This window comes from Brevundimonas sp. (assembly GCF_036659295.1).
Taxonomy (GTDB): domain Bacteria; phylum Pseudomonadota; class Alphaproteobacteria; order Caulobacterales; family Caulobacteraceae; genus Brevundimonas.
This window is the reverse complement of sequence record NZ_JAVXCU010000014.1, coordinates 3,258-48,213: the sequence shown is the minus strand read 5'-3', so window position 1 is coordinate 48,213 and position 44,956 is coordinate 3,258. Positions and strand designations below refer to the sequence as shown.

Here is a 44,956-nt window from a genome sequence, read left to right as displayed (position 1 = left end):
GTGTTGCTGACCGATATCGTTATGCCGGGGGCAGACGGTATCGAGGTGGCCCGTACGGCCAGCGCGCGCGATCCGGACATGAAAATCATGTTCATCAGCGGTTTTGCGGCTGTGGCGCTGACCGCAGCTCAAGCGTCGCCGCAAGCCAAGGTGCTGGCCAAACCGGTCCATTTGAAAGACCTCGTGGACGAGGTCGACCGTATGATTGCGGCGTGATTTGAAAAATAACGGAAAAGAGCGAAAAAACCACTTGCGGAAGTCGTAAAACGGGGGCTATACGACGGGCCTTCCCGCCCACCAAGGCAACTTGATGGGTCGCTGAAAAGGCGGATGCGTAGCTCAGCGGGAGAGCACCTCGTTGACATCGAGGGGGTCACAGGTTCAATCCCTGTCGCGTCCACCATTTCCTCTTTTCCAGACATTTCGACATCCCAGCTCTGAACAAGAGCCGTTTTCGCGTGTCCGGAACGGGCGCTCTGCGCGTCATAGGGGTTTGGGGTCTCTGTTCGGATAATCTTCGGTGAACTGTCGAAGATTGGGCCGATTTTATCTGACCTCTGCGTTATATCGCTGGTTTACATTCGGGCTGGATTGCCGCCACATTTCACTATGGTGCTGCCTTAGGCACCACGCGCTCGAGGGGAGTGCGGATGTGTATGAGGGGCTTCAACTTGAAAAAACTGGTTATTGCCGCCGTCTCGGCGCTGTTGCTGGCAGGGCCAGCTATGGCCCAAGCTCAGTCTTCGGGCCAAGGCGAAGCGCGCAGCGAGGGATCCGCCGCACGCGAGCGTCCCGGGCATAATATTCCGCCGCCGGTGGTTTCGACCACGCGCCATACGGGCGTGTTTGGCGGCCAGCGGATTGCCTATCGCGCCATCGCGGGCGAGACCTATCTGAAGGACAAGGACGGCAAGCCGCTCGCGGCCATCACCTCCTATAGCTACATCAAGGAAGGTCCGACAGATCCGAACCGTCCGGTGACCTTCCTGTGGAATGGTGGCCCGGGTTCCGGCTCGCTGTGGCTACAGATGGGGGCCTTTGGTCCCAAGCGCGTGGTTGTCCCGTCGGATGCCCGCGATGATGGTGCCGCGCCGTTCCCGATGATCGACAATACCGAGTCGCTGCTGGACGTCACCGACATCGTCTTTATTGACCCTGTCGGTACCGGTTTCAGCCGCGCACTGGGCGATACGGATCCGGCCAAATACTGGGGCGTGACGCAGGACGCCAAGTCGATGGCCGACTTCATCCGCCTGTGGCTGAATGAGCATGGCCGCTGGAATGCGCCGAAATTTATCGGTGGCGAAAGCTATGGCACCACCCGTTCGGCGGCGGTGATCAACGAGCTGGAAGGCACCTATACCGATGTATCGATCAACGGCATCCTGCTGATCTCGTCGATCCTCGACTTCAGTCAGGCCGCCAATGTTCAGGGTAACGAGCTGGGCTTCGTTACCAACCTGCCATCCTATGCGGCGACAGCCTGGTACCACAACAAGGTGCCGAACCGCCCCGCGACGGTAGAAGCTTTTGCTGCCGAGGCCCGCGCCTTTGCCATTGGTCCGTATGCTTCGGCGTTGCTGAAGGGCAATGACCTGACCACTCAGGAGCGTGCAGCCATCCTGCCGCAACTGGCACGTTATACCGGCATTTCGGAAACCTATCTCGAGCAGGTCAATCTGCGTCTGTCGCCCAGCCGTTTCTATAAAGAGCTGCTGCGTGACCGTGGTCTGTCGGTTGGTCGACTGGATACCCGTTATACTGGCGTCGATTACGACAATGGTGGCGAGCGTCCCGACAATGATCCGAGCTTCTACGGGATCGACGGTGCCTATACGGCGGCGATGAACAGCTGGGTCCGCGAGACACTGAAATACTCGCCGGACGTGGTCTATTCGTCGATTGGCGGCACCCGTAGCTGGGACTGGACGCTCCCTTCTGCCGGTCGCGGCGGTGCCGAGTATCTGAACGTAGCGCCCTATATCGGTAAGGCCCTGCGCGAAAACAGTGCCCTGCGGGTGTTTGTGGGGCAGGGCTATTACGACATGGCCACCCCGTTCTTTGGCGCGGAATATTCGCTGAACCGTCCGGGCTTCCCGACGGATGGTCGCATCGAGTGGCACTATTATGAATCCGGCCACATGATGTACGTGCGCGAGGATGATCTGCGGAAATTGTCGAACGACATCCGTACCTTCATCCGTAACCGATAAGTCGTCTGGACTTATGCCTTTGGCCCCGCAGCTTCGGTTGCGGGGCTATTTTTATGGACCCTAATAGGTCAGACGCACACCGGCGCGCAGCGTTCGCGGGGCGGTGTATCCGGCAATGCCGGTGCCGGTCAGCGAGGTTTCGATATCCTCGTCCAGTAGGTTGTCGGCGGCGAGCCACAGGGCGGCATGGGGCAGGACCTGCCACTGGGCGCGGGCATCGATGGTCCATGCGGCCTTGAGTGGGCGGCTGTTCAGATCATCGTCAAAGCGGGCCGATTCATAGCGGGCATTGGCTTGAGCCAGAAGGGTTGGTGTGACCTGCCAGTCGGCTCCGATATTGGCGCTCCATTCGGGAGCCTGTGCGGGACGAAGACCGGTCAGTTGCGGCGCAAGCTGGCCGCCATCCATTTCGGCATCTGTCCATGCCAGTGCGGCCTTGAGGCCAAGGGTGCTGGTGGCGTCATACCGGCCTGACACTTCGACACCTGTAGCCGTGACCGATCCAGCATTCTGGCGCTGACGCAGCACGCCACCAGCGGGCACAAAGCCTGCACGCGGGAAGCTACCGGGCCCCTCGGCAAGGGTGACATTGACCACCACATCGTCGATCATGTTTCGGAACACGGTGGCCGAGATGCTGTGGCGATCACTGGAATGGCCCCATTCCAGCTCGAAGCCCTCAAGCGTTTCGGGCACAAGTCCCGCATTGGCTTCGGTCAGGTCGTTGCCGACACGGAACGGGCGGTGAAGCTCGTTGAGCGTGGCGGGCCGAAATCCCGAATAGGCCGAGGCGCGCAGCCAACTGTCAGGGCCTAGAGCGCGACGGACGCCCAAACGGGCGCTGACCACCTGATCGCTGCGCTCCGGATCGGTTTCATTCAGGGTTATGGCACCCGATTGCAGATCGTTTTCAAACCGGAAGCCGTTCTCGTTCTGCCATTCGTCGAGGCGCAACCCACCGGCTACAATCCACGGGCCATTGTGCCACGAGGCATCGACATAGCCGCCGATGACCGAGGTTTCGCCACCCGCCATCCGGCCGCGCGTAAAGGCACCGCCCATGTAGCGGAACATTTCCTGCGTCTGACCCTCGTTGAAGCGGGCATCGAGGCCCGCTTCCCATTCCAGCATGCCGTGCAGGCTTAGGGTATTACGCAGGGCCAAATTGATACCGCGTCCACGCGCGGGGGTGCGGTACTGTTCGTTGGCGGGGGTGACGGTGGAGCGGTCGGCCGAGACGGCACCGGAGCTGTTGAACAGGTTGCTGTGGTTCTCCCACAACTGGATGCGCCACGCCGGACCTTGGGTTGCCTGCCGTGACAAGGTGGCAGTGACGCTGTTGCCCGAAGCATTGGCGCGGTTGCGGCCAAGGCCCGATCCGCGATCTTCTTGCCAGCTTGCGGCCCGCAAGGACAGGCTGGTTTCGGAGCCAACAGCATAGTCCAGACGGCCGGACAGGCTTTCAAGCTTCAGGTCCATCGGCACATCGGCGAGACCGGCAACACTGCCGCGTACCGGCACATAGCCGTCGCTGCTTTCGTGACTGCCTGCCAGTGTCAGGCCAAAGCGGCCCTGTTCCACGCGCGTGCTGGCGGCGGCGCGCAAACCGCCGCGGCTGGCGACGGACAGGTCGGCTATGCCCTGTGGCCGGTCGCTTTCGCGCAGGGCAATGGTGCCGGTCAGTGCGCCCGCGCCATAGGGGCCGGAGCCTGCGCCGCGCATGACGTCGATGGCTTCGAGGCTTTCAGGTGTGACCTGTCCCCAGATCACCCAGCCGCCAAAGGGGTCGTTGATCGGTACCCCGTCCAGTGTCACCAGCGCGCGGCCTGCCCCCGTCGGGGCGATGGCGCGAAGGGACAGTCCTTGTGTGGTCGGATTGGCGGCCAGACTGTCGGCGCGCCGGAACAGGGTGACGGCAGGAATCTGGCGCAGGGCCTGATCGACGCGCGCTGTGGCCGTCAAATCCTCGCTGTGCAGCGTGGTATGGTCAAAGGCGATCTGGGCCAGTTGCGGGCGCAGACGGGCGGCTGTGACGATAATATCTTGTACGCGGGTGATTTCGGAAGCTGGGGTCTGCGGTGGTTGGGGAAGATCAATCAGCACGCAAACACTCCATGGAAAACTGGCGGGCAAAAACCGGCAGGAACCAGAATAGACAGCCGTGGTCTTATTACAAAAACAACCCCGCCGACACTGTCGGCGGGGTTGTTGACTTGTCACTACAGCTTAGTGGCTTGGGGTGGTCGTAGCCGGAGCTGTTTTAGCGTTGTCGCGAATGGCGTCGGCTTGTTTCTCGGCGGCCTCACCTACGGCATCGGCCTGTGCATCCAGAGATTCCTGAGTGGCGTTGCTGGCAGCGGCATCAGCTTGATTTTCCAGCTGGGTCACGGCCACGTCAGCCTGTGCTTCTACGGCATCAGCCTTGGCATCGGCTTCTTTTTCGGCCGGGTTCTGGCAAGCGGCCAGACCGGTCATGGCAGCGACGGAAATAGCAGCAAGTACAATCTTACGCATTTTGAACTCCTCCCAAGGGATGTTGAGACTGATTAACGCGCAAGGTACGAACTAAGTTCACGCATCTGTGAACTTTAGTTGATCAATGTTATTCGCAGATAAGAAAAACGCCCCGAACCGTAAAGGTGCGGGGCGTTTGTTCGTATTCGAAAACAGAAGCTTAGTTCACTTCGGAAACCGACAGGGTGCCGTTGGCCATCTGACCGCCAACCGTGCCGACCCAGACATCATAGGTGCCGGTCTGGGCGCGACGATAGGTGACACGCGGGTCCAGATTGCCGTCGCTGTCGTCGTCGCAGGTCCATTCACCGTCCGGACCGTTAATCAGCAGCACGGCGTCGTCATCGCTGACGAAGGTGAAGACCAGCGGGGCGTTACGGTTGCCCGTATAGGTCACCGAATAGTCCGGTGCCGAGGACACCGAACCGGGGCAGCTGTCATCCACCGAGGAAATCGGCACGCTGCCACCGGCAACGATCTCGATATTGTGCGGGTCGGGGCGGAAGCCGCTGCGCAGTGTCACGCCGCCAAAATTGGAATCAAGGCTCAGATCGATCTGACCGCCCGAGGCTGTGGTGCTGGAATCCGACAGTTCCGAGATTTCCAGAGTGGTGCGCGCACGCTCGTCACCATAGGTGCCGACCCAGATATGATAGGTGCCCGATTGCGGGCGCGGGAAGGACAGTTCCGGATTCAGGCCGTTGGTATCGTCATCGCACTGCCATGAGCCCTGCGGATCGCGCACGACCAGAGTGGTGTCGGCGTCCGAGGTGGAGCGGATATACAGCGGCATATCAGTGGCCGAATAGCGCAGCACATAGTCTGGATTATTGCCAACCTTGCCCGAGCAGCGTCCGCCGCCCAGCTGTCCGGCATCATTTGTGCCACCAGCGGTGATCTGTACAGTGTAGGGATCCGGTGTGAAGCCGCCGCTCAGTCGGGTTTGACCGAAAACCGGCGTGCCACGCCAATCCTGTGCCTGAGCGGTCGCTACCGGTGCGAGGACCAGGCAAGCGGCCAGTACAGGACGGATAAATCGCGACATGGTGTATTTCTCCAAGGTCGAACGAGTCGTTCGCAGGGCGGTTGGCATATTAAGCGTCACATTAAAAAGCAAAGCACAGCCATGTTACTACTGCGGATGTGACAGTTCGTTACCCGAAAGGGTTACTTTTCCCGCGATTTCAGAACGTCGATGACATTGTTAAGTTTCATGCCGCGCGCCTGTAACAGCACCAGCAGGTGGTAGATCAAATCCGCTGACTCACTGGCAACTTCCTCGTCGGGGCCGGCGACGGCGGCAAGGGCCGTTTCAACGCCTTCTTCGCCGACCTTCTGGGCGATGCGCTTGACGCCTTTTTGCATCAGGCGGGCGGTCCAGCTTTCTTGAGGATCGGCGACGGCGCGGATGGCAATGGTGCGCTCCAGTTTCACCAACTGGCCGACACCGGGGGCGACCTCGTCGCCAAAACAGGAGACGCGGTTCAGGTGGCAGGCATTGCCCACGGGGCGAACCTTGACCACCACGGCGTCGCAATCGCAGTCGGGTGTGACCGAGACCACATTGAGGAAATCGCCCGAGGTTTCCCCCTTGCGCCAACGCCCGCCCCGCGAGCGCGAGAAGAAGGTGGCCTGTCCGCTATCCAGCGTTTCGGCAAGAGCGGCCTTGTCCATATAGGCGAGGGTCAGGACCTGAAGCGTGTCGGCGTCCTGCACCACGGCGGGGATCAGGCCGTTGCCCTTGGCAAAGTCGATGGTTTCAATGTCGAAATCGGCAATCACAGCGGTCATATCCGCACCTCTATGCCATGGGCGTCCAGATAGGTTTTCAGGTCGGGTATGGCGATGGCCCCCGAATGGAAGACGCTGGCGGCCAGTGCCCCCGAGACATCGGCGTCTTTGAAGGCCGACAGGAAATGCTCCATCGCGCCTGCTCCGCCGGATGCGACCAGCGGAATGGTCAGCCGCTCGCGTACGGCGGTCAGTTGGGCAATGTCATAACCTTTGCGCACGCCGTCCTGATCGATGCAGTTCAGCACGATCTCGCCGGCGCCAAGGCTCTGGGCTTCAAGAATCCAGTCCAGTGTCCGCTTGCCCGTGCCGCGTCGGGCATCGGGGTCGCCGGTATATTTGTGGACCTTCCACTCGCCGTCCTGAAAGGCGCTGTCGACGCCGACAACCACGCACTGACGACCCAGAACACGGGCCATTTCGGTGATCAGCTCGGGACGCTCCAGCGCCGGAGAATTGATCGACACCTTGTCGGCCCCGTGGTCCAGACAACGCGCGGCCTGTTCGACGGTGCGGATACCGCCCGCGACACAGAAGGGAATGTCCAGCAGGCGGGCAATGTCCTGCACCCACGAGTAATCAAGGGTGCGGCCTTCGGGGCTGGCGGTGATGTCATAAAAGACCAACTCGTCCGCGCCTTCGTCACGGTAACGGGCGGCCAGTTCTGACGCATCGCCCATATCGACATGGCCTTCAAAGCGCACGCCTTTGACGACGCGCCCGTCTTTCACGTCGAGGCAGGGGATGATCCTGCGCGCGGTCATGCGACGGCCTTTATCGCCTGTGCCACCGTGAAGCGGCCTTCATAGATGGCGCGGCCGGTAATGGCCCCGTCACAGCCGATGGCCTTGGCACCGGTCAGATCGTCCAGTGTCGCGACACCGCCCGAGGCCTGTATTTTTAGTTCGGGGCGGCGGCGCAGGGCCTCGGCCAGAAGATCCAGATTGGCACCGGTCAGGGCACCGTCGCGGCTGACATCGGTCATCAGGACATGGGTCAGCAGGCTGGACGGATAGCGGTCCAAGACGGTCCACAGATCGACACCGGCCGACTGGGTCCAGCCTTTCAGGGCGGGGACCGGCAGGCCGTCCTCGTATTTGACATCGAGGGCCAGTGTGATGGCCTCGGTGCCGAACTGGTCCAGCCATGCCATTACCTGATCGGTCTGGGTCACGGCCAGAGAGCCGACAACAACGCGGGTGACACCGGCCTCCAGCAGGCGGGCGATATCGTCCTCGGTGCGGACACCGCCGCCACACTGGATTTTGACATCCACCGCCTTGGCCATTTCGTCGATCAGACCGTATTGCTGGGGACTGCCGGCCTTTGCACCGTCCAGATCGACGATGTGGATCCATTCGGCCCCTTCGGCGGCAAAGGTGGCAAGGCGGTTGGCCGGATTGTCGTCGTAACGGGTGAACTGATCGAAATCACCGTGCAGCAGACGCACCGCAAAGCCGTCTTTCAGGTCGATGGCGGGATAGATGATCATGCCGGTAACTCGAGGAAGTTTCTGAGGATACGCGCGCCGGTCTTGGCCGAACGCTCGGGGTGGAACTGGCAACCCCAGCGGTTGCCGCTGTTGACGACGGCGGGGATGGTCTGGCCGTAATCTGCATAGGCGACGGTGGCGGCACCATCGGGACAGGCGAAGCTGTGCACGAAATAGACCCACTCGCCCGCCTCGACGCCCTGCATCAGCGGATCGTCGCGGCGGATGTGAAGACGGCTCCACCCCATATGCGGAGAGGGGCGCGAGGGACCGGGGACGACCGGGGTCACACGACCTTTGATCAGGCCCAGCATGTCGGCACCGCCGTCTTCGTCGGATTTTTCGAACAAAAGTTGCTGGCCAAGACAGACGCCCAGAAGCGGACGCTCAAAGGCCCGCAGCGCATCCGTCAGCCCGAGGGCGTTGAGCTGTTTCATGGCATAGCCCGCAGCCCCGACACCCGGCAGGATGACGCGCTCGGCCTCGGGCACATCTGCCGGATCGTCGGTAATGCGCACCCGCGCACCCAGCCGCTCCAGCGCAAAACGCACCGAGGCGATATTACCCGCGCCATAACCGATGAGGGTCACGTCCATTACAGCACGCCCTTGGTGGACGGTATGGCGTCGCCCTCGACACGGATGGCTTGGCGCAACGCACGGCCAAAGCCCTTGTAGCAGGCCTCGGTCTTGTGGTGGTCGTCGGTGCCGGTGACCTTGATGTGGACGGCAGCCCCGAGATGTTCGGCCAGCGAGCGGAAGACGTGGGCGGTCATATCGGTGCGGTAATCACCCAGATACGGTGTCTCGAATGAGCCTTCGAACACAGGGAAGGGACGGCCCGACAGGTCGATAGAGACCACCGCATTGGCTTCATCCATCGGCAGGACAAAGCCGTAGCGGGCAATGCCTTTGCGTTCGCCCAGAGCCTGTTTCAAAGCCTGGCCCAGAGCGATGGCGCTGTCCTCGATCGTGTGGTGCGGGTCGGTATAGAGATCGCCCTCGCATTTCAGGCGCAGCGAGAAACCGCCGTGGGCGGCGATCTGTTCGAGCATGTGATCAAAGAAGCCGACACCGGTCTCGATCTTTACCGGACCCGTCTCATCAAGGTTTACCGTGCAGACAATGCGGGTTTCCTTGGTGTCGCGTACGGACTGTCCGGTGCGTGGCGCGCGCACATTAGCGGGCTTCAGGCCAAAGGCGGCCAGCAGGCGGTCATTGACCTCGCTCTTGAGGGACACCGGCAGACGCAGGCGCTCTTCGGATACATCGGCGCTGATGCCATAGGTTTTCAAAGCGGCCAGTGCGCTGTCGATATCCTCGGGACGGGCGATGATGATCGGGCCGATGCCGTTATCGACAGGCATGAGGCGCGATAGTTCGCGCACCAGTCGCTCGCGCTCACGGCGGACCGTGGCGATACGCTCAAGGCTTTCCAGCATGCGCGACGGGTCCAGCACCTGCTGTGCCAGCTTCATCAGCGGGTCGGGCAGGGCATAGGGTTCCAGCACGCTCTCGAGACGGGCGAGGACTTGCGGTTGAGCGATGGCCGCACCGACACGCGCACCGGCCAGACCATAGGCCAGTGACAGGCTGCGAAGCACGACGAGGTTGGGCGTGTCTTTAATGACCGTGACGGCCGAGGTGGCATCAGAGAACTCGATCATGCCCTCGTCCACCACCAGCAGGGCGGGGGCGACGCGGGCAGCCATTTCGGTAATAGCCTCGAGCGATCCTACGGCGCGGGCGATGACAGCCATCGCATCACCCTTGGCCGGATAGATGGCTGACAGGCGCAGGTAAGGCTCGGCCTTGGGGGCCTCGACCGAGCCACCGTCACGGGCCGCCAGACGCCACACCAGTTCCAGCGCGTGGGTCAGACCGCGAACAGGCAGAACCTGAGCGGTATCGACGCCATAGGTCTCGGCCATACGCGCGGCCAGAGCCGCAGGGCTGGCCGGATAGGCGTCCAGACCCTCGGCACCCGAGACGAGCGGAGGAAAGGGGGCGGGCAGGCTCATTCTTCACACCTGTAATCTGCGGCGCGGGCGTGGGCTTCCAGACCTTCGAGGCGGGCAAGGCGCGCGGCCACGGGGGCAAGGGTGTGTGCGCCCTCCTCGTTGACATATTGCACCGACATCGAGGTCATGAAGCTGGCGGTGGTGATACCGCCAAGGGCGCGGGCACTGCCGTCGGTCGGCAGAACATGGCTGGGGCCAGCGGCGTAATCGCCGAGGCTTTCTGCGGCCCAGCCACCGACAAAGATGGCCCCTGCGGCTTCGATGCCCTCTACGAGATCACCGGCATCCTCGGTTTGCAGGGCAAGGTGTTCGGGAGCGTAAAGATTGATGACTTCCAGCACGGATGCGCGGTCACGCGCGAGGATAGCGCGGGCATTATCCAGAGCGGCGCGGGCGATGTCTGCGCGGGGCAGGGTGGTGATCTGGTCCTCGACCTCTTCCAGAATGGCGTTGAGGGCCGATTTGGAGGTGGCGACCAGAATGACCTGTGCGTCGGTATCGTGTTCGGCCTGACCCAGAAGATCGGCGGCGGCGATGACCGGATCGGCAGCCGTGTCGGCCACGACCATCAGTTCGGACGGGCCTGCGGGCATGTCGATGGCGGGACCGGAAGGCAGGGCCGCGGCCTGTTTCTTGGCCTCGGCCACATAGGCATTACCGGGACCGAACAGCTTGTCACAGCGCAGCAAGGTGCCGTCTTCCAGTTCAACGCCATAGGTCAGGGCGGCGATGGCCTGTGCGCCACCAATGGCCCAGATGGCCTCAAGGCCTGCCTCGGCGGCGGCGATAATCATGGCGGGGTGGACGCTGCCGTCCTTGGATGGCGGGGTCACAACGATGAGGTTGGCGACACCGGCGACCTGTGCCGGAATGGCTTGCATCAGCAGGGACGAGAACAGGGGGGCCGTACCGCCGGGCACATAGATGCCCGCAGTCCGGATCGCACGCCATGCCAGTTTGGAGCGGACGCCCTTGGTGGTTTCGATCAGTTCGCTGTCGGTCGGCTTGGTGGCCTGATGAAAGATGCGGATATTTTCCGCTGCCATGCGGATCGCACGGGTGTCGGCCGGAGCCAACAGGTCACGGGCGGCGTTCAATGTCTCGTTATTGATCGGGATGCGGCGCGGCGGTGCACCATCCAGTTTTAAGCACCATTCGGTGACGGCGGCCCCGCCACGCGCGGCGACGTCGTCCATGATCTGGCGCACCACACCGGTTACATCGGCGGCCGCGCGGCTTGCCGGACGCGCCAGCGCCTCGCGCTTTTGGGCGGCATCCAGTTGGGACCATTCAAACGTCTTCATTACATCATCTTCTCAATGGGCAGGACAAGGATGGCCGAAGCCCCAACGGCCTTCAGCTTCTCCAGCGTTTCCCAGAATACAGCTTCCTGACACACGGCGTGAACCGCGACGGCGTCATCCCGGCCCGCCAACGGCATTATTGTGGGGGATCCGGCCCCCGGCAGGATGGCGATGATGTCGCCCAGTGCGGCGCGCGGGGCGTTCATCATCACATATTTCGCACCCGAGGAGGCAATGACGCCGCTCATACGTTCCATGATGCTGTCCAGCAGGTCGGACAGTTCGGCCTCGGGGGGCGTCGGCGATTTGATCAGGACGGCCTGACTCTCAAACACGGTGTCGCGGGCGACGAGACCGTTGGCCTCTAGGGTAGCCCCCGTCGACACCAGATCGCAGATAGCGGCAGCCAGCTTCATACGCGGGGCCACTTCGACCGCACCGCGCATCAGAACGACGTCGGCCTTCACGCCCTCAAGGGCCAGATAGCGTTTGAGGATATTGGGATAGGAGGTCGCGATACGCTGGCCTTCCAGCGACTTGGCCCCCTGCCAGTCCGCGCTTGGCAAGGTGGCCAGTTTCAGTGTGCAGCGGCCAAAGCCCAGCGGCATGACCACCTGCGCATTGGGGCCGCCATTACGACCTTCTTCGAGGACGTTCTCGCCGACAATGCCCAGATCGCAGACGTCATCGGCGACGAAGGTGGGGATGTCGTCGTCGCGCACGCGGATCAGGTCGATGGGATAGTTTTCGACGCGGTACAGCAGTTCGTTGTGACCCTTGACCCATTTCAGGCCCGCATCGCGGATCAGGTCCAGCGAGCGGTCGGCCAGACGGCCGGATTTCTGAATGGCGATACGGAGCCGACCTTGTGCGGTGCTCATAGGTTACTTTCTCGGGTCTTGTTCAGTCTTGGGAAGGAATGCGGTCCAGGGCGATGCGATAGCCCTGATGCGGCATGTCCTTCAGATAGCGGGCGACACGGACGACGGTGGTGGGGCTGGCCTGCGCCTCGACGGCTATCTCGCGATAGGACTTGCCGCCGGCATCCAGCAAGCGGGCCACCTGCCAGCGCTCGGTAAAGGCGCGCAGTTCCGCAGGCGTGCACAGGTCGGCCAGAAATGCGGCCATTTCCTCATGCGAGCGCATGGACAGCAGCGCATCCAGTAGGGCTGCGCGCGCACGTTCCTTGGTCTCTTGTTGGGCGTCGGGGAGAGAAGGCTGGGTCGTCATGCGCGTTCCACTATGCTGTAACAGTGGAACGGTCAAGAGGGTGTTGAGACAAGGTGCGACAATTTTGCACATGGCAGCGACGCTAATGCGAATAGTTATCAATTCATCTTGCGACAGTCTGACGCACCTTATATGCAAGCGCTTCTCATTTTTACATCAAGGGCTGAACCCGATGTCCGATACCCGAGCCTTGGCACTGAAGGCGCTTTTCCTGGCTGGCGGAGCCGCCGGTGTGCTGGCCGCAGCACCCGTCATGGCCGAAGAGCTCGCGCCGCTGCCTGAAGCGCAGGACAGCACCAATCTCGGTACCATCGACGTTCATGGCCACAAGGCCCGCAGGGAGCCGTCGGGAAACAAGTTTGTCGCGCCGCTGGTCGATACCCCGCGCGCCGTGACGGTGATCCCGCAACAGGTGATCGAACAGACGGCGGCGATGTCGCTGCAAGACATTCTGGCCAACTCGCCGGGTATTACGCTGGGTGCCGGTGAAGGCGGCCAGCCGCTGGCCGACCGTCCGGTCATTCGTGGTCAGGCCTCGGGCAACAACATCTTCGTTGATGGTCTGCGCGATGCAGGCGGCCAGCAGCGCGAACTGTTCAACCTCGAACAGGTCGAAGTCGTTAAAGGGCCGGATGCGGTCTATGCGGGCCGTGGCTCGGGTGGCGGCAGTATCAATCTGGCGACCAAACAACCGCGTCTGACCGACTTTACCCACGGCTCGATCGGTGCAGGCACCGATGGCTATCTGCGTGGCACGGTGGACAGCAATTTCCGTGTCGGCGAAAATGCAGCCCTGCGTCTGAACATTATGGGCGCACAGGGCGATATACCGGGCCGTGATGCGGTCGATTATGACAAGTGGGGCGTATCGGCAGCCTTTGCGGCGGGTCTTGGCACCGACACCACCTTTACGGCCAGCTATTATCACCTGACATCGAACCAGATGCCGGACTATGGTCTGCCGCTATTCACCAAAACCAATGTGCGTGACGATGAAAGCGGCATTCTGAATGTCCCGCGCGACGCCTTCTATGGCTTGAAGGACCGCGATTATCTGAAGAATACGGTCGATACCTTCTCGGCCATCTTTACCCACGATGTCAGCGACACCCTGCGTATCCGCAATGTCAGCCGCTATTCGCAAACCCTGAACGACTATGTCGTCACCAATCCGGGTGACGGCGGCAATGTCACCAATGGCGGCGTGGCCAATATCGATGGCGTCTGGTGGATGAAACGCGGGACCAAGTCGCGCTGGAATCCGGCCGAGACCATTGCCAATGTCACCGATCTGACCGGCAGCTTTACGACCGGCTCGATCCGTCACAACTTCAATGCCGGTCTGGAACTGTCGCGCGAAAAGAACCGCAACGCCTCCTATACGGTGGTAACGACCTCGGGCTCGGCCTGTCCTGCGCCGCTGACAGGTATGGATTGCACGCCGCTTTATGCGCCGAATCCTTCGGACAGCTGGACCGGTACCATCACGCGCGGTCCTGTCGGCCGCAATACGACCGACACTGTGGCGCTGTATGCTTTCGACGCGATCAATCTGACGGACAAGCTGATCTTGAACCTCGGCATCCGTTATGACGACTATTCGGTGGAAGGTGTCGATGCTTCAGGTTCACTGAATGCGCCGGTCTATACGCCGCGTAAGGGTGACTGGAGCTTCACCAACTATCAGGCCGGTCTGGTTTACAAGCCGACCCAGAACTCCAGCCTGTACGCATCGTGGTCCACCTCTTCGACCCCGCCGACCATTTCGGCTGGTGACCAGAACACTGGCAGCGGCATTGGTACGGGCAATCTGTCCGACCGCCTGCTGGAGCCGGAAGAAACCGAGAGCTTCGAGATCGGAGCCAAGGCCAGCCTGTTCGACCAGAAGCTGTCGCTGGGCATTGCTGCCTTCCAGTTGACCCGCGAAAACGCGCAGATCCTGACGGCACCGAATGTGTACGCACAGGCGGGCGAGGTCGAGGTGAAGGGTGTCGAGCTGTCGGCAGCCGGTAACATCACCGAAAAGTGGCAGGTGTTCGGTGGCTATACCTGGATGGATTCCGAACTGACCAAGGGTGCCTACAACAGCACTGTGGTGGGCGAGCAATTGGCCAACACGCCGGAACATTCGGCCAGCCTGTTCACCACCTATCGCCTGTTGCCGAAACTGACGGTCGGCGGCGGCGTCTATTATGTGTCCAAGTCGTGGGGCGGTAATCAGGGCGGTGCCGGTGGCGGTGCCAACCGTGTCTATGCGCCGGAATATACCCGTGTGGACCTGATGGGCAACTATGACATCAGCGATACGGCGTCGGTGACGCTGAACGTCAAGAATGTCGGTGACGAGCGCTACATCATGCGCACCAATGGCGTGCACCACGCCGATGTGGCACCGGGCCGTCAGGCACTGCTGACGCTGAACCTGCGTTACTGATCGCGGGTTTAGAACCCTAAAACTAATGGCCCTGTCATCCCCGTGGTGGCAGGGTCATTTGCATCTATCCGAGGATTGATCCGACATGCTGCTGCACATCCCCGCTGTTTTTACCAAGGACGAGGTGGCACGCCTTCGTTCAACGCTGGATGCGGGGCCGTGGGCGGATGGAAATGTGACGTCCGGCCACCAGTCGGCGACGGCCAAGCAGAACCGGCAACTGCCCGAAGATAGCGCCGAGGCTGTAGAGGTGTCGGCACTGGTGACACAGGCGCTCTATGCCCATCCGATGTTCATGTCGGCGGCCCTGCCGCACACCCTGTTCCCGCCTTTGTTCAACCGCTACGAGGGCGGCGACACATTTGGACTGCATGTCGATAATGCCATCCGCCAGCGGGGTAATGTGCGTATTCGCAGCGACCTGTCGGCCACCTTGTTTCTGAGCGAGCCGGAAGATTATGACGGCGGAGAACTGGTGATCGAGGAGATGTATGGCGAGCAGAGCGTCAAACTGCCCGCCGGTGACATGGTGCTGTATCCGTCAAAGAGCCTGCACCGCGTCACGCCGGTGACACGCGGCGCGCGGGTTTCCAGCTTTATGTGGCTGCAAAGCCTGATCCGCGACGATGCCGACCGCGAGAGCCTGTTCCGCATGGATGTGGCCATCCAGCGCCTGAACATCGAACGGGGTCCGAAGGATCAGGCTGTGATCGAACTGACGGGCGTTTATCACAACCTGCTAAGGCGCTGGTCTGAAGTCTAAGGCCTTAATAGACGTCGCGGCGGTAGTGGCCGCTGTCGGTCAGGCCGTTCAGTACGTCTTCGCCCAGAGCCACTTCGAGGGCGGCATGGACGCCTTGCGACATGCCTTCCAGACTGCCGCAGACAAAGAGGGTTGCCCCTTCCTCGACCATGCGGACGATCTCGCGGGCATGCTCTGACACCAGATGCTGCACATAGCGGCCATCGCCTTCGTCACGCGACCATGCGCGATCCATACGGGTCAGGCGTTTATCGGCCAGCATGGCTTGCAGGTCGGCATCGAACAGGGCGTCGTGGGCTTGGGTACGCTCGCCGAACAACAGCCATGTCGAGGCTTGGCCGGTACGGGTTTTCAGATGGGCGCGAAGACCGGCAATACCGGTGCCATTGCCAATCAGGATAGCCGCAGATTGCGGGGCGACGGGACGGAAGGCTGGATTGCTGCGAACCCGCATTTCCACCTCTCCGCCCATTTTCAGGCTCTGGATCATCCAGCCGGAACCGACACCAAAACCGCCATCGGGCAGGGTGGCCAGACGCACACACAGTTCAAGGCTGCCATCTTGTTGCAGGCTGGCAATGGAGTATTCGCGCAGCAGAGACGGGGCGTCACCCAGAGCCGGAATGACTATCTCGGCGATGTCACCGGCCTGCCAGTTCGGGTTGTGGCCCTTGGGGACAAAGCGCAGATGCCAGACCTCACCGCCGGGGCTGCCGGCATTCATCAGGGTGCGCTCGGACAAGATCCACGGATCATAGGCAGGCGGTGCCCAGTCGTGATCGGTCGTCGAACCGGTCAGGGCCGACAGGTGGTGCTGCCAGTGGTGGATGTCTTCGATGCGGCCATTATCCACTTCGATCCGCTCGAAGATCGGGCTGGCCTTGCTGGCGGCCAGCCAGTGGTCCAGTGCGCGGCCAAAGGCGCAGTAATGCTCATAGCTGCTGTCACCCAGTGCCAGCACGGCATAGGACAGATGCGACAGGGTTATTGGCTGGCCCATATGGCGGCGCAGGAAGCCCGAGGCATTGTCTGGTGCATCGCCTTCGCCGGTTGTCGAGGCGATAAACAGGATGCGGCGGGCATTGGCGAGCGTATCGGCATCCAGTTCGCTGAGTGCAACGACGCGGGCCGCGACGCCGGAATCGTTCAGGGTGCCGGCGGTCTTCTCTGCCAGTTCGGAGGCCAGACCCGTTTGGCTGCCATAGGCGACCAGCACCGTGTGGGCGGCACCGTTTTTCAGTTCCGCAGCGCGGGCCTTGATGGCGCGGTTGGCCTTGCGGGACTTGGTAAAGGCCCAGCCTGCATGGGCCAGCCACAGGGCGGTCAGGCCACCGGCCCACATCCAGTTGCTTAGATCGGAAGTCACAGTCATGCGGTCACAAATACGGGCTTACGGATGGGGCGAAGCGGAGGCTTCGTCTTCCATCATGGCGGCATAGGCGGAGGTATAGGTTTCGCGGATGCCCGCTTCGGTACGGATCAGGAAATGGGCGCACAGGTTCATGGCGCGGGCCAGCTCAAGACCTTCATATGGGCCAAGAACCGTCAGGGCCGTCGCCAGTGCATCGGCGCGCATGGCCGTGGCCTCGAATACGGTGACCTGCGCTACGCCGTTCTGGACCGGATAACCGGTCGAACCGTCGATCGTGTGGCTATAGTTGCGGCCATTATGGCTGAAGGTTTTGCGCCAGTCGCCGGAGGTTGCGACGGCAAGATCGACGAGGGCGCAGACGGTGCGCGGGGCAGGGCTGCCCTCGATGGCTTCGATCTCGACCCACCACGGTTGGGCATCGGGTTTGACGCCGCGCCCTTTTAGCTCGCCACCGATCTCGACCAGATGCGAGGTGGCACCGAGACGGGTCAGGGCATCCGAGACGCGATCTACCGCATGGCCCTTGGCGATGCCCGAAAAGTCCAGCTTCATATGGCCCGCTTGCAGCGCCGCGCGTTCGTCGCGGTTCAGGCGCAGGCGGTTCCAGCCGCTAACCTTCAAGGCCTCGGCCACTTCGGTTTCGGCAGGGACGGGCAGAAGGGACGGGCGCGGGCCTGTCGGACCAAAACCCCACAGGTCAACAAGCGCGCCCAGGGTCGGATCGACCGCACCGTTCACATCATCGGCGATGTCGAGCGAGTCGGTTAGCAGCGACCAGAATTCATCGGACAGCGGCACAAAACCGGTATCGGCGCGATTAAAGCGCGAGATTTCGCTGTCAGAAATCCACGGACTGAACAGGGCAATCACCGTGTCCAGTTCGCCTTCGACGGCGGTGCGGAAGGTCTGAAGGTCCGAGGCTGGCGGTGGCACAAAGCGCACCTGCCAGCTCGTTCCCATGCTCAAGCCCTCCAGCGACCAGACCATGTCGCTGGGCGGGCGTTCAGGTCCGCCTTCAACCGGTGGGATCAACACACGGTTCTCGCCGAAATCATTGGCGACAGGATCGCCGATCGTGACAGGCGAGGGGGCGGAACTGGAGCGTTTCATACTTAGGGCAGGACTTCGATCGTGCCGTTGTAAGAAGCATTGGTACCTGGTTGGCCATTGGTACCTTCCGAGCGGACCGAGGCACCGATCCAGTGCAGACCGGCAGCCGACCATGCCACCGAGAAGGTGCCGTCAGCCGCGGTTTTGACGGTGACTTCTTCGGGGTTGCTACGATAGCGGATGCCTTCGCGGGCGATGGTGACATCGACATCGGCAGCCGGTTGGCCGTTCAGCAGCAGTTTGAAGGTCGAGGTTTCACCCTCGGCAGCATCGTTCGGGTGGGTGACCGGGATCAGTTCCAGACCTTGGTTGGTCGGGGCCAGTGCCGTGTCATTGGGATTGCCCAGCGTCACGAAGGTTTCGGTACGCGAGGCGGTACGGGTCGGCATGACATTGGTGGCATCTGCCGGAATGGCGGTGGCGAACTCGGCCTCGGTGCCACGGAAACGCTTACGCTCGCCGCCCTGCTCGTACATGGCCATGAAGCCCTGCGAGACGTTGGCGATGCGGTAGGTGCCTTCCTGCTTCAGCTCGACATCGAACATGGAGCGGTAGCGGCCCTGTGCGTTGTTCTGGGCCTGCAGCTTGGTGCCGTCCGGCGCGGTGATGTCCAGACCCGACAGGCGCATGGCCGCGTGGTCGGCATGGAAGACAATGTTGGACATGCCGGCATCAAAGCCGACCCATGCATCATTGCCCGACAGGACGGTGGCCGTCGGGGCCATCCATGCGCGGTGGGCTTGTGCGGCCATCGGAGCGGCCAGAGCGGCCGTCAGGGCCAGAAAAGCGAGGGTCTTTTTCATGAAACTGATCCTTAGCGGGTGACGTTGACGCGCACAGCGCCCAGTTCGGAAGAGCCGGAGCCGTTGGCCGTGTTCGGGCCGCCCCAGCGGAAGGGAACGCGGACGATCTCGCGACCACCCAGTTCACGCGCGGCCTCGACCGCAATCACATAGTTGCCGGGGGCCAGATTACGCAGGCGTGCGGCAGGTACAGTCACTGTATGGCGGCCGGGGGCCTTGGTCGGTCCGGAAACGCCATCTGCCGGAAGCTGCATGGCGCGACCGCCCTTGCGCCACCAGGTGCGCATGTCCTTCAGCCAGTCCTTGCCATCACCCTCGGCATTGCGGGTCTGCTGGTACCAGACAGCCAGGCTGCGGTTCAGGGACTGGTCGGGGTTCTCGATCCACACAGCCACATAGGGGCGGTGGTAGGAGGCCGTGTTCAGGCGCGGCACGTCCACAGTTACCGACAGGTCGGCGGCCAGTGCCGGTGCGGCAACGGCCGTCATAGCGGCGGTGGTCAGGACGAGAGGAAGCTTACGCATAGGAGGATGCTCGTCAGTGGATGAAGATAAGGGCGATAATGACAGGAATAAGCAGTCCCAGACCGACCAGCGGCCATGAGGACGGGCGGCTGCGGGCATGCAGCCAGACCAGAGCAAGGCCGGTCAGGGTGAAGACCACACAGGCGACGGCAAACACATCGATGAACCAGAACCACACGGTGCCGCTGTTACGGCCCTTGTGCAGATCGTTCAGATAGGAGATCGCGCCGCGTGTGGTCTTTTCATAGACGACCTGACCGGTGGTGCGGTCCATCGTCATCCATGCATCGCCACCCGGCATGGGCAGGGCGACATAGATTTCTTCCGCCGTGGTTTCGGTCGGCTTGTCCGCGATATTGACGTTCAGAATTTCGGAGGCCCAGCGCACCATGTAATCGGGCGCAGGATCGGTGGTTTCGTCCGGAAACTGCGCAAGGCGACGGACCAGTGGGGTCGGGATTTGCGCCAGTGTTTCCTTAACCACAGGGGTCGAGGGAATGCTGGCGGCGTGGTTCAGCGTAATGCCGGTAATGGCAAACAGCATCATGCCGACAAGGCTGAGCGCCGCTGAAATCCAGTGCCAGGTGTGCAACTGCTTCAGCCAGAACGAGCGACGCGCGTTCATAGCCGCAGCGGGGCGGGTCTCGGCAGGCTCGGACGGGGAGGCAACATTGTTCACGCAGTGGCTGTGCCACATACTGCGAACGATTTGCAATAGTAATTAGAATTTCGAAACGCGACTTATGCCGCTTCTTGTGACGCTTGCTGGAGGTGGAGGGAGCCAAGGGCCTTGCGAATGGCGTTTAAAAGCGCGTCGGGCTGGATAGGCTTTTGGGCAACTCCGTCCATTCCAGCTTCCAGATAAAGGCTTTCGTCGCGCGGATCGGCATTGGCGGTGAGCGCTAAAATTGGAATGTTCCGGTATGGAGAATCGCTGCTGCGGATAAAACGTGTGGCACCGACACCGTCCAGGATCGGCATTTTGATATCCATCAGGATCAAGTCGTAACGGCAGATCTGAAGCTGGTCGATTGCCTCGCGTCCATTAGCGGCGCTGTCATGACTGCAGCCGAAAAGTTCGAGGACTTTTCCAGCGATAAAGCGGTTGGCGGCATTATCATCGACCACCAGCACATGCAGGGTTTCATGGGGTGTTGGCGCGGGGACAGGAAGCGGATCACCGGTGTGGTCCTTGCAGGCCGGAAGCTGTAGCTCGAAAGCAAAACGGGCCCCGCCCTGAGACGAGCGGCTGACCCCCAGTTGTCCTTGCATCCGCTCGATGATCTGACGACATATTGCCAGTCCCAGACCGGCACCGGCACCGTTCCGTCCTGCCTCTCCGGTATTGAACGGTTCGAATATTTCTTTGGCTGCCTGTTCGCTGATGCCGGGGCCGCTGTCGTCGACACTGCCGGACAGAACGAGGATTTCATTATCTAGACGGCTTTGTAGGTGGACCAGCACAGAGCCGCTCGAAGTGAATTTGAGGGCATTGCCGATCAGGTTGTTCAGCAGTTGTTTGAGACGCACTTCATCGGCGGAGGCCCACTGACCTTGTTCAAGGTGGCTGGTGATAACAAGGTTCAGTGCTTTTTCTTCGGCTCGTGGCCGCCATAACGCATCGAGATCCGCGCCTAGACTGGCCAGATTCATGGGGGCGGTTTCGAGGGTGAGTATGCCGGCCTCGGCGCGCGACATATCCAGCGCGTCTGTCAGCAGTCTCAGCAGACTTTGGCCAGAATCGAGAATGGTACGGATATAGGGGCGCAAGGCTTCCTGGGTGACCTTGCGTTCCATCAAGGCGGCCACGCCCAGCACGCCATTCAGCGGGGTGCGGATTTCGTGGCTCATGACGGCCAAAAATTCGGATTTGGCGCGACTGGATGCGCGTGCTTCGGCTTCGGCACGAACAAGGTTTTGCGCCAGCTTGCTCATAGCCTCTGCACGCCGTTTATGAATGGCAACGCCAGCCTGAAGAATATGCAGGCCGGCGCCTACGCCGACATACCGGCCCTTTGAGACAACGATAAAGCCTTTGAGCAGAGCCCCTAGTCCCGAGCGGTCCATGGAGCCGAGCAGGTTTTCAACCGGTGTATTGGCTTCCACGATTGGCGGGCTCTTTTCCATGACCGCCGTAATGGGCCGGTTCACATAAAGAGCGCGCCCGAATTCACCCGCCAGTTTCAGGGTAAAACTGCTGCGCTCGACCACACCGATAGGGTGGCCGTTATGGCTGACTACCGGAAGGACCATGAGAGCCGGATCGGCCTCGAATCTGGCTAGAGCTTCGGCACCGGGCGCCTCGGCCTGTAACGGCGCAACAGCGTCAACGAAGTGGCCAATCTTGACTGCGCGCACCTTTGCCCCCGCTAGGTGTTGGGAGAGCAAGGGCTATCGGATAGAGTTTAACAGCAACTTTTTTCTAAATGAATGTTTTGTATAATGTTTTTAACAAAACATCCATATGCGGACTAAAGTTTTTCTAAAAGCACGGTGGCAAAAACAGACAGGGTGTCGTCGCGGGCACCCATGACCAGAATGCGGTCACCGCTTTGGGCCAGTTCGATAATGCGGTTGCCGCAGTCTTCGCGCGTTTCCAGTGCTTCGGCCTGTTTGCCGTGTTGTCGGACGCCCTCGGCAATGTGCTCGGATGTGACGCTGCGGTCGGTGGTGCCGCCATAATAGACGGGCTGTGGCATCAGAAGAATATCATCCGGCTTCATCAGCGAGGCGAAGGTGTCGGTGAACTCGGCCTTCATCAGCTTTAATGGACCAAAGCCGTGCGGCTGGAACATGATGACCAGACGGCCTTCATAGGCATGCAGCGTGTTCAGCGTGGCCGAGATCTTGTCGGGGTTGTGGGCAAAATCATCGATGACGGTGATGTTGTTCTTGGTGCCAACGGTTTCCAGACGGCGGCGGATACCCTCGAAGCTTTCCAGAGCCATGGCGGCCTCGGCGACATCAAGCCCCAGTGCTTTGACGGCGGCGATGGCGGCCAGCGTATTGGCGACATTATGGGCACCCGGAACTTTCAGGCGCACAGGGTGGGCTTGGCCTTGGGTGACGAGTTCGAAACGGATGCCGTCGGCCAGAGGCTGGATGTTGCGGGCGTAGAGGTCGGCAGCGTCGTTCGCGAGCGAGAAGGTCAGGACCGGCTTGTCGGCAAGGCGGGCAAGGGCTGCGGTTTCGTCATTGTCGAGATTGAGGACAGCGGCCTTGGCGCGGCCCACGAAGCCGCCGAACAGGTCGCGAAGCTCCTCCATCGACTTGTGGTCCAGAGAGATGTTGGAAACGACGGCGACCGTAGCGTCATAGCGGGCGATAGACCCGTCGGATTCATCCACCTCGGCGGCGAAGACATCGGGATTGCCGACCAGAGCCGAGGCAAAGGGCTGATCCTCGGTGACGAAATTTTTCATCACCGCACCGTTCACGACCGTCGGTTGGCGACCCAGTTGGTGCAAGATCCACGCGATCATGCCGGTAATGGTGGACTTGCCGCTGGTACCCGCCACGCCGATGGAGGTCGGGGCCGCGTTGAACAACTGGCTGAGCATTTGCGGGCGGGTGATGATGGTCGCCCCTGCAGTCTTGGCGGCGGCGATATCGGGAACGGTGTCCTCGATCGCGCCCGAAGCCACGACAATCTGGTCACGTGAAGTGACGCCCGATCCGTCCTGCGCGAACAGGGCCACATCGTGGGCGCGCAGCCAGTCGAACTTATCGGGGGTGCGCCCCTGATCCAGCGCGCGGTCGGACCCTGCGATCCGGTGGCCTTGCGATTGTACGATCAGGGCCAGAGGCATCATGCCGGAGCCGCCGATGCCGCAGAAATAATAGTCTTTAATCATGGGCCTGATCTTGACGCAGGAAGGCAGGGGTTGTCGGGTAGTCTGACTAGCACGCAAGACGCCCAAGGCCATCCCCAACTCATGACTATCAATGCTTTCCGTATCGGTGTGGTCAATGCCAGCTCCCGACTTGATCCTGCGCGGGGGCAAGCCATCGCCGACTGGGCAAGGCGGTTATGGCCTGACGACGAAGTTGAGTTGGTGATGCACCCGTCGCTCTATGAGGTGCATGGCCATTTTGGCGGCGATGATGCCACGCGGGCGGCGGCTCTGGTCGATTATGCCAATGATCCGGCGCTGGATGCGATCTGGTTTGCGCGCGGCGGATATGGCGCGTGCCGTATTGCCGAGGCGGTCATCCCGCAGTTGAACGAACATGCCCGCGTCAAGCGCTATATGGGTTATTCGGATGCGGGCACGCTTTTGGCGGCGCTCTACAAGGCCGGTATCGGTCAGGTGGCGCACGGACCGATGGCGGCGGATGGCTCTCGCAATGATGAAACCGGCCTGCGGGCGGTAAACTGGCTGCGGACGGGGGATGTGTCCTCGCTGGAGCCTAGCTTGCTGGAGGATGCGCGTCCGGCGGTGGCGTTTAACCTGACCATCCTCAATGAGTTGGTAGGCACGGCGGTCGAGCCGGACCTGTCCGGTCACGTGGTGATGCTGGAAGAAGTGTCCGAGGCGCTCTATCGCGTGGACAGGATCATGTTCCACCTGACGGGGCAGGCCTCGATCCGCAAATGCGCGGGTATCCGTATGGGGCGTGTGTCGGATGTGACCGAGAATGACCCCGACTTTGGCATGACCGCTGTGGAAATCGCCCGTTACTGGTGCGAGCGGTCCGGTATTGCCTATCTGGGCGAGGCCGATATCGGCCATGATCGCCATAACAAGGTGGTGCCGTTTGGCCCGCGCTAGGGTTTAGCCCTTCAGCACGATGCCGTCGGGGCGGGCTTCGAAGGCGGAAAGACGGCCAAGGAAGCTCATACCCAGAAGCGGTGCGGGCAGGTCGCGGTCAACAACCACAGCATCGACATTCTTCATTTGCACACCGGCGATGGCGATATCGCGCAGCACGATCGGGGCTGCTCTGACGGGACCGGCGGCGGTGGTCAGGATTTGAGAGAAGTCGCTGTCGTGCGGGATGACGCCCAGTTTGCGGGCATCGTGGCGGCTGAGGGTTACAAGGCTGGCACCGGTATCGACCAGCATGCGCATGGACTGGCCCTCGATGGCAGCTTCGGCCCAATAGTGACCATCGGCGGCCCGCAGCACGGCGGGAGCCGCCATCGGGGTGAGGGCCGATGTACGCAGGGCGACGGGGCTTTGCGGCTCGGCGCTATAGGCCAGATGCAGAGCACCGACACAGGCCAGCGACGTGGCAACTGCGGTGACAAAGATTATTATTGAGCGCGTATCGAAGCGGATCATGGGGTGATCCTGCCATCAGCGGGTTCTTATGGTGTGAACCGACGTGGCGAACAAAAGGTTTACGCGGGAACCTTGTTCTTAGCGCAGTTTCGGATCGATGCGTTCAATGCGCGAGGGCAGTTCCAGCATCAGTTGCTGGCGGCGCTGTTCGCCCATTCTGCTCCATTCGGCGATCTCGCCCAGGGTGCGGTAACAACCCAGACATAGGCCGGATGCGCCATCCACAGTGCAGACCATAATACAGGGGCTGGCCATCGGGGGCGTGGAGATCGGGCGAGGCGGGGCAGGGCGTTGATCGGTCATGCTCTTGGGTATGTTGAACTGCTTTTGTGACAGCGATACGACAGATATTCCGGACTCAGACGATAAATATTGACTTTTTACGCCTATGGTCTATATCCAAGGCATTGACACGAACTGACTTCACAGGGTGAGAGTCCCAAAAAGCAAGCGTGTTTTCTTTCTCGTTCAACTGAAAGGAAACGCTATGAACGACAAGAACCGTAAGCTCCAACACGCCATGATGTCCTTTGCCTTGTTTGGCGGCATGCTGGTAAATACAAAGAATGTGAATGGCGCAGGCGATCGCGCGATCAGCCATCCCGCCAACTTTGTACCCATCAAACTCAATAAGGCGCGCGCGTAGTCGCGAGACCTGTTGAAGTTTAAATATCGAACCCCGGTCAGAAAGACCGGGGTTTTTGTATTTTTGGGCCCGTTGTCTTGCGCCTTGTCTTGCACCGGGGCGGGGCGTGGGTGAAACACGGCGCAGTTATCGCAGCAAACCGGAGCTCCCATGGCCCTGATTACCGAGACGCGTGAAGGCTCTGTCCTTATCTGGACCCTTAGCCGCCCCGAGCGACTGAATGCGCTGCCGGACATGAGCGACGGGGACGAGGTGGCCAGTGCGTGCGAACGCGCCAATGCCGACCCCGGCGTGTCCTGCGTCGTGCTGACCGGCGAAGGGCGGGCGTTTTCGGCCGGTGGCGATCTGCGGGCCATGCAGGAACGCCGCGATCTTTTCGAGGGATCTGGGGCGGCGATCCGCGAACGCTATCGCCGTATTGTCCATCGCATTGTGCGGGCATTGTATGGGCTGGAAGTGCCGCTGATTACGGCGGTGAACGGTCCGGCCATGGGGCTGGGGTGTGACATTGCGGGATTGGGCGATATCCGCATTGCGTCGGAGCGGGCCAGCTTCGGTATTCCGTTTATGAAGCTGGGTATTATTCCGGGCGATGGCGGATCGTGGCTGTTGCCGCGCAATATCGGCTATAATCGCGCCGCCGAAATGTTGTTCACGGCGCGCTCGATCGATGCGGAAACAGCCGACAACTGGGGTCTGGTCAATCGCGTGGTGCCACACGAGACGCTGATGGACGAGGCTATGGTGACGGCCCGCCAGATCGCTGCCCAGCCGGTACAGGCGGTGCGTATGGGCAAGACGCTGTTGCGTCAGGGGCGCGATACCAATTTCGACCAGATGCTGGAAATGAGCGCCGCCATGCAGGCGCTGGCCCATCTGACCGAAGACCATATCGAGGGTGTGACCGCGGTACTGGAAAAGCGCCCAGCGGTGTTCTGGGGCCAATAGGCACAGGTATCGAACAAAGAAAAAGGCCCGCCGGTTTGGCGGGCCTTTTGATTTTGTGGCGTAGCCTTAGCGGCGGGCCGGTGTTTGCATGGCGCGGTTGGCAGGGACGCCGACAGTGGGCTCGCGCTTGGCCCCCGGGGTTTCGCCGGGCTTCATGAACTTCACCAGTACGCGCTGGCCGATCAGCAGCGGCGCATCCCCGACGTCTACGACGACTTCAACCACGCGCTCGTCAGTGCGTTGCGACGGATCGTCCGAAGCCAGTTTACGGGCACCGAATACGGCGGCGCGGCGCAGAACCTTGCCGACATAGACCTTGGACGGGTCGCTTTCCGGTGTCACCTCGACCTGTTGGCCGGTGGTAACATTGGGGATGTCGGCTTCGACGATCTCGGCACGAGCGATACGCGGGGCCTTGGGTTCCAGATCGAACATGTTCGACACGTTCAGGGTCGAGGCACCGGCACCCGGATTGGCATAGCGGCGCACGATGCGCCCATCGGCGGGGGCACGGATGACGGTCATTTCGACATTATAGGCGGCCTGATCGCGGCGGGCGCGGGCCGTTTCCACGCTGGCCTGTTGCGAGCCCAGACGGGCGCGGGCCGAGGCCACATCGTCGCGGGCCTTGTCGAGACGCTGGGCGGCGACGAAATTGGTCGCGGCCAGTTGCTGCATGCGGGCCAATTCACGCTCGGCGGCGCTGATATCGACCTGAATCTGGCGTAGCTGGCTCTCGGCAGCGTTCAGATCGGCATTGGCGGTTTGCAGTTGCAGGCGCGGCTCGTCGTCTTCCTGACGGGCCAGGATTTGACCGGAAGTGACCATGTCGCCTTCCTGCACCAGCACGTCGCGCACAACGCCGCCACGACGGGCCGCGATCTGGATGATGCCGCCTTCCACGTCGATCTTGCCATTGGCGATGGCGGCATAGGGGCTTTCGACCTTAACCGCACCCTGTTTGGCCTCTTCGGCCTTCTTGGCCTTGGCGCTGCTGAACATCGTAAATCCGATGAAGGCCAGCACAACGAGGACCAAACCGATCCAGAGCCATTTGTTCTTCAGAAAGGCGGGCATTTCAAAGGGTTCCAGACATTAAGGTCAGTGTGAAGCCAAGGCGGAGTTTAGGAGCGCTTCGGGATTGGGTGTGCGACGCTGGTCATCGATGATGACCCCGTCCTCGATATGGATGACGCGGTCGGCCCATGCCTCGAGGCGCGGGTCGTGGGTCACACAGATGACGGCGGCACCGTGTTCGGTGGCGGCGCGACGTAAAAGGCGGATGACCACCTGACCGTTCTCGCCATCCAGTGCCGAGGTCGGTTCGTCCGCGAACAGAATCTGCGGGTCCTTGGCCAAGGCGCGGGCAATGGCGACACGTTGTTTCTCGCCGCCCGACAGAGCGGCAGGACGCTGGTGCAGGCGATGGCCGAGGCCCACCTCTTCCAGAGCCAGCTTGGCGCGGGCCTTGGCGGCATCGGGGGACAGGCCCTGATATTTCAGGACGGTGGTGACCTGTTGCAAGGCGCTGAGCGACGGGAACAGGTTGAAGCCCTGAAAGATGAAGCCGCAATGATCGAGGCGGAACTTGTCGATCTTGCCCGAAGAAAGCTTCCATAGGCTGGGCTGGTCCAGTGCGGCGACAATACCTTCATCGGGGCGCAGCAGGCCCGACAGGGCGGCGATCAGGGTGGACTTACCCGAACCGGACGGCCCCATGACCATGGTCAGATCGCCGTGTCGGGCGTTGAAATCGACATTCTTGAGAACCTCGACATAGCCGCGACCGGATTTGAAGCGTTTGACGATGCCTTTGGCCTCGATGGCGGCGTCGCCGTGTTTTCCGTGAGCTTTGGTAATCATCGCAACAGGTCCGCCGGTTGGCTCTTTTTCAGGATGCCCATCGAGAGGAAGCCCGACAGCATGGAGATGGCGATCAGGCCACCGCCGACGACGATCAGCAGCAGAGGCGGCATGGCGATAATGACCGCGTTGGACAGGGCCAGCAGCGATAGGAGCCACGTCAACAGAATGGCGGCGCCAACGCCGACCAGACCCACCCAGAAGCTCAGCTCCATCACGATACGGCGCAGCGAGCCCATGCCGACACCGAGAGCCCGCAGCGAAGCGAACTCCTTGATATTGGCCATGATCGCACCGCGCAGGGTCTGCCACGTAATGGCGACACCGATAATGATGCCCAGCACCACGCAACCGCCGATGATGATGACCAGAATGCCTTCTTCGAACATGGCACCGGCATTGGCGTCGGCCAGTTCCTGACGGGTCCAGGCTTTCCACTGGCCCTTGCCGATTTCATTCAGTTGGGCGGCGACGATCGTGGCTTGCGAAGAATCGCGCAGCTTGACCATCAGCGGGCCGACACGCGGGCCGGTATCGGCCTGACCCACCATGCGCAAGGTGTCGCGTGACATGACCACACCGGGCTGCATCATGTTGGGATAGCCGCGGGTTACGCCGACAATAGTGACCGTCTGGCCGTTATACAGGGCCTTGTCGCCCAGCTTGACGCCGAGCGTTTTCAGCGCCGTTTCGTCAACCGCGACGGTAAAAGGCTGACGCAGGGCGTCGACCAGTTCGCGCGAATAGTCGGTGGGGATGGTGACCGAGCCGGGCGTGGTATCGATGATGCTGGACTGGACGAATTTCTGACGCGGGGCACCTTGTTTGGCGCGGTCGGCCTGACTGCGTGTCGGATCGACTTCCTTGATCGACTGGAAGGTCCCACCGGCACCATCCAGAGGTTGAACCTCGACGACAGCAGGGTGGTTATAGGCCAGCGGAATAAAGCGGCGAGGCACACCGGAGGGGCCGCCGATCAGGCTCTTGGCACCCGGCTGCATGATGATGATATCGGCGCTGGAGCGTTCGATAGCGGCGGTAAAACCTTTACCGATACCAATGAAGACGCCCGTCATGGCGAGCACCAGCAGACCCGACAGGGCCAGAGCCATAACGGCGGCCATATATCTGCGCCACTCGAAGAGCAGCGTGGACAGCGCAAGCGACATGTGTGGAACGACCCTCGTAATATAAGGATGTTCTGGAGGCAGTCTGGGGCAAGGCCAAGTTAAATCGGGGTAAGACTGTGACTTTCCTCGGGCACGGCTTGGGATTATGGCTGTGCGCGGAGACCACCCACTGTGGTGGCAGGATTTTTCGAAGAGGGGGAGGGCGTGGTGCTTTCTCCGTGTTTCGAAGGGAGCCTTTATGTCGCTTCGTCGTATGATGAGTTTCTCGGCCTCGCTGGCCGTACTGGGTATGGCCACTGCCATTGCCAGCATTCCGGCCGGTAATGCCCGTGCTGAAGAAGGTATGTGGACCTTCGACAATTTCCCGATTCAGGCCGTCAACACGACCTATGGCACCCGTCTGGACCAGAAGTGGCTGGACAGCGTGCGTGAGTCGGCTGTGCGCCTGCAGGGCTGCTCGGCCTCGTTCGTATCGGGTGAAGGTCTGATCCTGACCAACCATCACTGTGTGGTGTCGTGCATTCAGGATCTGTCGACCGCACAAAACGACTATGTGAAAAATGGCTGGGTCACGGCCAATCGCGAAGAAGAAAAGACCTGCCCGGGCCAGACCGCAGAAGTCCTGACCGAAATCGTGGACGTGACGGATCGTGTACTGGGTGCAGGTGCCGGTCTTGAGGGCGGTGCCTTTGTGCGTGCCCGCTCGAGCGAGATTGAAAAGATCCAGAAAGAAGCTTGCGGCGACGACGCCAAGCGCACCTGCCAAGTGATCAGCTTCTATCGCGGTGGTCAGTACAAGCTCTACAAGTTCAAGAAGTATGACGACGTCCGTCTGGTGTTCGCACCGGAGTTCCAAGCTGCCTTCTTCGGTGGTGATCCGGACAATTTCAACTTCCCGCGTTATGCCCTCGATGCGGCCTTCCTGCGCGCATATGAAGACGGCAAGCCCGTCACCTCGCCGGTGCACCTGAAATGGAATGCCGATGCGCCGAAGGAAGGCGAAGCCGTCTTCGTCGCCGGTAACCCCGGTACGACCCAGCGTCTGCTGACTGTTTCGCAACTGTCGCAACTGCGTGACCAGCAATTGCCGGTGACGCTGATCCAGTCGTCGGAACTGCGTGGCCGTTTGACCGAGTATGCGACCACTTCGGAAGAAGCGCGCCGCGTTTCGGTTGACCCGATCTTTGGTCTGGAGAACAGCTTCAAGGTCTTCTACGGTCAGGTGGGCGCTCTGACCGATCCGGCCTTCTTCGGCAAGAAGGTGGCTGAAGAAACCGAATTGCGCGAGCGCGTAGCGGCTGATCCGGCCCTGCTGGAGCGTATTGGCAATCCGTGGGCCGATATGGATGCTGTGGTTGCGACCCAGCGTCGTCTGTACCTGCCGTACCGCCAGCTGGAAGCCGCGGCCGGTCAGCGTTCGTCGCTGTACTCGTATGCCCGTTCGATCGTGCGTGCTTCCAAGGAACGCGCCAAGGCTGCCGATCAGCGTCGCGCCGGTTACTCGGACGCCGACATCGCGGCTATGGGCCGTCGTCTGTCCACCGAAGTGCCGGTGGCCAATGATGTCGAGCGTATCGCGCTCAGCTTCTGGCTGACCAAGACCCGCGAATACCTGACTGCCGACCACCCGCAGGTAAAGGCCCTGATCGGTGCCGAAAACCCCGAGGAACTGGCTGGCCGTCTGGTTGAAGGCACCCGTCTGGCCGATCCGGCCTTCCGTGCTCAGGCTCTGGCTATGACGCCGGAACAGATCGCAGCTTCGGACGATGCCCTGCTGAAGTTCGTGCTGGCCAATGACGATGCGGCGCAAGCTGTTCGCGCCCAGTACGAAGCCGAGGTTTCGGCCCCGTCCTCGCGCGCGGCCGAAAAGATCGCACAGGCACGCTTCGCGGTTTACGGCACCAACCTGTATCCAGATGCGACCTTCTCGCTACGCCTATCGTACGGCGCGGTGAAGGGCTGGACCGAGGGTGACAAGACCATCACCCCGTTCACCAATATCGGTGGCCTCTACGAGCGTCAGACTGGTGCATCGCCTTATGATGCTTCGGAGCGTTTCATGGCGGCGCGTGACCGCGTGAACAATGATGCTGTTTATAACTTCGTTTCGACCAACGACATCATTGGCGGCAACTCCGGTTCGCCGGTGATCAATGCCAAGGGTGAAGTGATTGGTGCCGCCTTTGACGGCAACATCCACTCGCTGGGCGGCAGCTTCGGCTATGACGGCGAACTGAACCGTACGGTTACGGTTTCGACCTCGGCCATCACCGAAGCTCTGCGCAACGTTTACAACCAACCGCACCTGCTGCGTGAACTGGGTGTGCGCCGCTAAGCGCACAGATCATTCACAATGATGCGGAGGGGGTTGCCATTGGCAGCCCCCTCTTGTCTTTTCAGCGCAATTCACGAGGGACCACCTTCATGCGCCATTTTGCATTCTTCGCTTCCGCCGCTGTTCTCGCCTTTGCAGCCTCGGTTACTCCCGCCGCTGCCGAAGAAGGCATGTGGACCTATGACAACTTCCCCATTGCGCGGGCCAACCAGACGCTGGGCACCCAGATTGACCAGGGCTTCCTTGACCGTCTGCGCCTGTCGTCGGTGAAATTTGGCGGTTGCTCGGCCGGTCTGATTTCGGGCGAAGGCCTGATCATGACCAATAACCACTGCGTTGCGACCTGTGTGGCCAACCTGTCCACGCCGCAACTCCAGTATGCCGAGACGGGCTTCCTGCCGAAGAGCCGCGAGGAAGAGCTGAAATGCCAAGGCGCGACGGCGGAAATCCTGACCGATATTTCGGACGTCACCGATCGCATCAGCAAGGCCGCCGAAGGTCTTGAGGGGCAGGCCTTTACGCGGGCCAGGGAAGCCGAAGCCGGTCGCATCGAGCTTGAAACCTGTGGCACCGACAAGACGATCCGTTGTCAGGTGGTCAGCCTGTATCGCGGTGGCCAGTTCAAGCTCTACAAGTTCCGCAAATATGACGATGTCCGTCTGGCATGGGCACCGGAAGACCGCGCGGCCACGTTTGGTGGTGACCTCGACAACTTCTCCTTCCCGCGCTTTGCCATCGATGCGGCCTTTATCCGCGTCTACGAAGACGGCAAGCCAGCGCAGACTCCGACCCATTTCACATGGAATGCCGACAAGCCGACCGAGGGCGAGCCTGTCTTCCTGTCGGGTAATCCCGGTTCGACCCAGCGTCTGCTGACGCAGGCCCAGTTGATGACCATTCGTGATGTGGTTCTGCCAATGGACCAGTTGATCGCGTCTGAACTGCGCGGTCGTCTGATCCGCTATTCGGAAGAGGGTGAGGAGCAAGCCTTCATCGCCATGGATCCGATCGTGGGTGTCGAGAATACCTATAAGCGCGGTGTGGGCCGTATGCGCGCCCTGACCGACGCAGACTTCATGGATCGACTGGCGGGGCAGGAAACAGTCTTCCGTCGCAGTGTCGCCGAGAACGAGGTGCTTTCGGCACAGGTCGGCGATCCGTGGGCCAATCTGGCCGCTGTCCAGTCGGACGCCCGCGAGCTTTATGCCCCGATGGCGTTGCTGGAAGGCGGAACCGGCATGGGCACGACATCGGTGGCCGGTGGTTCCAACCTGTTCGGCTATGCCAAAACGCTCGTGCGCGGCGCTCAGGAGCGGGCCAAGCCGTCGGACCAGCGTATGGCCGAATATTCGGACAGCCGTCTGTCGGGCGTCGAGGCCCGTCTGTTTGCCGAACGTCCGACCTATCCGGAACTGGAGCAGATCCGTCTGGAATGGTGGCTGTCCAAGACCCGTGAATGGCTGACCGTCGACAGCCCCTACGTCCGCACCCTGCTGGGCAAGGAAAGCCCCGAGGCCCTGTCGGCCCGTCTGATCGCAGGCTCGAAACTGGCCGATCCGGCGGTGCGTCGTGCGCTGTGGGAAGGCGGTCTGGCGGCCATTCAGGCGTCCGATGACCCGATGATCCAGTACGCGCTGCGTATCGACGCCGATTCGCGTGCTGTGCGCACCGACTGGGAAAACAAGGTCGATGGTCCGACCAGCAAGGCGTCAGAGCAATTGTCGGCGGCTCGTTTTGCCGTCTATGGCGACACCGTCTATCCGGATGCTACCGGCACGCTGCGCCTGACCTATGGCAAGGTTGAAGGCTCTGATGTACCGGGCCAGCGCTTTGGCGCTTTCACCACTTTTGCGGGTCTGTGGGACCGTGCCACGGGTGCCGAGCCGTTCGTGCTGACGCCGGGCCTGCAAGCCGCGCGTGACCGGATCGACCCCAATACGGTGATGAACATGGCTGTCTCGACGGACACCATCGGTGGTTCTTCGGGATCGCCGGTGTTGAATGCCAAGGGCGAGATCATCGGGGCGAACTTCGACTCGACCGTTCTTAGCCAGCGTAACGCCTATGGCTATGACATCCGCACCAATCGCAGCGTGATCGTAACGACCCAAGCGGTCACGACAGCTCTGCGCGATGTCTATGGTCTGGACCATCTGCTGGTTGAGCTGGGCGTGAAATAAGGAAACGGCCTGTGGCAGAGATTACGTTTCGCACGGCCACCATGGCCGATATCGAAATCCTGCATGCCTTGGTTGAAAGCGCCTATCGCGGCGCTTCGGCCAAGGCGGGCTGGACGCATGAGGCCGACCTTCTGGACGGCCAGCGCACCGATGCTGCCGAACTCTCGGACATCATCAACGACAAGGAACAGACGATTACGCTGGCCTTTGACGGTGATGATCTAGCCGGTTGTGTGAATGTATCCAACAAGGGCGAGGGCCGTGCCTATCTGGGCATGCTGACGGTTGATCCGCAACGTCAGGCAGGCGGTCTGGGCCGTCGCCTGATCGAGGCGGCTGAGCAGGGCGCTGTGAGCGTTTTTGGTGCGGGTGTGATGGAGATGACTGTCATCGCCCAGCGCAAGGAACTGATCGCCTATTACGAGCGTCGGGGCTATGGGCTGACGCCGGAGACGCGGCCTTTCCCGTTGCATGATCCCCGCTTTGGCGACGCCAGGCGCGATGACCTTTATTTCGTGGTCATGGAGAAGGCGCTGGGCTGAAGCCCTAGCCTGAACGGGCATTAAAAAAGGCGCTGGTGATAAACCAGCGCCTTTTGTTTTGCGTGTCGCAAGAGCGGATTACAGGTCCTGCATCTGCTTCTTGGCGGCCGAGAAATACTGCCATCCGGTCCACAGGGTGGCGATGGCGGCCAGCCAGATCAGCACGTCGGCGAACAGCTGGAAGTGCGACAGGTAGTCGAAGGGCAGGCCAAAACCATCCCAGTTGCGCGCGAACAGTTGGCAACCCAGTGCGACCATTTGCAGGGTCGTCTTCCACTTGGCAGCCAGCGTGACCGGCAGGGTGATACGGCCAGCCATGGTTTCGCGCAGTGCCGAGACAGCGAACTCGCGGAACAGGATCAGGCCGCACGGAATGATGATCTGTTGCACTGTGCCGGAAGTCAGCACGCCGAGAATAGCGCCGGTGACCAGAATCTTGTCGGCGATCGGGTCAAGGATAGCACCCCAGCGGGTGGTCGCATTCCAGCGACGCGCCAGATAGCCGTCGATCCAGTCGGTCGAGGCCGCGATGACGAATATCCAGAAGCCGATGCGATACATGGCGAATTGGTCGTCGGGGCTCAGCGTAGCCGAGATCAGCGGCCAGCCGCTGGTGGCACCGGCCAGCAGCAGGAACATCACCACACCAGCGGCCAGTCGAATACCGGTCAGGATGTTGGGAATAGGATTGGGCTTGTGGGCAGTCGCCATAACGTCTTCCGTAAATGAGCCACAAGATGTGCCACGCTTTGCGAACAGAAGCGAGGGCGGGTAAACGAGGCTTGAAGCTTAAGCCTATTCCAGCGGCTCGAAGCGGGGGGCGTCACCTGCGCGGGTCAGCTTGCCGTCGGCGATACCGAAATGCAGACCAACCAGTTGCAGATCGCCACGGGCTTCCTTGTCGGCAATCCAGGGGAAGGTGCGCAGATTGTCCAGCGACAGGCGCACAATGGCTTCTTCGGCGACACGTTCGGCCTGATCGGCAGGCCATTCCTCACAGACGCGGCGGACGGTAGGTACACCCTGTTCTACCCACGGTAGAACGAAGTCGCGGCAGTTGTCCGGAGTGCCCTTGATCATGGCATTGACGCCGCCGCAACCGGCATGGCCCATGACGACGATCTGTTTGACGCCCAGAACATTGACGCCGAATTCGAGCGCCGCCGAAACACCGTGCAGCTTGCCGTCCGGCTGGTACGGCGGCACCAGATTGGCGACGTTGCGCACGACGAAAAGCTCGCCGGGGGCTGTGTCGAAAATCAGGGCTGGGTCGGCGCGGCTGTCGGAGCAGGCGACGATCAGGGTGTGTGGCTTCTGGCCCTTAGCCAGCAACTCGTATTCAGCTTTCTCCGAGGGCCAACGGTCCTCACGGAAGCGGCGATAACCTTGGGTGAGCTTGGTAATCATGATGCGGTTCCTTGCCGCAGGGGCAGGGGCTCTGCAACCGGAAACATAACCGTGCGATAAAAAACCGGAAACCTAGCGTGCGAAGAAGGCGTGGATTCTCTCGGCCAAAGCGAGGTTGATCCCGTCAATCTTGGCCAGGTCTTGTATCGAGGCGCGAGACACGGCCTTGGCCGAGCCAAAGGCATGGAGCAGAGCCTTTTTACGGGTCGGGCCAACGCCTTCGATTTCGTCCAGCGGGTTCTTCTTGATGTCCATAGAGCGGCGCTTGGCATGGGCACCATTGGCAAAGCGGTGGGCCTCGTCACGCAGGCGCTGGATATAGTACAGGGCGGGCGACTTCAGCGGCAACATGAAGGGCGGCTTGCCCCGCATGAAGAAATGCTCCTTGCCTGCGTCACGGTCCGGTCCCTTGGCCACGCCGACTGCGGTGATGTCGTCCAGACCCAGTTCGTCCAGAATGGCCAAGACCTCGGCCAACTGGCCTGCGCCACCGTCGATCAGCAAGAGATCGGGGCGTTCGACCTGTTCGCCCGCATCCTCGTCCTTCACCAACTTGCCAAAGCGGCGGCGCATGACCTCGCGCATCATGCCGTAGTCGTCACCAGGCGTTAGTTCGTCATCGCGGATGTTGAATTTGCGGTACTGGTTTTTGCGGAACCCTTCGGGGCCAGCCACCACCATGCCGCCCACAGCATTGGAGCCTTGAATATGGGCGTTGTCGTAGATTTCGATCCGCTCGGGGCGGCTCTCCAGACCTAGCGCCTCTGTCATTTCATCGAGTATTTTCGACTGGGCCGAGTTTTCCGCCAGCTTGCGACCCAGAGCCTCGCGAGCATTGGTGACAGTCGTTTCGACGAGCGATTTTTTGTCGCCACGCTGGGGGCGAACGATCTCGACCTTATGGCCAGCCTTCATGGTGAAGGCTTCTTCCAGCAGTGTGTGTTCTAGCGGTATCGTATTGGTCAGGATCAGGCGCGGAACCGGTTTGTCCTCATAGAACTGGGCCATGAAGGCCGAGATAACGGCGGCCTCGTCATCGCTGCGATCGATGCGTGGGAAATAGGCGCGACCGCCCCAGTTCTGGCCCGCACGATAGAAGAAGACCTGCACACAGGCCTGACCGCCATCGACATGCACGGCCATGATATCGGCTTCTTCGATACCGTAGGCATGGACGCTGGATTCCATGGCGATGGCCGACATGGCGCGGATACGGTCACGCAGGCGAGCGGCGGTTTCGAACTCCATGTCATCTGATGCCTGCTGCATCTCGTCGGACAGGTGTTTGATGATGGCGCGCGACTTGCCGCGCAGGAAGTCGCCAGCCTCCTCGACCATAGTGTTGTAGTCTTCAAAGCTGATTTCGCCAGTACACGGTGCCGAGCAGCGTTTGATCTGGTGCAACATGCAGGGGCGGGTACGGCTCTCGAAAACCGCATCGGTACAGGTGCGCAAAAGGAAGGCTTTTTGCAGGGTAGTCAGGGTGTGGTTGACCGCCCATGTCGAGGCAAAGGGGCCGAAATAGTCACCCTTGATGGTGCGTGCGCCGCGATGTTTACGAACCTGGGCGGCGGGGTGGTCGCGCCGGATCAGAAGTTCTGCAAATGACTTGTCGTCGCGTAGCAGGACGTTGAAGCGCGGCTTCAGTCTTTTGATATAGCCCGCTTCCAACAGCAGGGCTTCGTTTTCGGATTGGGTGACGACCAGTTCCATACGGTGTGTCTGGCTGACCATCAGGCCAATGCGCTGGGTATGGAAGCGGCCTTGTGCGTACTGGATGATCCGTTTCTTTAGTGACTTGGCCTTGCCGACATACAGGCACGATCCGTCCTCGCCATACATGCGATAGACGCCCGGTTTGTCCGGTGCGCGGCGCGCTTCGTCGGCGATTAGGGCTGCGGCTTGCAGGGGGAGGGGGGCGTCGGTGGATTCGGTCATTCGGGTCTGAATATAGGGTCAGCCGCGCCGGACCAGAAGCATGCCGCCGATAACCAGTACGATTCCGGCTATGCGGGTCAGGCTGATGGGATGGGGTTGGGTGCCCAGCGCCCCGAAATGATCGAGGATGACGCCCATGACCATCTGGCCCGTAATCGCCAGAACAAGCGTGGTGGCTACTCCCAGTTTGGGAACGCCCCAGGCCAGCGCGGATACCAGAAGGCAGCCATACAGTCCGCCCAGCCAACCCCACCACGGCAGGGCGCGAAGGGCCTGTGTGTCAGGGCGGGCTTGTAGAAACAGGACGACAAGTCCAAGGGCCACTGTGCCAACGGCAAAGGAAACAAAGGCGGCATTGATGGTAGAGCCCGCCGCCAGTGCCAGACGGGCATTGGTCGGTCCCTGAAAGGCGGTCGCGGCCCCTGCGAGTACCAGCAAAAGCATGATGAAAAATGCCGGTTGGGCCATGGACTTTACCATTCGGGAGTAGCGACCTTCTGGCCCAGATATTCGAGGATGCGGTGGCGACTGGCCGGTGTGATGTCGTCCGGTAGAGCGTCGGGGGCGAACCAGCTGATTTCGGCAATCTCGCCATGGCTGGTGCGTTCGGTCATTTCAAACCGGTCGATGTGAAAGACGACCACATGGTCGCCGGGAAAGAAGCGCTCGTTGGAATGGATGGAGACAAGGCGCGGTTCCGAAATGGCTATCAGACCTGCTTCTTCGCGCACTTCGCGTATGGCGGCGGCATGGGTGGTTTCGCCCTTGTCCACACCGCCCCCCGGCAACCACCAGCCATGCAGATAAGTGTGTTTGACCAGCAGGATACGCCCCCGCTCATCGGTGGCAATCACACGCACGCCCAGTGTCATGCCACGGCTCAACCGTGACCAGATAAAGAACAGCGGACGGGTGAAAGGCTCGATGCGGGTGCGCCATTGGGTCATGGAATGACGATAGGCTGTGGACGGGTGGCTTGAATAGGGGCCGCAGTGCCTCTATTCGGAAGCGAACAGGGAGATTTCATCATGCTGGCCATCGCCATCATCTTTGCCTTTATCGCCGTTATTGCTGCTGTGAACTTCTACGAGTTCGGTAGCATTGACTAAGGCCGGTATGGAGGCTGGCGTCATGGACTGGCGAACGGCCTCCGACCATGTGCGGGTTTTCCTCAAGGATGTCGTGGTTGACCTTAGCGTCGGTCTGCATTTGTGGGAGCGTCATCCCGAGCGCCCGACGCGCCTGATTGTGAATGTCGAGATGTTCGCGTCCCTGCCGATGGCAGAGGGCGCTTTCATCAATTACGACCATGTGCGCCAGAAGATTCAAGGTTGGGCGGGGCGCGAGCACGTCGAGCTTTTGGAAACCCTGGCCGAGGAAGTTGCCGGCACCTGCTTCGAACTGCCGCTGGTGGAGGCCTGCCGCGTGCGTGTCGAGAAGCCGCAGGTGTTTAACGAGGCTTCGGGCGCGGGCGTCGAACTGTTCCGTCACAGGCCGCAGGCCTGATGGGCAAGGTTGTTCTGGTTACAGGCGCTGCAAGGCGCGTAGGGGCGGCTCTGGCCAAGGGGTTGGCGGCGGCAGGCTGGACGGTGGCTATCCACCATCGCGGCGGTGGCGCGGAGGCGCAGGCCTTGGCGGCCGGTATTCGTGATGCCGGAGGGCAAGCCGAAACCTTTTATGCCGATCTGGCCGAGAGGACGGAACGCGAGGGATTGATCCCTGCGGTGGTGACGCGGTTCGGGCGCATAGATGCCCTGATCAATAATGCTTCCATGTTCGAGTACGATACTCTGGACACCCTGAGCGACGATCTGTGGGAAGCCCATATTGCGGCCAATCTGACTGCGCCGGTGTTTCTGGTGCGTGACCTTGCCAAGGCCGTGAAGCAGCAGGGCGGTGAGGGGGCGGTGGTCAATATTCTCGATCACAAGCTGGTCGCGGCCAATCCGGACTTCCTGTCCTATACGGCGGGTAAGACGGGCTTGGGTGGACTGACGCAGGCGCTGGCTCTGGCGGTTGCGCCGCAGGTTCGCTTGAACGGGGTTTCACCCGGGCTGGTGCTGAGAAGCGGCGAACAGACGGACGCCGATTATGACAAGGCGTGGGTGGATACGCCGCTGGGGCGTGGCACCAGTCTGGAAGATATCGTCTCCAGCGTGCGTTTCCTTCTGGAGACGAAGGGCATTACCGGACAGGTTATCACCGTGGATGGTGGCGAGAGCCTGAAGCCGCGTGGTCGCGATATCTCGCTGGATCCGGCGCTGAAAGACTGAAGTACGCCTTTACTTTGCCGTGTCAGACGTGTTGATGCGCGAGCCTTTTGTTCTCCCTATATAGGCCCTGTTGGTCACCGAGTTTCTGAATGCCTGCTGTTCGTTTCACCCGCCGCTTTTCGATGGCGCACCGGCTGATTGCCGATGCGGCGTCCAAGTGTGCCGTGCCGCACGGGCATAACGAGTTTATCTCGGTGACGCTGGAGCCGCTGGCCGAGATCGATTTCGGTGGTGCCAACTATGCGGCCAGTTTCGAGCGTTTGAAGACGCGCTGGCACGGGTTTGTGGACCGCAGTCTGGATCATGCGTTCCAGTTGAATGCGACCGACCCCTTGCTGAACTATTTCAAAGACCATGAGCCGCAGCGCCTGAAACAGGTGCTGGTGGTGGATGGCGATCCGACGACCGAGGCGCTGGTCATCGCTCTGTGGCGCAAGATGGAAGCCATCATCGAATCCGAGGGCCTGCCGTTCCGGCTGGCGGAACTTGCGATTGAAGAGACGCCGACCAATACGGTTCTGGCGCGTGGTTTGACCGATGCCGAGCGGGCGTGGCCGTTGGCGGGATGGTGCGACCGTGCCGATAACAGCATTAATGACATTCTGCCGCCGGAGAGCTGGGCATGACAGTAACGGCTTTGCCGCTGGCGGAAGGCTTGCCGCGCCGTCAGGGGATGACGGTGCATGTGCGCGGTCTGGAAGTTCAGGCGGGTATCGGTGTCTATGCCCACGAGATGGGACGGCTTCAGCCTCTGGTTCTGGATGTGGAACTGGATCTGGGCGCGGCACCTGTGCGTGAACTGGCCGATACGCTGGATTATGACGGCGTAGCGCACATTGTGCGCTCACTGGCATCGAGCGGGCATATCGAGTTGGTCGAAACCTTTGCCGAACAGGTGGCGCTGGCGTGTCTAGAAGATATGCGGGTGCTGGCGGTACGGGTGAAGGTGGACAAGCCCGAAGCGATCGCCGGAGCGCAGGCTGCGGGCTGTACGGTGTCTTACGCACGTTAATTGCGACTTCCGTGATTGCTTGAGGGCAGGGTGCCGGTGCATGATCGGCGTCGAGTTTTTATCCTCCAGAGGCATTCAATGACCGAGTTCAGCCGCCGTGGCGCGATTGTGGATCGTATCGGACTGTCGGCGACCTATGCCTTGATCCTGCTGACCGTGCCGACATTCGGTGTGGCGGGCGTTGTGGGTCTGGCCAGTGTGTTGTGGGGGGAAGAGCAGGAAGATGCTCTGGGGCGCAGCCACCGCGAATATCAGAAGCGGACGCTGGTGATTGCTCTGGCGTCGATTGTGATCGGGGCGATCCTGATCGTGGTCAATGTCGGCGTGTTCGTGCTGTTTGCCATGTTGATCTGGACGCTGGTGCGCGGGATGCGCGGCTTGCGGGCTTTGCAGCATGGGCAGGTGATCGCCAATCCGCGGGGCTGGCTGTAGCAGAGAAGGCAGGCTGATGGATCTGAGAGACGTCGTTTCCGAGCATCGCTACGAGCAGGATTTTGCCGATGGCGAGGGGCAGGTTCGCATCGTGTTCGCCGATTATGCGGTGCGCGGCGATACGCGGGTTTTGCTGCATGTCGAGGCTGATCCGGCGCTGCGCGGGACCGGCGCGTCGGGTCGGTTCATGCAGGCACTGGCCGAGCATGCGCGGGCGCAGGGGCTGAAGCTATATCCGCAGTGCGGCTATGCGCGGACGTGGCTCCAGCGGCATCCCGAATATCGGGATGTGAGCTCTTTTTAGTTGGCCCTAACGCTCGCCGCGCATTTTTAGTGGCCCGCGGTCGTCGGCCCTGCGGGACCTCCCGACCCGACGCGGGCTGAGCCGCCTTTGGCGGCAGCCCTCAAGGCGCGAGCCGCCGCGCGGTGAGCGTTAGGGCACTTACTTAAACATGCGCCTTGGAGACGATGACCTTGATGGTTTCGGCTTTCGAGGGGAGTTCCTCGGTGAGGCGCGAGGCGATTTCGCGGGCACCGACGGGGTAGGCGTCGCCGCCCTCGGCGATTTCGCGGGCCAGTTTGGCGGCAACCATCAGGGCGTCTTCCAGTGCGGTGACCTGTTCCAGAGCCAGGGCGCGGGCTTCGGCCTGTAGGCGCTTGACGCGCTCTGCCGTGCTCTCGGGCGCGCGCATCAGGTCGTAAACTGCCGCATCGGGGGCGGTGACGAGACGCAGATTGGCGGTGCGGTCGGTGTCTTTGTCCGGTTCGGACATTGTACTGGTTCCCTGCTTGGAAAAAGCCTCTGTTTGGGTAGGTCGCAAGGAGTTAACTGCCGTTAAGTGCGGCGGTTCCGCTGTTGTTACGCTCTGGCCGATTTTAGACACATTTGCCGAACGGGGTGTGGTTATTTGCACACTCTTTATGCTTGGCCCGCGGTCAAAAGGCTCCGCCTTTTCGACCCGACGCGGGCGGTTTGCTTGGCCCGTGGTCGTCGGCCCTTCGGGACCTCCCGATCCGGCGCGGGCTGTTGAGTGGCCCTGTGGTTAGAAGGCTCCGCCTTCTCGATCCGACGCGGGCTGTTGGGTTGCCCTGTGGTTAGATGGTTTCGTCTATTCGAGCTGGCGTGGGGGTTATTTCGCGCTTTGCGGCCGCTGGGTTCCCCGATCAAGTCGGGGGATGACGGAGGGGTAAGGGGCCGTAGCCTTTAGCGTCGGCGATTTCGAAGAGGTGGTCGATGCGGCGGTGGAGTTCGCGGCGGAGGCGGCGTTCTTCGCGGGGGGTGATGTAGTCGGGGGAGGCGGGGTCTTGTTCGGGGGCGAGGGGTTTGGGGGGCTGGTTGGGTTTGGGGCGGGTCATTGAAGGTTCCTTTTTAAGCGGCTGAGGGGCGACCCCCACCCTGCCCTCCCCCAACAGGGGAGGGTTTTTGTGTGGCCCGCGTCGGGTCGGGAGGTCCCGAAGGGCCGACGAGCGCGGGCGAAGTAAAAATGAATTGGCTGCATCCACAGCACCTTCTGGCGTGTGGTTGGAGGGCAGGCGGGGCGCGCGGGCTTTGCCCGGCGTAGGTTTTGGTTCCGTTTCGGCAAAGGCACGCGCCCCGCGCGGACGGTTATTCACCAGCAACCAAGCCGCGTCGGGTCGGGAGGTCCCCGAAGGGGCCGACGAGCGCGGCTCGGCATAGACCAGGGCAGGCACCGCTGTTGGCGGTTACTCCCAGTGCCGGTGGCGGGCAGCGGACGCATGCGGCGTCCTGCTGGCACGGTCCGAGTTTCCACCTCGACCCTTGCCGGAGTTCTGTGCCCTTGTCTGTGGTGCTCGCCCCCTCCACCACTTCGTGGTCCCCCTCCCCCGCAAGCAGGGGAGGAGAGAGACGCGCCGCCGTTAGGCGGCTCAGCCCGCGTCGGGTCGAAAAGGCGGAGCCTTTTGACCGCGGGCCACTAAGAATGCGTCGGGATACACACGCGATAGCGCGGTTTCGTCCAACACATCTCGGTGGCCGTTTGGTCGAAGGCCCTTTGTTCTCTCGCCGTGCGGTTCAAGACTAAGGCTTTATCGCAAACTCCATCGGCTCCGTTCCTTCCGGCGGGGGTTGGTCCCCTTGTGGGGCCAAGCCTCAGCCGGAGGGGCGGACCCCGCTCCATCCACTCCCGTCACCGCAGGTCCGCAGGCCTTACGAGCCCTCCATGCGACGGGACGCGGGAAGGATGGCATGGGTGGAAGGTAGGGCGAGTTTAATGGTCCTTATTCGGTCGAAACAGGCGCGGCGCGGGATCGTACGTGTAAGTCAAAAAATTTTGATCATAGAATGCAAAAATCTCTAACAGTACTGCCGCGTGTCGCGCGTGCTGCACGGCCATGAGTTGCTTGATACATATATGAATAGTATTTCCCAAACTGGGTACTGGGATTATTCTTGTCTCTCATCACAAAAGATTCAAGTTCAATCAGTTTTTGTCTGAGTTTATTTTTGTCATTAATTTTGTCGAGATTGAAACAAATTTCCATCACGAGGGTAAAGAAATTCGACTTCCTAAACCACATTGAAGATGGCTCAAGATTTAAAGATTCAATCAGGTTAATAGAAGATTTTACTGTTGATACAGTGTTCTTTTTATCTTCGTATTCATTATTGTATTTTGCAATGTATCTTTCAACTTCTTTGTCTTGACCAAAATATCCATTATGTTCGAATGTTGACATAAACAACAGAATGAGATGGAGATCCGCCATCCTCGTAAATTCTGATTCTTTAAGGATGCCAAATTTTTCTAACTCAATTGAATTTAGTATCTTCTTGGCTGAGCTAATAAAGTGTCCATCGTAGACAGCATTGTGAACTTCAATGCTATCTAGGCTAAATTTAGTGAGGTTAATTCTTCGAAAGACTTCACGAGTCGTTTCTTCATCGATAGATCCAAGGTCTCTAACTACAATTTGGTATCCAAGGAAGGCCTTCTTTTGATCGTTCGACAACTTGTCGTAACTTGGAACTTTAAGGTTATTGCTATCAATACCAGAGATATAGTTTGATATAGTGGTCAGTCTTTGCTGTCCATCTATCACCAATCTAGTAGACTTAAATGTCTCTACATTCATCTCGCCCGTGCATACGTAAATTTCTGGAAATGGAAATCCTTTTATTATGGTCTCAATGAAGCTTGATTGGTGATCGGTGGTCCAAACAAACCTTCTTTGAAAGTCTGGTCTTAAAATTAGTTTATCGCTTTTAATATCGCTATATACATCAGCAATTGTAGGATTTGTTACACTGGGTTTTATTTGTTCGGCCATCATGCAGCTTTCGCGTTCAGTTGTTCTTTTACGGACAAGATACTGCTAAAAGTATAGTTTTCGAGATAATTATAATTCTTAAAAACACCAGCTGAAACTTGATAGTT

Annotated in this window: 46 protein-coding genes and 1 tRNA gene; 17 read left to right on the top strand and 30 right to left on the bottom strand. The window is 60.7% G+C overall.

The window, feature by feature from the left end:
- From RSB01_RS04685 to RSB01_RS04675, 3 genes are all read left to right on the top strand, one after another.
- Positions 1-216, top strand: a 216-nt coding sequence (locus RSB01_RS04685; RefSeq protein WP_332625115.1) for a response regulator, incomplete at its 5' end; no start/stop codon positions are given.
- Positions 217-328: 112 nt separating this feature from the next.
- Positions 329-403 (top strand) — tRNA-Val (locus tag RSB01_RS04680).
- A 268-nt stretch (positions 404-671) separates the two neighbouring features.
- Positions 672-2,213 carry a peptidase S10 gene (locus tag RSB01_RS04675; protein WP_332619507.1) on the top strand — a complete coding sequence of 514 codons (1,542 nt, stop codon included), beginning with the start codon at positions 672-674 and terminating at the stop codon, positions 2,211-2,213.
- A 60-nt stretch (positions 2,214-2,273) separates the two neighbouring features.
- On the opposite strand, the gene RSB01_RS04670 is transcribed toward RSB01_RS04675, so the two are convergent.
- From RSB01_RS04670 to RSB01_RS04620, 11 genes are all read right to left on the bottom strand, one after another.
- Positions 2,274-4,316: a TonB-dependent receptor gene (locus tag RSB01_RS04670; protein WP_332591802.1), complete on the bottom strand. Its 2,043-nt coding sequence runs from the start codon at positions 4,314-4,316 to the stop codon at positions 2,274-2,276.
- Between the two features lie 123 nt (positions 4,317-4,439).
- Positions 4,440-4,727 carry a hypothetical protein gene (locus tag RSB01_RS04665; protein WP_332591803.1) on the bottom strand — a complete coding sequence of 96 codons (288 nt, stop codon included), beginning with the start codon at positions 4,725-4,727 and terminating at the stop codon, positions 4,440-4,442.
- A gap of 160 nt (positions 4,728-4,887) precedes the next feature.
- Positions 4,888-5,772 carry a hypothetical protein gene (locus tag RSB01_RS04660; protein WP_332591804.1) on the bottom strand — a complete coding sequence of 295 codons (885 nt, stop codon included), beginning with the start codon at positions 5,770-5,772 and terminating at the stop codon, positions 4,888-4,890.
- Between the two features lie 122 nt (positions 5,773-5,894).
- Positions 5,895-6,518 carry a bifunctional phosphoribosyl-AMP cyclohydrolase/phosphoribosyl-ATP diphosphatase HisIE gene (gene hisIE / locus RSB01_RS04655; RefSeq protein WP_332619506.1) on the bottom strand — a complete coding sequence of 208 codons (624 nt, stop codon included), beginning with the start codon at positions 6,516-6,518 and terminating at the stop codon, positions 5,895-5,897.
- A complete protein-coding gene (gene hisF, locus RSB01_RS04650) occupies positions 6,515-7,282 on the bottom strand; it encodes an imidazole glycerol phosphate synthase subunit HisF (RefSeq protein ID WP_332590578.1) in 768 nt (255 codons plus the stop codon). The genes hisIE and hisF overlap by 4 nt, the downstream gene beginning before the upstream one ends.
- Positions 7,279-8,010: a 1-(5-phosphoribosyl)-5-[(5-phosphoribosylamino)methylideneamino]imidazole-4-carboxamide isomerase gene (gene hisA, locus RSB01_RS04645; RefSeq protein WP_332590577.1), complete on the bottom strand. Its 732-nt coding sequence runs from the start codon at positions 8,008-8,010 to the stop codon at positions 7,279-7,281. The genes hisF and hisA overlap by 4 nt, the downstream gene beginning before the upstream one ends.
- Positions 8,007-8,606 carry an imidazole glycerol phosphate synthase subunit HisH gene (gene hisH, locus RSB01_RS04640; protein ID WP_332590576.1) on the bottom strand — a complete coding sequence of 200 codons (600 nt, stop codon included), beginning with the start codon at positions 8,604-8,606 and terminating at the stop codon, positions 8,007-8,009. The genes hisA and hisH overlap by 4 nt, the downstream gene beginning before the upstream one ends.
- Complete coding sequence (gene hisB / locus RSB01_RS04635; protein WP_332590575.1) at positions 8,606-10,030, bottom strand: imidazoleglycerol-phosphate dehydratase HisB; 1,425 nt, start codon at positions 10,028-10,030, stop codon at positions 8,606-8,608. Before hisB ends, hisH begins: the two co-directional genes overlap by 1 nt.
- Complete coding sequence (gene hisD, locus RSB01_RS04630) at positions 10,027-11,334, bottom strand: histidinol dehydrogenase (protein ID WP_332590574.1); 1,308 nt, start codon at positions 11,332-11,334, stop codon at positions 10,027-10,029. The genes hisB and hisD overlap by 4 nt, the downstream gene beginning before the upstream one ends.
- On the bottom strand, positions 11,334-12,215 hold the full coding sequence (gene hisG, locus RSB01_RS04625) for an ATP phosphoribosyltransferase (protein ID WP_332590573.1): 882 nt from the start codon (positions 12,213-12,215) through the stop codon (positions 11,334-11,336). The genes hisD and hisG overlap by 1 nt, the downstream gene beginning before the upstream one ends.
- A gap of 22 nt (positions 12,216-12,237) precedes the next feature.
- Positions 12,238-12,564, bottom strand: coding sequence for a YerC/YecD family TrpR-related protein (locus RSB01_RS04620; protein ID WP_332590572.1), 327 nt, complete (start codon positions 12,562-12,564; stop codon positions 12,238-12,240).
- A gap of 172 nt (positions 12,565-12,736) precedes the next feature.
- Between RSB01_RS04620 and RSB01_RS04615 the strand changes: the two genes are divergently transcribed.
- Complete coding sequence (locus RSB01_RS04615; protein ID WP_332590571.1) at positions 12,737-14,998, top strand: TonB-dependent siderophore receptor; 2,262 nt, start codon at positions 12,737-12,739, stop codon at positions 14,996-14,998.
- A gap of 85 nt (positions 14,999-15,083) precedes the next feature.
- Positions 15,084-15,761 carry a Fe2+-dependent dioxygenase gene (locus RSB01_RS04610; RefSeq protein WP_332590570.1) on the top strand — a complete coding sequence of 226 codons (678 nt, stop codon included), beginning with the start codon at positions 15,084-15,086 and terminating at the stop codon, positions 15,759-15,761.
- A gap of 4 nt (positions 15,762-15,765) precedes the next feature.
- Here the strand turns inward: RSB01_RS04610 and RSB01_RS04605 are convergent, their stop codons facing one another.
- The 7 genes from RSB01_RS04605 to RSB01_RS04575 form a co-directional block, all read right to left on the bottom strand.
- Positions 15,766-17,133 carry a sulfite reductase subunit alpha gene (locus tag RSB01_RS04605; RefSeq protein ID WP_332590569.1) on the bottom strand — a complete coding sequence of 456 codons (1,368 nt, stop codon included), beginning with the start codon at positions 17,131-17,133 and terminating at the stop codon, positions 15,766-15,768.
- Positions 17,134-17,151: 18 nt separating this feature from the next.
- Entirely contained in the window at positions 17,152-18,243 is a 1,092-nt protein-coding gene (locus tag RSB01_RS04600) for an FAD:protein FMN transferase (protein WP_332590568.1), read from the bottom strand.
- 2 nt (positions 18,244-18,245) lie between these two features.
- Positions 18,246-19,046: a DUF4198 domain-containing protein gene (locus RSB01_RS04595; protein ID WP_332590567.1), complete on the bottom strand. Its 801-nt coding sequence runs from the start codon at positions 19,044-19,046 to the stop codon at positions 18,246-18,248.
- Between the two features lie 11 nt (positions 19,047-19,057).
- Positions 19,058-19,570 (bottom strand): DUF2271 domain-containing protein, encoded by a 513-nt coding sequence (locus RSB01_RS04590; RefSeq protein ID WP_332590566.1) that lies wholly within the window; start codon positions 19,568-19,570, stop codon positions 19,058-19,060.
- A gap of 13 nt (positions 19,571-19,583) precedes the next feature.
- Positions 19,584-20,195, bottom strand: a complete 612-nt coding sequence (locus RSB01_RS04585) for a PepSY-associated TM helix domain-containing protein (RefSeq protein WP_332590580.1) — start codon at positions 20,193-20,195, stop codon at positions 19,584-19,586.
- 116 nt (positions 20,196-20,311) lie between these two features.
- Positions 20,312-21,928, bottom strand: coding sequence for an ATP-binding protein (locus RSB01_RS04580; RefSeq protein WP_332590345.1), 1,617 nt, complete (start codon positions 21,926-21,928; stop codon positions 20,312-20,314).
- Between the two features lie 113 nt (positions 21,929-22,041).
- Positions 22,042-23,424, bottom strand: a complete 1,383-nt coding sequence (locus tag RSB01_RS04575) for a Mur ligase family protein (protein WP_332590346.1) — start codon at positions 23,422-23,424, stop codon at positions 22,042-22,044.
- A gap of 81 nt (positions 23,425-23,505) precedes the next feature.
- Between RSB01_RS04575 and RSB01_RS04570 the strand changes: the two genes are divergently transcribed.
- Positions 23,506-24,342, top strand: a complete 837-nt coding sequence (locus tag RSB01_RS04570) for an LD-carboxypeptidase (protein WP_332590347.1) — start codon at positions 23,506-23,508, stop codon at positions 24,340-24,342.
- A 3-nt stretch (positions 24,343-24,345) separates the two neighbouring features.
- On the opposite strand, the gene RSB01_RS04565 is transcribed toward RSB01_RS04570, so the two are convergent.
- Positions 24,346-24,855, bottom strand: a complete 510-nt coding sequence (locus RSB01_RS04565; protein ID WP_332590348.1) for a TIGR02281 family clan AA aspartic protease — start codon at positions 24,853-24,855, stop codon at positions 24,346-24,348.
- A 78-nt stretch (positions 24,856-24,933) separates the two neighbouring features.
- Complete coding sequence (locus RSB01_RS04560) at positions 24,934-25,158, bottom strand: DUF1289 domain-containing protein (protein ID WP_332590349.1); 225 nt, start codon at positions 25,156-25,158, stop codon at positions 24,934-24,936.
- Between the two features lie 184 nt (positions 25,159-25,342).
- Between RSB01_RS04560 and RSB01_RS04555 the strand changes: the two genes are divergently transcribed.
- Together RSB01_RS04555 and RSB01_RS04550 are read left to right on the top strand one after the other, a co-directional pair.
- Positions 25,343-25,501: a hypothetical protein gene (locus RSB01_RS04555; RefSeq protein ID WP_332590350.1), complete on the top strand. Its 159-nt coding sequence runs from the start codon at positions 25,343-25,345 to the stop codon at positions 25,499-25,501.
- 150 nt (positions 25,502-25,651) lie between these two features.
- Positions 25,652-26,449, top strand: coding sequence for a crotonase/enoyl-CoA hydratase family protein (locus RSB01_RS04550; protein ID WP_332590351.1), 798 nt, complete (start codon positions 25,652-25,654; stop codon positions 26,447-26,449).
- A gap of 66 nt (positions 26,450-26,515) precedes the next feature.
- On the opposite strand, the gene RSB01_RS04545 is transcribed toward RSB01_RS04550, so the two are convergent.
- Genes RSB01_RS04545 through RSB01_RS04535 form a run of 3 tightly spaced genes read right to left on the bottom strand, consistent with a single transcriptional unit; the run spans position 26,516 to position 29,481 of the window.
- Positions 26,516-27,526 (bottom strand): efflux RND transporter periplasmic adaptor subunit, encoded by a 1,011-nt coding sequence (locus RSB01_RS04545; protein ID WP_332590352.1) that lies wholly within the window; start codon positions 27,524-27,526, stop codon positions 26,516-26,518.
- Positions 27,527-27,550: 24 nt separating this feature from the next.
- Positions 27,551-28,309, bottom strand: coding sequence for an ABC transporter ATP-binding protein (locus RSB01_RS04540; protein ID WP_332590359.1), 759 nt, complete (start codon positions 28,307-28,309; stop codon positions 27,551-27,553).
- Positions 28,309-29,481 carry an ABC transporter permease gene (locus RSB01_RS04535; RefSeq protein WP_332590353.1) on the bottom strand — a complete coding sequence of 391 codons (1,173 nt, stop codon included), beginning with the start codon at positions 29,479-29,481 and terminating at the stop codon, positions 28,309-28,311. The genes RSB01_RS04540 and RSB01_RS04535 overlap by 1 nt, the downstream gene beginning before the upstream one ends.
- Before the next feature lie 199 nt (positions 29,482-29,680).
- Between RSB01_RS04535 and RSB01_RS04530 the strand changes: the two genes are divergently transcribed.
- The 3 genes from RSB01_RS04530 to RSB01_RS04520 all read left to right on the top strand — a co-directional run bounded on the left by RSB01_RS04530 (position 29,681) and on the right by RSB01_RS04520 (position 34,499).
- A complete protein-coding gene (locus RSB01_RS04530; RefSeq protein WP_332590354.1) occupies positions 29,681-31,777 on the top strand; it encodes a S46 family peptidase in 2,097 nt (698 codons plus the stop codon).
- A gap of 89 nt (positions 31,778-31,866) precedes the next feature.
- Positions 31,867-33,957 carry a S46 family peptidase gene (locus RSB01_RS04525; protein WP_332625114.1) on the top strand — a complete coding sequence of 697 codons (2,091 nt, stop codon included), beginning with the start codon at positions 31,867-31,869 and terminating at the stop codon, positions 33,955-33,957.
- Between the two features lie 11 nt (positions 33,958-33,968).
- Positions 33,969-34,499 carry a GNAT family N-acetyltransferase gene (locus RSB01_RS04520; RefSeq protein WP_332590356.1) on the top strand — a complete coding sequence of 177 codons (531 nt, stop codon included), beginning with the start codon at positions 33,969-33,971 and terminating at the stop codon, positions 34,497-34,499.
- 78 nt (positions 34,500-34,577) lie between these two features.
- Here the strand turns inward: RSB01_RS04520 and pgsA are convergent, their stop codons facing one another.
- From pgsA to RSB01_RS04495, 5 genes are all read right to left on the bottom strand, one after another.
- Positions 34,578-35,210 carry a CDP-diacylglycerol--glycerol-3-phosphate 3-phosphatidyltransferase gene (gene pgsA / locus RSB01_RS04515; RefSeq protein WP_167174566.1) on the bottom strand — a complete coding sequence of 211 codons (633 nt, stop codon included), beginning with the start codon at positions 35,208-35,210 and terminating at the stop codon, positions 34,578-34,580.
- Between the two features lie 84 nt (positions 35,211-35,294).
- Entirely contained in the window at positions 35,295-35,906 is a 612-nt protein-coding gene (locus tag RSB01_RS04510) for a carbonic anhydrase (RefSeq protein WP_332590357.1), read from the bottom strand.
- Between the two features lie 72 nt (positions 35,907-35,978).
- Positions 35,979-37,844 carry an excinuclease ABC subunit UvrC gene (gene uvrC, locus RSB01_RS04505; protein WP_332619655.1) on the bottom strand — a complete coding sequence of 622 codons (1,866 nt, stop codon included), beginning with the start codon at positions 37,842-37,844 and terminating at the stop codon, positions 35,979-35,981.
- 18 nt (positions 37,845-37,862) lie between these two features.
- Positions 37,863-38,312: a DMT family transporter gene (locus tag RSB01_RS04500; RefSeq protein WP_332592122.1), complete on the bottom strand. Its 450-nt coding sequence runs from the start codon at positions 38,310-38,312 to the stop codon at positions 37,863-37,865.
- Positions 38,313-38,317: 5 nt separating this feature from the next.
- A complete protein-coding gene (locus RSB01_RS04495) occupies positions 38,318-38,791 on the bottom strand; it encodes an NUDIX domain-containing protein (RefSeq protein ID WP_332592123.1) in 474 nt (157 codons plus the stop codon).
- Between the two features lie 154 nt (positions 38,792-38,945).
- On the opposite strand from RSB01_RS04495, the gene RSB01_RS04490 reads away from it, so the two are divergent.
- From RSB01_RS04490 to RSB01_RS04465, 6 genes are all read left to right on the top strand, one after another.
- The gene (locus RSB01_RS04490; protein ID WP_332592124.1) at positions 38,946-39,350 is read left to right on the top strand and encodes a dihydroneopterin aldolase; all 405 of its coding nucleotides are present in this window, start codon (positions 38,946-38,948) and stop codon (positions 39,348-39,350) included.
- A complete protein-coding gene (locus RSB01_RS04485; protein WP_332592125.1) occupies positions 39,350-40,117 on the top strand; it encodes an SDR family NAD(P)-dependent oxidoreductase in 768 nt (255 codons plus the stop codon). Before RSB01_RS04490 ends, RSB01_RS04485 begins: the two co-directional genes overlap by 1 nt.
- Positions 40,118-40,206: 89 nt before the next feature.
- Positions 40,207-40,743: a 6-carboxytetrahydropterin synthase gene (locus RSB01_RS04480; protein ID WP_332619654.1), complete on the top strand. Its 537-nt coding sequence runs from the start codon at positions 40,207-40,209 to the stop codon at positions 40,741-40,743.
- Positions 40,740-41,129: a dihydroneopterin aldolase gene (gene folB / locus RSB01_RS04475; RefSeq protein WP_332592033.1), complete on the top strand. Its 390-nt coding sequence runs from the start codon at positions 40,740-40,742 to the stop codon at positions 41,127-41,129. The genes RSB01_RS04480 and folB overlap by 4 nt, the downstream gene beginning before the upstream one ends.
- A 78-nt stretch (positions 41,130-41,207) precedes the next feature.
- Positions 41,208-41,561: a serine/threonine protein kinase gene (locus tag RSB01_RS04470; RefSeq protein WP_332592032.1), complete on the top strand. Its 354-nt coding sequence runs from the start codon at positions 41,208-41,210 to the stop codon at positions 41,559-41,561.
- A gap of 16 nt (positions 41,562-41,577) precedes the next feature.
- Positions 41,578-41,865: a GNAT family N-acetyltransferase gene (locus RSB01_RS04465; protein WP_312135039.1), complete on the top strand. Its 288-nt coding sequence runs from the start codon at positions 41,578-41,580 to the stop codon at positions 41,863-41,865.
- 142 nt (positions 41,866-42,007) lie between these two features.
- On the opposite strand, the gene RSB01_RS04460 is transcribed toward RSB01_RS04465, so the two are convergent.
- Together RSB01_RS04460 and RSB01_RS04455 are read right to left on the bottom strand one after the other, a co-directional pair.
- Positions 42,008-42,334, bottom strand: coding sequence for a hypothetical protein (locus RSB01_RS04460; RefSeq protein ID WP_167174537.1), 327 nt, complete (start codon positions 42,332-42,334; stop codon positions 42,008-42,010).
- Between the two features lie 1,522 nt (positions 42,335-43,856).
- Positions 43,857-44,852 carry a DUF262 domain-containing protein gene (locus RSB01_RS04455; protein ID WP_332619653.1) on the bottom strand — a complete coding sequence of 332 codons (996 nt, stop codon included), beginning with the start codon at positions 44,850-44,852 and terminating at the stop codon, positions 43,857-43,859.
- Between the last annotated feature and the right edge of the window lie 104 nt (positions 44,853-44,956).

Coding starts and splice junctions, on each gene's coding strand:
- RSB01_RS04555 (WP_332590350.1), top strand. CDS start 25,343: ATGAACGACAAGAACCGTAAGCTCCAACACGCCATGATGTCCTTTGCC.
- RSB01_RS04500 (WP_332592122.1), bottom strand. CDS start 38,312: ATGGCCCAACCGGCATTTTTCATCATGCTTTTGCTGGTACTCGCAGGG.
- RSB01_RS04545 (WP_332590352.1), bottom strand. CDS start 27,526: ATGCCCGCCTTTCTGAAGAACAAATGGCTCTGGATCGGTTTGGTCCTC.
- RSB01_RS04530 (WP_332590354.1), top strand. CDS start 29,681: ATGTCGCTTCGTCGTATGATGAGTTTCTCGGCCTCGCTGGCCGTACTG.
- RSB01_RS04610 (WP_332590570.1), top strand. CDS start 15,084: ATGCTGCTGCACATCCCCGCTGTTTTTACCAAGGACGAGGTGGCACGC.
- RSB01_RS04605 (WP_332590569.1), bottom strand. CDS start 17,133: ATGACTGTGACTTCCGATCTAAGCAACTGGATGTGGGCCGGTGGCCTG.
- RSB01_RS04495 (WP_332592123.1), bottom strand. CDS start 38,791: ATGACCCAATGGCGCACCCGCATCGAGCCTTTCACCCGTCCGCTGTTC.
- RSB01_RS04535 (WP_332590353.1), bottom strand. CDS start 29,481: ATGTCGCTTGCGCTGTCCACGCTGCTCTTCGAGTGGCGCAGATATATG.
- RSB01_RS04615 (WP_332590571.1), top strand. CDS start 12,737: ATGTCCGATACCCGAGCCTTGGCACTGAAGGCGCTTTTCCTGGCTGGC.
- RSB01_RS04585 (WP_332590580.1), bottom strand. CDS start 20,195: ATGAACGCGCGTCGCTCGTTCTGGCTGAAGCAGTTGCACACCTGGCAC.
- RSB01_RS04600 (WP_332590568.1), bottom strand. CDS start 18,243: ATGAAACGCTCCAGTTCCGCCCCCTCGCCTGTCACGATCGGCGATCCT.
- uvrC (WP_332619655.1), bottom strand. CDS start 37,844: ATGACCGAATCCACCGACGCCCCCCTCCCCCTGCAAGCCGCAGCCCTA.
- RSB01_RS04510 (WP_332590357.1), bottom strand. CDS start 35,906: ATGATTACCAAGCTCACCCAAGGTTATCGCCGCTTCCGTGAGGACCGT.
- RSB01_RS04565 (WP_332590348.1), bottom strand. CDS start 24,855: ATGATCCGCTTCGATACGCGCTCAATAATAATCTTTGTCACCGCAGTT.
- hisF (WP_332590578.1), bottom strand. CDS start 7,282: ATGACCGCGCGCAGGATCATCCCCTGCCTCGACGTGAAAGACGGGCGC.
- RSB01_RS04525 (WP_332625114.1), top strand. CDS start 31,867: ATGCGCCATTTTGCATTCTTCGCTTCCGCCGCTGTTCTCGCCTTTGCA.
- RSB01_RS04550 (WP_332590351.1), top strand. CDS start 25,652: ATGGCCCTGATTACCGAGACGCGTGAAGGCTCTGTCCTTATCTGGACC.
- RSB01_RS04560 (WP_332590349.1), bottom strand. CDS start 25,158: ATGACCGATCAACGCCCTGCCCCGCCTCGCCCGATCTCCACGCCCCCG.
- RSB01_RS04620 (WP_332590572.1), bottom strand. CDS start 12,564: ATGACGACCCAGCCTTCTCTCCCCGACGCCCAACAAGAGACCAAGGAA.
- hisIE (WP_332619506.1), bottom strand. CDS start 6,518: ATGACCGCTGTGATTGCCGATTTCGACATTGAAACCATCGACTTTGCC.
- RSB01_RS04470 (WP_332592032.1), top strand. CDS start 41,208: ATGACCGAGTTCAGCCGCCGTGGCGCGATTGTGGATCGTATCGGACTG.
- RSB01_RS04595 (WP_332590567.1), bottom strand. CDS start 19,046: ATGAAAAAGACCCTCGCTTTTCTGGCCCTGACGGCCGCTCTGGCCGCT.
- hisG (WP_332590573.1), bottom strand. CDS start 12,215: ATGAGCACCGCACAAGGTCGGCTCCGTATCGCCATTCAGAAATCCGGC.
- RSB01_RS04465 (WP_312135039.1), top strand. CDS start 41,578: ATGGATCTGAGAGACGTCGTTTCCGAGCATCGCTACGAGCAGGATTTT.
- RSB01_RS04480 (WP_332619654.1), top strand. CDS start 40,207: ATGCCTGCTGTTCGTTTCACCCGCCGCTTTTCGATGGCGCACCGGCTG.
- folB (WP_332592033.1), top strand. CDS start 40,740: ATGACAGTAACGGCTTTGCCGCTGGCGGAAGGCTTGCCGCGCCGTCAG.
- hisB (WP_332590575.1), bottom strand. CDS start 10,030: ATGAGCCTGCCCGCCCCCTTTCCTCCGCTCGTCTCGGGTGCCGAGGGT.
- hisH (WP_332590576.1), bottom strand. CDS start 8,606: ATGGACGTGACCCTCATCGGTTATGGCGCGGGTAATATCGCCTCGGTG.
- RSB01_RS04590 (WP_332590566.1), bottom strand. CDS start 19,570: ATGCGTAAGCTTCCTCTCGTCCTGACCACCGCCGCTATGACGGCCGTT.
- RSB01_RS04665 (WP_332591803.1), bottom strand. CDS start 4,727: ATGCGTAAGATTGTACTTGCTGCTATTTCCGTCGCTGCCATGACCGGT.
- RSB01_RS04570 (WP_332590347.1), top strand. CDS start 23,506: ATGACTATCAATGCTTTCCGTATCGGTGTGGTCAATGCCAGCTCCCGA.
- RSB01_RS04455 (WP_332619653.1), bottom strand. CDS start 44,852: ATGATGGCCGAACAAATAAAACCCAGTGTAACAAATCCTACAATTGCT.
- hisD (WP_332590574.1), bottom strand. CDS start 11,334: ATGAAGACGTTTGAATGGTCCCAACTGGATGCCGCCCAAAAGCGCGAG.
- RSB01_RS04660 (WP_332591804.1), bottom strand. CDS start 5,772: ATGTCGCGATTTATCCGTCCTGTACTGGCCGCTTGCCTGGTCCTCGCA.
- hisA (WP_332590577.1), bottom strand. CDS start 8,010: ATGATCATCTATCCCGCCATCGACCTGAAAGACGGCTTTGCGGTGCGT.
- RSB01_RS04460 (WP_167174537.1), bottom strand. CDS start 42,334: ATGTCCGAACCGGACAAAGACACCGACCGCACCGCCAATCTGCGTCTC.
- RSB01_RS04485 (WP_332592125.1), top strand. CDS start 39,350: ATGGGCAAGGTTGTTCTGGTTACAGGCGCTGCAAGGCGCGTAGGGGCG.
- RSB01_RS04575 (WP_332590346.1), bottom strand. CDS start 23,424: ATGATTAAAGACTATTATTTCTGCGGCATCGGCGGCTCCGGCATGATG.
- pgsA (WP_167174566.1), bottom strand. CDS start 35,210: ATGGCGACTGCCCACAAGCCCAATCCTATTCCCAACATCCTGACCGGT.